The organism is Pseudomonas cistanchae (genome assembly GCF_054483635.1).
The window spans coordinates 113766-171015 of the sequence record NZ_JBTLWN010000002.1; the positions used below are offsets into that span (position 1 = coordinate 113766).

Annotated in this window: 52 protein-coding genes and 1 pseudogene (1 of these 53 running past the window's edge); 20 read left to right on the plus strand and 33 right to left on the minus strand. The window is 60.1% G+C overall.

The features are described from left to right. Nucleotides 1–274: 274 nt before the first annotated feature. Complete coding sequence (locus tag ACX0MV_RS07485; RefSeq protein WP_458981870.1) at nt 275–670, plus strand: DUF4280 domain-containing protein; 396 nt, start codon at nt 275–277, stop codon at nt 668–670. 5 nt (nt 671–675) lie between these two features. Here ACX0MV_RS07485 and ACX0MV_RS07490 read toward each other — a convergent pair whose 3' ends face one another. The 12 genes from ACX0MV_RS07490 to tssB all read right to left on the minus strand — a co-directional run bounded on the left by ACX0MV_RS07490 (nt 676) and on the right by tssB (nt 13524). After that, nucleotides 676–1218 (minus strand): toxin-antitoxin system YwqK family antitoxin, encoded by a 543-nt coding sequence (locus ACX0MV_RS07490; RefSeq protein ID WP_458981871.1) that lies wholly within the window; start codon nt 1216–1218, stop codon nt 676–678. 13 nt (nt 1219–1231) lie between these two features. Next, nucleotides 1232–3238 carry a type VI secretion system tip protein TssI/VgrG gene (tssI, locus tag ACX0MV_RS07495; protein WP_458981872.1) on the minus strand — a complete coding sequence of 669 codons (2007 nt, stop codon included), beginning with the start codon at nt 3236–3238 and terminating at the stop codon, nt 1232–1234. Nucleotides 3239–3298: 60 nt separating this feature from the next. Then, a complete protein-coding gene (locus ACX0MV_RS07500; RefSeq protein WP_458981873.1) occupies nt 3299–3961 on the minus strand; it encodes an endonuclease/exonuclease/phosphatase family protein in 663 nt (220 codons plus the stop codon). An 11-nt stretch (nt 3962–3972) separates the two neighbouring features. Continuing rightward, nucleotides 3973–4479 carry a hypothetical protein gene (locus ACX0MV_RS07505; RefSeq protein ID WP_458981874.1) on the minus strand — a complete coding sequence of 169 codons (507 nt, stop codon included), beginning with the start codon at nt 4477–4479 and terminating at the stop codon, nt 3973–3975. 66 nt (nt 4480–4545) lie between these two features. Beyond that, the gene (locus ACX0MV_RS07510; RefSeq protein WP_458981875.1) at nt 4546–5031 is read right to left on the minus strand and encodes a hypothetical protein; all 486 of its coding nucleotides are present in this window, start codon (nt 5029–5031) and stop codon (nt 4546–4548) included. Nucleotides 5032–5054: 23 nt separating this feature from the next. Further along, nucleotides 5055–7604, minus strand: a complete 2550-nt coding sequence (tssH, locus tag ACX0MV_RS07515; protein ID WP_458981876.1) for a type VI secretion system ATPase TssH — start codon at nt 7602–7604, stop codon at nt 5055–5057. A 2-nt stretch (nt 7605–7606) separates the two neighbouring features. Then, nucleotides 7607–8626, minus strand: a complete 1020-nt coding sequence (gene tssG, locus ACX0MV_RS07520; RefSeq protein WP_458981877.1) for a type VI secretion system baseplate subunit TssG — start codon at nt 8624–8626, stop codon at nt 7607–7609. After that, complete coding sequence (tssF, locus tag ACX0MV_RS07525; protein WP_458981878.1) at nt 8590–10383, minus strand: type VI secretion system baseplate subunit TssF; 1794 nt, start codon at nt 10381–10383, stop codon at nt 8590–8592. The genes tssG and tssF overlap by 37 nt, the downstream gene beginning before the upstream one ends. After that, nucleotides 10367–10810 carry a type VI secretion system baseplate subunit TssE gene (gene tssE, locus ACX0MV_RS07530; protein WP_458981879.1) on the minus strand — a complete coding sequence of 148 codons (444 nt, stop codon included), beginning with the start codon at nt 10808–10810 and terminating at the stop codon, nt 10367–10369. The genes tssF and tssE overlap by 17 nt, the downstream gene beginning before the upstream one ends. Nucleotides 10811–10821: 11 nt before the next feature. Next, on the minus strand, nt 10822–11322 hold the full coding sequence (locus ACX0MV_RS07535) for an Hcp family type VI secretion system effector (RefSeq protein WP_458981880.1): 501 nt from the start codon (nt 11320–11322) through the stop codon (nt 10822–10824). A gap of 76 nt (nt 11323–11398) precedes the next feature. Then, nucleotides 11399–12883 carry a type VI secretion system contractile sheath large subunit gene (gene tssC, locus ACX0MV_RS07540; RefSeq protein WP_458981881.1) on the minus strand — a complete coding sequence of 495 codons (1485 nt, stop codon included), beginning with the start codon at nt 12881–12883 and terminating at the stop codon, nt 11399–11401. Nucleotides 12884–12912: 29 nt separating this feature from the next. Continuing rightward, nucleotides 12913–13524 (minus strand): type VI secretion system contractile sheath small subunit, encoded by a 612-nt coding sequence (tssB, locus tag ACX0MV_RS07545; RefSeq protein ID WP_458981882.1) that lies wholly within the window; start codon nt 13522–13524, stop codon nt 12913–12915. A gap of 195 nt (nt 13525–13719) precedes the next feature. Between tssB and ACX0MV_RS07550 the strand changes: the two genes are divergently transcribed. From ACX0MV_RS07550 to tssA, 5 genes are read left to right on the plus strand one after another with little or no spacing between them, the layout of a single operon-like run. Beyond that, nucleotides 13720–14190, plus strand: coding sequence for a type VI secretion protein (locus tag ACX0MV_RS07550; RefSeq protein WP_458981883.1), 471 nt, complete (start codon nt 13720–13722; stop codon nt 14188–14190). A 26-nt stretch (nt 14191–14216) separates the two neighbouring features. Continuing rightward, entirely contained in the window at nt 14217–15551 is a 1335-nt protein-coding gene (tssK, locus tag ACX0MV_RS07555; protein ID WP_458981884.1) for a type VI secretion system baseplate subunit TssK, read from the plus strand. Nucleotides 15552–15565: 14 nt separating this feature from the next. Then, on the plus strand, nt 15566–16327 hold the full coding sequence (locus ACX0MV_RS07560) for a DotU family type IV/VI secretion system protein (RefSeq protein ID WP_458981885.1): 762 nt from the start codon (nt 15566–15568) through the stop codon (nt 16325–16327). Then, the gene (locus ACX0MV_RS07565) at nt 16324–20145 is read left to right on the plus strand and encodes a type VI secretion system protein (RefSeq protein ID WP_458981886.1); all 3822 of its coding nucleotides are present in this window, start codon (nt 16324–16326) and stop codon (nt 20143–20145) included. The genes ACX0MV_RS07560 and ACX0MV_RS07565 overlap by 4 nt, the downstream gene beginning before the upstream one ends. Beyond that, complete coding sequence (gene tssA / locus ACX0MV_RS07570) at nt 20142–21227, plus strand: type VI secretion system protein TssA (protein WP_458981887.1); 1086 nt, start codon at nt 20142–20144, stop codon at nt 21225–21227. The genes ACX0MV_RS07565 and tssA overlap by 4 nt, the downstream gene beginning before the upstream one ends. A 30-nt stretch (nt 21228–21257) precedes the next feature. On the opposite strand, the gene ACX0MV_RS07575 is transcribed toward tssA, so the two are convergent. From ACX0MV_RS07575 to ACX0MV_RS07585, 3 genes are read right to left on the minus strand one after another with little or no spacing between them, the layout of a single operon-like run. After that, nucleotides 21258–21875, minus strand: coding sequence for a TPM domain-containing protein (locus ACX0MV_RS07575; RefSeq protein WP_458981888.1), 618 nt, complete (start codon nt 21873–21875; stop codon nt 21258–21260). 33 nt (nt 21876–21908) lie between these two features. Continuing rightward, nucleotides 21909–22661 carry a TPM domain-containing protein gene (locus ACX0MV_RS07580; protein ID WP_458981889.1) on the minus strand — a complete coding sequence of 251 codons (753 nt, stop codon included), beginning with the start codon at nt 22659–22661 and terminating at the stop codon, nt 21909–21911. Then, nucleotides 22661–23263, minus strand: a complete 603-nt coding sequence (locus ACX0MV_RS07585; protein WP_458981890.1) for a LemA family protein — start codon at nt 23261–23263, stop codon at nt 22661–22663. The genes ACX0MV_RS07580 and ACX0MV_RS07585 overlap by 1 nt, the downstream gene beginning before the upstream one ends. A gap of 175 nt (nt 23264–23438) precedes the next feature. Between ACX0MV_RS07585 and ACX0MV_RS07590 the strand changes: the two genes are divergently transcribed. Then, nucleotides 23439–23972 carry a hypothetical protein gene (locus ACX0MV_RS07590; protein ID WP_458981891.1) on the plus strand — a complete coding sequence of 178 codons (534 nt, stop codon included), beginning with the start codon at nt 23439–23441 and terminating at the stop codon, nt 23970–23972. A gap of 301 nt (nt 23973–24273) precedes the next feature. Beyond that, nucleotides 24274–25113: a UTP--glucose-1-phosphate uridylyltransferase GalU gene (galU, locus tag ACX0MV_RS07595; RefSeq protein WP_458981892.1), complete on the plus strand. Its 840-nt coding sequence runs from the start codon at nt 24274–24276 to the stop codon at nt 25111–25113. Between the two features lie 42 nt (nt 25114–25155). On the opposite strand, the gene ACX0MV_RS07600 is transcribed toward galU, so the two are convergent. Beyond that, nucleotides 25156–25578 (minus strand): VOC family protein, encoded by a 423-nt coding sequence (locus ACX0MV_RS07600; protein WP_458981893.1) that lies wholly within the window; start codon nt 25576–25578, stop codon nt 25156–25158. A gap of 97 nt (nt 25579–25675) precedes the next feature. Between ACX0MV_RS07600 and gorA the strand changes: the two genes are divergently transcribed. The 3 genes from gorA to ACX0MV_RS07615 are packed head-to-tail and all read left to right on the plus strand — an operon-like array spanning nt 25676 to nt 28042. Beyond that, nucleotides 25676–27034, plus strand: coding sequence for a glutathione-disulfide reductase (gene gorA, locus ACX0MV_RS07605; RefSeq protein ID WP_458981894.1), 1359 nt, complete (start codon nt 25676–25678; stop codon nt 27032–27034). A 7-nt stretch (nt 27035–27041) separates the two neighbouring features. Next, nucleotides 27042–27665 (plus strand): trimeric intracellular cation channel family protein, encoded by a 624-nt coding sequence (locus ACX0MV_RS07610; RefSeq protein WP_458981895.1) that lies wholly within the window; start codon nt 27042–27044, stop codon nt 27663–27665. Then, nucleotides 27665–28042 carry a VOC family protein gene (locus ACX0MV_RS07615; RefSeq protein ID WP_458981896.1) on the plus strand — a complete coding sequence of 126 codons (378 nt, stop codon included), beginning with the start codon at nt 27665–27667 and terminating at the stop codon, nt 28040–28042. The genes ACX0MV_RS07610 and ACX0MV_RS07615 overlap by 1 nt, the downstream gene beginning before the upstream one ends. 10 nt (nt 28043–28052) lie before the next feature. On the opposite strand, the gene ACX0MV_RS07620 is transcribed toward ACX0MV_RS07615, so the two are convergent. The 10 genes from ACX0MV_RS07620 to ACX0MV_RS07665 form a co-directional block, all read right to left on the minus strand. Then, nucleotides 28053–30374 (minus strand): ATP-dependent DNA helicase, encoded by a 2322-nt coding sequence (locus tag ACX0MV_RS07620; RefSeq protein ID WP_458981897.1) that lies wholly within the window; start codon nt 30372–30374, stop codon nt 28053–28055. Next, nucleotides 30371–32029 (minus strand): VRR-NUC domain-containing protein, encoded by a 1659-nt coding sequence (locus tag ACX0MV_RS07625; protein ID WP_458981898.1) that lies wholly within the window; start codon nt 32027–32029, stop codon nt 30371–30373. The genes ACX0MV_RS07620 and ACX0MV_RS07625 overlap by 4 nt, the downstream gene beginning before the upstream one ends. Before the next feature lie 116 nt (nt 32030–32145). Next, nucleotides 32146–32373 (minus strand): DUF3203 family protein, encoded by a 228-nt coding sequence (locus tag ACX0MV_RS07630; RefSeq protein WP_458981899.1) that lies wholly within the window; start codon nt 32371–32373, stop codon nt 32146–32148. Nucleotides 32374–32429: 56 nt separating this feature from the next. Then, on the minus strand, nt 32430–33179 hold the full coding sequence (locus ACX0MV_RS07635) for an alpha/beta hydrolase family protein (protein ID WP_458981900.1): 750 nt from the start codon (nt 33177–33179) through the stop codon (nt 32430–32432). Beyond that, nucleotides 33169–34284, minus strand: a complete 1116-nt coding sequence (locus ACX0MV_RS07640; RefSeq protein WP_458981901.1) for a DUF3182 family protein — start codon at nt 34282–34284, stop codon at nt 33169–33171. The genes ACX0MV_RS07635 and ACX0MV_RS07640 overlap by 11 nt, the downstream gene beginning before the upstream one ends. Before the next feature lie 32 nt (nt 34285–34316). Then, the gene (locus ACX0MV_RS07645; protein WP_458981902.1) at nt 34317–34745 is read right to left on the minus strand and encodes a hypothetical protein; all 429 of its coding nucleotides are present in this window, start codon (nt 34743–34745) and stop codon (nt 34317–34319) included. Nucleotides 34746–34805: 60 nt separating this feature from the next. Then, on the minus strand, nt 34806–35174 hold the full coding sequence (locus tag ACX0MV_RS07650) for a termination factor Rho (RefSeq protein WP_458981903.1): 369 nt from the start codon (nt 35172–35174) through the stop codon (nt 34806–34808). 133 nt (nt 35175–35307) lie between these two features. Further along, a complete protein-coding gene (locus ACX0MV_RS07655) occupies nt 35308–35763 on the minus strand; it encodes a hypothetical protein (RefSeq protein ID WP_458981904.1) in 456 nt (151 codons plus the stop codon). 474 nt (nt 35764–36237) lie between these two features. Continuing rightward, nucleotides 36238–37401 (minus strand): zinc-dependent alcohol dehydrogenase, encoded by a 1164-nt coding sequence (locus ACX0MV_RS07660; RefSeq protein WP_458981905.1) that lies wholly within the window; start codon nt 37399–37401, stop codon nt 36238–36240. A gap of 158 nt (nt 37402–37559) precedes the next feature. Next, nucleotides 37560–37775, minus strand: coding sequence for a hypothetical protein (locus ACX0MV_RS07665; RefSeq protein ID WP_458981906.1), 216 nt, complete (start codon nt 37773–37775; stop codon nt 37560–37562). Nucleotides 37776–37977: 202 nt separating this feature from the next. Between ACX0MV_RS07665 and ACX0MV_RS07670 the strand changes: the two genes are divergently transcribed. From ACX0MV_RS07670 to glgB, 9 genes are all read left to right on the plus strand, one after another. Beyond that, nucleotides 37978–38145, plus strand: coding sequence for a PSPA7_2676 family Cys-rich small protein (locus ACX0MV_RS07670; protein WP_458981907.1), 168 nt, complete (start codon nt 37978–37980; stop codon nt 38143–38145). Beyond that, the gene (locus tag ACX0MV_RS07675; RefSeq protein WP_458981908.1) at nt 38142–38657 is read left to right on the plus strand and encodes an MgtC/SapB family protein; all 516 of its coding nucleotides are present in this window, start codon (nt 38142–38144) and stop codon (nt 38655–38657) included. The genes ACX0MV_RS07670 and ACX0MV_RS07675 overlap by 4 nt, the downstream gene beginning before the upstream one ends. 17 nt (nt 38658–38674) lie before the next feature. Continuing rightward, nucleotides 38675–38917 carry a hypothetical protein gene (locus ACX0MV_RS07680; protein ID WP_458981909.1) on the plus strand — a complete coding sequence of 81 codons (243 nt, stop codon included), beginning with the start codon at nt 38675–38677 and terminating at the stop codon, nt 38915–38917. Between the two features lie 96 nt (nt 38918–39013). Continuing rightward, complete coding sequence (gene ku, locus ACX0MV_RS07685; RefSeq protein WP_458981910.1) at nt 39014–39907, plus strand: non-homologous end joining protein Ku; 894 nt, start codon at nt 39014–39016, stop codon at nt 39905–39907. A gap of 35 nt (nt 39908–39942) precedes the next feature. Then, on the plus strand, nt 39943–42567 hold the full coding sequence (ligD, locus tag ACX0MV_RS07690; protein ID WP_458981911.1) for a DNA ligase D: 2625 nt from the start codon (nt 39943–39945) through the stop codon (nt 42565–42567). 109 nt (nt 42568–42676) lie between these two features. Then, nucleotides 42677–43531: an SDR family oxidoreductase gene (locus tag ACX0MV_RS07695; protein ID WP_458981912.1), complete on the plus strand. Its 855-nt coding sequence runs from the start codon at nt 42677–42679 to the stop codon at nt 43529–43531. A gap of 258 nt (nt 43532–43789) precedes the next feature. Then, nucleotides 43790–45781 carry an alpha-1,4-glucan--maltose-1-phosphate maltosyltransferase gene (locus tag ACX0MV_RS07700; RefSeq protein WP_458982337.1) on the plus strand — a complete coding sequence of 664 codons (1992 nt, stop codon included), beginning with the start codon at nt 43790–43792 and terminating at the stop codon, nt 45779–45781. 12 nt (nt 45782–45793) lie between these two features. Then, on the plus strand, nt 45794–49123 hold the full coding sequence (gene treS / locus ACX0MV_RS07705) for a maltose alpha-D-glucosyltransferase (protein ID WP_458981913.1): 3330 nt from the start codon (nt 45794–45796) through the stop codon (nt 49121–49123). Next, nucleotides 49116–51323 carry a 1,4-alpha-glucan branching protein GlgB gene (gene glgB, locus ACX0MV_RS07710; RefSeq protein WP_458981914.1) on the plus strand — a complete coding sequence of 736 codons (2208 nt, stop codon included), beginning with the start codon at nt 49116–49118 and terminating at the stop codon, nt 51321–51323. Before treS ends, glgB begins: the two co-directional genes overlap by 8 nt. A 6-nt stretch (nt 51324–51329) precedes the next feature. On the opposite strand, the gene ACX0MV_RS07715 is transcribed toward glgB, so the two are convergent. The 7 genes and pseudogenes from ACX0MV_RS07715 to glgX form a co-directional block, all read right to left on the minus strand. Then, nucleotides 51330–52349 (minus strand): lysylphosphatidylglycerol synthase domain-containing protein, encoded by a 1020-nt coding sequence (locus ACX0MV_RS07715; RefSeq protein WP_458981915.1) that lies wholly within the window; start codon nt 52347–52349, stop codon nt 51330–51332. Then, nucleotides 52346–53593 (minus strand): cardiolipin synthase ClsB, encoded by a 1248-nt coding sequence (clsB, locus tag ACX0MV_RS07720; protein ID WP_458981916.1) that lies wholly within the window; start codon nt 53591–53593, stop codon nt 52346–52348. The genes ACX0MV_RS07715 and clsB overlap by 4 nt, the downstream gene beginning before the upstream one ends. Further along, entirely contained in the window at nt 53590–54318 is a 729-nt protein-coding gene (locus ACX0MV_RS07725; RefSeq protein ID WP_458982338.1) for an endonuclease/exonuclease/phosphatase family protein, read from the minus strand. Before ACX0MV_RS07725 ends, clsB begins: the two co-directional genes overlap by 4 nt. 83 nt (nt 54319–54401) lie before the next feature. Further along, nucleotides 54402–55319 (minus strand): DUF72 domain-containing protein, encoded by a 918-nt coding sequence (locus ACX0MV_RS07730; protein WP_458982339.1) that lies wholly within the window; start codon nt 55317–55319, stop codon nt 54402–54404. 192 nt (nt 55320–55511) lie between these two features. Then, entirely contained in the window at nt 55512–55925 is a 414-nt protein-coding gene (locus tag ACX0MV_RS07735) for a CBS domain-containing protein (protein ID WP_458981917.1), read from the minus strand. 192 nt (nt 55926–56117) lie between these two features. Continuing rightward, on the minus strand, nt 56118–56870 hold the full coding sequence (locus ACX0MV_RS07740; RefSeq protein WP_458981918.1) for a PIG-L deacetylase family protein: 753 nt from the start codon (nt 56868–56870) through the stop codon (nt 56118–56120). Nucleotides 56871–56931: 61 nt separating this feature from the next. Continuing rightward, a pseudogene (glgX, locus tag ACX0MV_RS07745) lies at nt 56932–57250 on the minus strand (glycogen debranching protein GlgX); it runs 1839 nt beyond the window's last position.

Consider the following 57250-nt stretch of genomic DNA (forward strand, 5'->3'; position numbering starts at 1 on the left):
TGCACGTCAGTGTCGATCTACCCTAGTTCATCCTGACAGCTAAGACACCTCGACGACTCTGGACGAGTCCTCAAGAGGATGCTTTATTCGAAAGCAACGCTGTCACGTTATACGTAGAGTGCGATCCAGCTTATCTGCCTTTGCTGAATCAACAGCCTTGAAGTCATGAATGGGTTGGAGTTGAGCACAAACAGCCCTCGAGACCAGCCGATCAAGCACAGCTAATGGCCCATCAAGCCGCTATTCGGCTGAGTATTTGCGGAGAAACGCCAACATGGGATGTCCACAAGTCTGTAGCGGCGCGACATTGCAATGCAGCTTCGGAGTGGCGCCTAGCGTACTCAATGTGTTGCCGGTCAATCGCACGTTGACCAGTGGGATGCCAGCGGCGAATCTGATGGATCACATTCCGCTGGTGAACATCCCAACTTTCGGCATGTGTCAGAGTCCGGCTAATCCGATCGTTGCCGCCGCCACGGCAGCAGCTTTAGGCGTGCTCACACCAATGCCGTGCATTCCGGCCACCGCGGCGCCCTGGATTTCCGGCGGGCCACCCACGATGTTGCTAGGCAGCATGCCGTCGCTGGATGCCAACAGCACCTTGATATGCACCTGGGGCGGGGTGATCAAGATCGTCGTCCCGGGCCAAGTGCAGATGTTGATCCCCTGACTTGCTCAGCTTTCCTGCGGATTGTTCCAGCGCTGCCACCACCAGCGCATCCGCGACACCGGTTTGCCCTCGGCATCCAATGGGCGGCCGTCGCTGGTGAACAAGCGCCCGGGCTCCAGCTCGACGCCGCGCATGTACTGAGTACTAATCGCTACCTGGCCGTTTGGATGGAAACGTCGGTAAGGTCCTTCGCGTACGCCCTCACGGTAGTGTTCCAACTCGGCGATACCTCCATCGGCGAAATAGTTACAGGCTTCGCCGTGGAGCAGGCCTTGCTGGTAATTGGCTGTGCGTTGCAGCCAACCTTCAGCCGCATGGAAGGTGGCGACCCCATGAGGTTTACCCTGCGCGTAAAGCATGTGCGCCGCCACTTTGCCGTTGGGATGGTAGAGCGTCACCGGGCCGTGCAGGACACCCTGGCTATAACTCAAGCTGGCTTGTGGGCGGCCAGCATCTTTGATGCGAAGTTCCCCTTGCAGGCGCCCTTCGTCAAGCTGGCCTGAAAGATGACTGTCGCCTCTGTTCAATTCGATATTGCCGGTATGCATTGGAGGGCCGTCCTCAATTCACTTTCACGATGCCGCCCTTAATGGTCAACATACCGCCACCGTCCACCGTCTGTTCGGCAGCAGCTTTGTTAGTCAGGCTGATGCCGGCATCGTTGGTCAAGGTGGTTCCTGCCTTGTTATCCAAGGAAGTGCCCGCTTGATTGGTTAGTGCGGTGCCGGCCTTGTCGGTAAGCGACATGCCGGCTTGGGTGGTGAGGTTCTGGTCGCTCTTGGCCGTGAGGTCGCCGCTGCTTTGCAGGGTGAGGGTGCCGCTGACCTTGATGGTCAGGTTACCGTCTACCGTCAGTTGGTAGTTACCGGTGACGGTTTCGGTGTAATTGCCGCCGGTGCTGTGGGTCTGGTCGCTACCGACTTTCACCGTGCGCGTGTCCTTTACGTCGAGATTGTCGCTGCCGGTCTGGATGCTCACCGTGCGTTTGCCTTTTTCCAGGGTTACGGTCTCATCGCCGTCTTTTACCATGCGGGTACGGGCATTTTGCACGGTGAGGGTTTCGTTATGGCCGACGGTAGCGTTGGTGTCGTTTAGCACGTTGATGTTCCAGTCCTTCTGCGCCTGCAGAAACACTTCCTCGCTGTCCTTTTTGTCCTCGAAACGTAATTCGTTAAATCCGCCGCCACCCTTGGACGAATTGGTCTTGATTCCCGACTGTGTCTGATTGGCTGGCAGCGCATAGGGCAGGGCATTGTCGCCGTTGTACACACAGCCGGTGACTAGCGGGCGATCAGGATCGCCGTCGATAAAGGTGACGATCACCTCCTGGCCGATACGTGGAATGAACTGCATGCCGAAGCCCTTGCCGCTCCAAGGAAGCACCACTCGTACCCAGCAGGAGCTGGTTTCGTCATTGCTACCGGTGCGATCCCAGGGAAACTGAATCTTGATCCGGCCATATTCGTCGGTCCATATTTCCTCGCCAGCCTTGCCCACGACGATGGCCGTTTGCGTATGCATGCGGGGTTTTGCTGTGGTGCGTGGCGGGCGGTAACGGGTGCTTTTCGGGATTGCCTCGAAACGATTGCGGTAGCTGCTGTGGTCCGCCTCGTGGCTAACCTTGGTCAGCACCCATTCGATATTCGCCGTGTCGTCTTCATGGCCGCTGAGGGTGAAGCAATGCCCTGGCACTAGCCAACGACAATCGCTTTCACCGACAAAGCGGCTTTCCTGGCTGCGCAGCGCATCCACCCGCAGTTTGCCGAGCGCATCGCCACGGGCCTTGGCGGTATAGCCGCCGGGATGCTCGTAGATCGACAACGGCCCGGCGACCGCCTCGGCCTGGCCATAGAGCGAGGTGGTCGGGGTGGTAAATTCGTAATCAGTGGCGCGATAGGCCCCGGACACCGCCTGCCGAGAGATGTGTCCGGTACGGATGCCATGCAACTCGCGCTCACCCATTTGCTGCCCGAGGTAAGCGATAGTGGTGGCGTTTGGGCACGGCGGAAAGGCGTCGTTGCTGTCACCCAGTACCAGGGTGTGCACACCCTCGGCATGGGTGAAGAACCAGAAGATGCCTTCCTCTTCTAACAGCCGCGAAACGAAGGCGAAATCCGTCTCGCCATATTGCACGCAATATTCCCGTGGCGTGTAGGTGCCGGTCAGCTGCAACTGGTAATCGCTGAAGCCGTGCTCATCGAAAATGCGGGTGACTATGTCGCTGGTCGCGAGGTTTTGGAATACCCGGTTATTACTCGCCAGGGTCAACCACCACAGCCAGGGCCGCAGCAGCAGGCTGTATCGCTCGACAGTGGCGTCGCTGGGCAACTGGCAGATTTCCGCACAGAGCGCATCTAGCGGGCGCAGCAGGGCGTCGTTGTGCAGGGTGACGGTTACGTGGCTTGTCACCGCATCGGCCATGGCCAGTGCAGTGGCGCTATAGCCGTTGAGGATCAGGGTGCCAAGGCTATTCAGCGACTCCTCGCCGGAGATATTTTGCGGATAGAGATCAGTCACCGCAGTGGCGGTAAGGGATAAGCTGGTGGTGGTGTCAGTAGGGCGAGGCATCAAGGATTCTCACTGGCAACCCGTTCTGCTCAGCTAACTAAGCTATTCATAAAAATGTCGTTAAGCAGAAAACACATCGAAGACAATAGGCCGATGATCGGGCCCACTCATATCAAAGTCATTTTCCAGACTGGTGATGTCAACAGGCGCCACTTTCACATCCACCGAAGCGAGTACCCAGTCCAAAATCCCGCCGCTTTTATGCGTCTGCTTCCCTTTCCAGCAGTCATATGCAATTCCCGCGGTGTCTAGTTCGCCGACCTTGGAGATGTCCAAGTTCAAGTCCCCGGTAGCAACCCAGCGCCCGCCCATTTGCGTGCAGGCATTCAACTGGCTCTTGGTCTGTCCGTTCTGCCCGGACTTAAAATGCGCAAGAAATACATACCCTGAATAGCCATTGACACTTTGTGCTTCTACGGCAATGAGGTCCCGGTTCAGGCCGAATAGATGTCCCTGACTGCTAACATTTATAGAAGAAGATTTTTTGCTCATTAAAATATAACTATTGGAGTGTCCGCCCTTATGGCACTCGACATTATAGCCTTGATAGATATCCCCAAGATTGTTGACATAGTTGCCTTCTTGCCCGGAATGAACTTCACACAGAAAAATTAGGTCGGCATCTATTTGTACGCAGAACGCAACGAAAGAATCTATTTGTGATTTCTTGATCAGTGTTGAGGAGTAACCGCTCTTTTCAATGTTAAAACTCGCAATTCTCATCATCTATCCTATTAGCACGGAATTATCACATTGCCCACGACGGTACTCAGGTTTCTACTGGCTAGTACCTGTTGAGGCGTAATAGCCTTGAAATCCCTATTTGCCGTATAACGCATCAATTGTAGAGTGCCGTTGTCCACATCAAACATGACGTCGACGCCATTGGGGCAGCTATTCGAAAGAAACACTGCGCTATTGACCCATGGGAACCCTAAAAAACCTTGCCATGTTGTTACATCACCGAATACTGCAGCACTTTGTACCGCGGCTCCATTTAGCTGCATGGTCAGATTTTGAAATGCATTTTGATGAGAGACCGCGGAGTAAGCACCTTGGTAATAGCCGTTGATATGACCTGCAAATACTCGATTACCCGGCAGGATACAGACAATGGCAAGGCAGGAGTCGACATGCGGAAAGGCGATGTGATGGCCCAAGCCGGCTCGCACTGTGAAGTTCCAACCGTGGTAGTCATCGTTCACGCGATCATGTGCGGGCTCGACACAGTAAAAAAGCATTCTCAACTCCTTAAGCTTGCGTCTAGGCAGTGGGATAAGAGCGGTGAATTTTAGAATGCAGCCTTTCTATAAATAAGATTCGCCAGCGCTTTCCTCGTCCCATTCCCATTCGAACATTCCTGCGATCGACTCATTCACCTCTTCCTGAGTTGCTCCTGATACTGTGTAGTAGCCGAACTTTCCCGCGTTTTTGAAGTAATCGCTGTGGCAAAATACGCCGATCGGAATTCCAATACCAAACTTTTCGCCGATCAAGCGAGGCACACGATACGCACACCCATTGTCTTTAACGCATGGCAACAACTTACAGTCGGTCACGATGATCGCGTTCTTATTTGGCCTGGCAATGATTTTCCCACTCCAAAAAATCTGGTCTGGATGTTTGAATGGAGACTTTTCCAATCCCGCCCCATTTTGCTCTTTGCCAATTGCCAATGTATGGCAAACATCGCCCACCCACCATAACCAGTGAGCTATATATTTCATTTCTTGGCCGTAGTTGGCGACATTGCCGTAAAGTACCGGCGACATGTAGCGTTCTTTTTCTTCCATAAAATACCCGCTATAGCTACTGACTATTCCAACACCCACTCCGCCAATTTCCCCGTCACCTGAGTCATCAACACATTTTCAATATCCCTTGCCCCAGCCCCACTGCATTTGGCCAACACCGCCTGCACAATCGCTGCTTCAAACTCAAACTGTTTCCCGGTCGCGGCCTTATAGCGCTCGCGCAATTTTTCCAACTTGGCCAATACAATCCCTTCCAGCGTGGCTTCGTCCAGTGGGTGGTAGGGCACCACAGTCATGCGGGCGAGGAAGGCGGGGCGGAAGGCGTGTAGCAATACCTTGTGTAGGCGCTCATTAAAGAGGTCTTTACCCAGCTCGTCTGTGGAGGTGTCGAGTATCAGTTCGGCGCCGACGTTGCTGGTGGCGAGCATCACGGTGTTTTTGAAGTCGACTACTAGGCCGGTGCCATCCTCCATCACGCCTTTGTCGAAAACGTTGTAAAACGCCTCCAACACATCGGGATGGGCTTTTTCGATTTCATCGAGCAGTACCACAGAATAGGGTTTGCGCCGCACGGCTTCGGTGAGCACGCCACCGCTGCCATAACCAACATAGCCGGGTGGGGCCCCTTTGAGTTGGCTGACGGTATGGGCTTCCTGGTATTCCGAGAGGTTGATGCTGATCAGGTTGCGCTCGCCGCCATAAAGCGCATCGGCCAGTGCGTAAGCGGTTTCAGTTTTGCCGACGCCGGTAGGGCCAAGCAGGAGAAAAACACCCACCGGTTTCGCTGGGTCGGTCAGGCCCGCGCGGTAGGCTTGTATCCGTTGCGCAATAGTCGCCAGGGCAACGCTCTGGCCCATTACCCGCTGGCCCATGCGCTGAGCGAGGTTACGCACGGCGTGGGCTTCATCGGCGAGCATCTTGCCCATGGGGATACCGGTCCAACCCGCGATTACTGCCGCCACTGTTTTGGAGTCAACCTGCTCGGGCACCAGCGGTTCGTCTTGGCGAATGGCATCCAGCCCCGCTTCCAGGCGTAACAGTTCTGAGGCGAGATGGTCGAGGCGTCCGTCTACATCATCGTCAGCTTTGTTGGCGTCGGCGGCTTCGCTGAGGTCGAGTAGCGCGCGACGGGTTTCGAGGAGTTCGCGTACGGCCTCGCGCTCTTCGGCCCAGCGCCCCTCCAATGCCTTTATTGCCAGCACATTACTGACGGATTCCTCTTCCAGTACGGTAATCCGCTCACCGTGATCGAGGCCGGTAGTTTGCTCCCGGCGCAGGCGGTCGAGTTCTTCTTTCAATGCTTGCTGGCGGTGGCGCAGACTTTCCAGTGGAGGAGGGACATCGTGCTGGCCAAGGGAGACGCGGGCGCAGGCGGTGTCCAGCACGCTGATGGCTTTGTCTGGCAACTGCCGCCCGGAGATATAACGGTGCGAGAGTTTGACCGCGTCGTGGATGGCGGCGTCCAGCACCTGCACGCCATGATGCTGCTCGAGCTTAGTGGCAACGCCGCGCAGCATTTCCACTGCGGTGGCTTCGTCGGGCTCTTCGATTTGGACCAATTGAAAACGCCGGGCCAGGGCCGGGTCTTTCTCGAAATACTTCTTATATTCCATCCAGGTGGTTGCCGCGATGGTGCGCAACTCGCCACGCGCCAAGGCCGGCTTGAGCAGATTGGCAGCGTCGCTTTGGCCTTCAGCGGCGCCAGCGCCAATCATCGTGTGGGCTTCGTCGATAAACAGAATGATCGGCTTCTCGGCATTGCGAACCGCATCGATCACCCCTTTCAAGCGCTGCTCGAATTCGCCTTTGACCCCGGCGCCGGCCTGCAGCAGGCCGAGGTCAAGCACACGCACGCTGACCTCCTTCAATGGGGGAGGCACATCGCCGGCGGCAATGCGCAAGGCCAGGCCCTCGACCACGGCGGTTTTGCCAACGCCAGGGGCGCCAACCAGGATCGGGTTGTTCTGCCGCCGGCGCAGGAGGATATCGATGGTCTGGCGAATCTCGCCGTCTCGACCAACAATGGGATCAATGCGGCCGTTGCGCGCGTCTTCGGTGAGGTCCTGGGTGTACTGGTTGAGAGCAGGCTCCTCCGTGGAGGTTTCGCGAGATTTGCTGCCTGAAGTTGTAAGAGTCTTGGGCGGGCTTTCCCGCGAAGCCTGGGTCCATTCCAGTAGATTGCCGCGCAATGTTTCGCGGGAAATACGCAGCAGGGATGAAGCGCTGTTCAACAGTAGGGTGCGCCGCTCTTCGCGCTCGAGCAGGGCAAGCAGCAGCAGGCCGGAACGAATACTGCCGGGGCCCAGCACACTGGCCTGCACCATGGCGTCTTCCAGCAGGCCGATGGTGTGAGTGGAGAGTGAAGGAGTGCGGGTGTTTCCCGATTTGAACAGCTCCAGTGCCCGATTGATTTCGGCGCTGACCGCATCACGCTCCAGGCCGAACCGGGGCAGCAGACAGGCCAGATCGCCGCCTTCGATCTCGAGCAGTTCGAGCACGAGGTGTTCGATCTCGACGTAATGATGGCTGCGTTGCATGCAACGTTGGGCTGCCCGTTCCAAGGCGCGGCGGCAATCGCCATTGAGGCGGCCGATCAGGGTGCCAAGTTCCATATTCAGATCACCGTCGGCTGGTGCAGCCGGATGTCAATACGGTTGATGTTGGAGCCTGCCTGACGTTGCAGGCCAGTGTTCCAGCGCAGCCGGGTTTTGCCGTGACGATTCAGGCTCAACGGGGTTGTGCCCCTGACCAGCAAGCTCAGCGAGCAGTCCAGATCAGGACCGAAATAGAAACCGGCCAAGATGGCGAGTTGTGCATGGGCTTCGCCGTCCGGTAAGAAGCCTGCCGCTTGGTTCTGGTCGAGCGGGCCGAGGGTCAAGCGGATGCCTGCATGTTCGTCCCAGACCCGAATACCGGCCACGGCGTTGCGGCCCAGTTTCAGATTGCGCCCGCCGCGTTCCAGCCGGCTGCGGCTGGCCATTGGAATGTTGCGCCATGCGCCTTGATAGGCATCGATGCGAACAGGCTGATCGAAATGCTGCCGGGCAATGGCGGCGAAACCCGCCAGTGAGCGACGGCCACCCATGAACAGAGCGCTACGGGCTAGAATCGCCGAGTCGGGCAGTGCTTGACGCTCCTGTAGTGGTTTGGGCAGCAACCCGGTCAACGCGCGCAGCTGCGCCTGCACGGCACTGGTAGCGGGCAAGCCGAACCCCAGGGCGATACGGTGTTTGCGCAGCACGCGGTATAGCAGGCTGAGCAAGCGGTGTTGGAACAGGTCGAGAAACGCCGCCGGGGCGTGGTCCTTGAGCCGGGCTCGCTGTTGCAGCCACTCTTGGTAGGCATAAGGCAGGGGGCCGTCAGGACCGCCGAGCCCGAACACTGGCGTGGTCAGCACCGGCTGCCCATCGTCCTCTTCAGCCAGACTCTCCACTTGGCTGGCGGCAAATAACGGCGTCAGTGGCCCACGCAGCCGAACGGCCTCTGCATGGGGCGAGGTACCACGTCCGAGGGATGTCGCTTGAGGTTGCTCGCGCTCGAGCAACAACAGCGCCTGCAACAGCTCGAACGCTTGAGGCTCGCGCCGCAAGCGCTCGCTTAGAGCGCGATGGGCATTCCGGCTTGTGGTTGCCACGTTTTAATTTCCTTGTCGGCCTGAACCAGAACGGTGCTAACGAAACGATTGGCGTTGGCGTACAGCGAGAAAAACTGCGCCAGCACACCGGAAAACAGCACGGCGCTGGTGCCGACGAAATGCTGCGAGTCGAGGCGGATGCGCACCTCAAGACCATTGCGCCAGCCACGCCAGGCGTCATCGCCTACTCGAGCGACGACTCGCTTGCAGTCAAGGTCGAACAGCCCCTCGATTTGCCGACGGGCACTGGTTTCGTCGCGCAAGTTGTGAAGGCTGAGCATTTCCTTGAGCGCGATAAGCGCGTTGGGGCCTTCCACCAGAGAAAGGTGATTGAGGGTGAGCTGAGAAATCAGGCGCCAACGCGATTCGCCTGCCAGTTTTGGCAGGCTTTGGGGTGTTGGCGGGTTGCGTAAATAGGCAAAGCCCACTGGCCCTGGGCGTTCGAAGCTCAACCGGGTACCCGCACTCAGTGACTCGGCGAGGTGGCGGTTGGTGCACAGCAGTTCGGCGGTCAAGCTGTATTCGGGCGCATCCTGCAACGGGTCGAAATGGGTATCGACCAAGCTGAGCAGCAAGTCGCTACCCAGGCGGTTGGGAGTCAGGCCAACTATCCGGCGAGCGTGCCAGTAAAGACGGTTGTCGCCCGAGCCGTGCTGGTAACCGTAATAAGCCGGCACCCGTTGTACGCTACTGGGCGCGCTGGCACGTAGCGCACGGATGCTATGAATCTCCACGCTGTTTTCCCGATGGCTGTCGGCCACCAGGCGGTATTCGCTGCGCGTACCGTCTGGACGCAGGGGCTCCGATGTGCGCGGGAACAGATTGATCACCGGCGTACAGCCCAGCGCTATGTCCGTTGCTTGCAGGTGCAGGCGCGTACTGGGCGAACGGTCGAACACGATATACAGATAAAGCGTCTCCCCTTCAGTGGCCGATACGTTTAGCGGCACATCGAAAAACGCGAACTTCTCCGGGAAGGCGAAGTATTCGGCGAGCAGACGCAACCCAGGGTGCAAACCGCTTTCGTCTGGCAAAAGCGTGTGGTCGCTGCCGAAGCCGACGGCTTCAGGGTGTCCGCGCTGGGGCACCGGCTGGCTTCCGGGCGCTCCGCAAAGCACCTGTAAGGCATGGGCGCAGAGCAGATCGTAAAGGTTGGCATTGATCACCGGCGAAGCCGCCAGGTGCAGGCGCAAACTGCTGATCGATAAATCTTGCCACGCCGTACCTTCAATGCAGCGCAGGCTCAGGCGTAGCGCCGATCTCGCCTGCGCAACACCGGTAAGGGCCTGGGCTTCATCGCTATCGAGGAGCACGGCTTCGGTAATTTCCAGCGGCCAGAGAGTGACTTCAGCGGTACTGCGAAAGTGAATGCTGGCACCGCTGGCAGTGGTCACGAACAACGGGGTATCGCGCGGCAGTCGGTAACCTTGTGCAAGGTTGCCTTTGGTAGGGTCCGGCTGAAACTGGGCGATGGCGCACGATGGCAAGGGTCGCAAAGCCAACGGATACAGCTGTTCCAGAAGGGCGTCGCTAAATTCGGCGTAGTCGTCATCCAGACGGCGTTGCAGGCGTGCGGCCAACAGCGAAAACCCTTCCAGTAGCCGCTCTACATGAGGGTCGGGGCATTCACCGGGCGCCAACTCCAGGCGTCGTGCGACCTTGGGGTAACGGGCGGCAAAGCCGGCGCCTGCATGGCGCAACCAAGTCAGCTCGCGCTGATAATAGTCAAGCAACTCCTCGTCAATCGAATCGCTCATGACTTACCTCTAGTGTGTCTGCCACGTCTTCGATAACGAATGCCACCGGCCACTGACGCTTACCGCAGCGTAAAGAGCCCGTCAGGCGAATAAGCAACCGATGCTGGTTGGCATCCGAAAGCACTTCGACATCGGCCAGCAGCAGACGAGGCTCGAAATGCGTAATGGCGTTGCGAACATCCCGCGCGACTTTGCGTCGATCATCCAGGCTATGCCCATACAGAGCCGTCCAATCCGCGATGCCGTAATCGAGAACGGTCAGAGCAGCGCCCGCTGGGCGGACATCTCGCCGGGTGTTGAGTATGCGCATGAGTTCGGCTTGCACCGAGCTGGCGAGGGCGGACTGATCGAGTTCCGCGTCCGCCTCCTTGGTGGACGCCAGCCGTTCGAACAGAGACGGCTGGATGCCTGTACCGACAGCGCGCATGGCGTGGCGGCTTAGGCTTTGATGAGTTTGTTGGCAGCCAGGTCCCAGGTCGAGGCGGCGGTACCTTCCTTGGTGCCATCGTCTTTCTGCGCTGTAAGCTCCCACTTGATCTTGGTGAAGTTCAGCGAAAGGGTTTCGACCGGTTTGCCGCCCGCACCACCGCTGACACTGACGTTGGACAGCACGACATTGGTGAGCGTGTAGACGATAAATGGCAGCAATTTGCCGTCGCCTTCCGCCGCATTACGGCCAATGGTGATCTTCGCCTCCGTTATGGGTTTGCCGGCGCAACAGAATTCGTTTAGCGAAGGAGTGGAGGTGTCGACGAATTTGGTGAGGGTGAATTCGCCGATATGTGGCCTGCCAGAGGTCCGTTCCGAGTTGCTGACGTCGTTGGTGACCTGCATGGCGACGTTATGGCTGTATGACATGACTTCGATCTTGTCGGTATAGCCTTCTAGCAAACTGTCGCCTTTGATATCGTCACCGAGGTCGAGAATGATCGCATCCATCGCTTGAAACTCCTGGAAAATGTGTTCTCGCTATATAAATAGATTGCCCCCGCCGAACGGGTCGGCGGGGTCGGTCTTAGGCCGCGACGGGCGGCGGCAGAGTAGCTACCAGGCGGATCGAGGCGGTCAATTCCTCCAGCTGGAAGTGAGGGCGCAGGAATACCGTGGCGCGATAAGCACCGGGTTTCCCTGCGACTTCGGTGACATCGACCCGAGCTTCACGTAGCGGGTATTGCGCCTTGATCGCTTGCGGTGCGTTGTCGTTGATCAGCACGTAATCGGCGATCCAGTTGTTCAGGTAGGTCTGCACGTTATCGCGAGTCATGAAGCTTCCGACCTTGTCTCGCATGATTACCTTGAGGTAATGGGCGAACCGTGACGCAGCCAGTACGTACGGCAGCATCGCTGAAATGCGCGCATTGGCGTTCGCTTCGTTGGTGTTGTAGAGCTTGGCCTTGTTGGTGGTCTGGCCACCGAAAAATACCGCGACATCGCTGTTCTTCTTGTGACAGAGGGCAATGAAGCCCAAGTCGTTCAGCTCTTTCTCGCGCCGGTCAGTGATCGCCACCTCAGTGGGGCATTTCAGCGACAGGTCGCCTGAGCTGGTATGGAACGTATGCGCGGGCAGGCCTTCGACCGCGCCACCGCCTTCCGCGCCTCGAATCGCGGCGCACCAGCCATACATCGCAAAGGCTGCAGTGATGCGCTGGGTCAATGCCCAGGCCGCATTGCCCCAGAGGTATTTACTGTGGTCCGTGCCGTTCACATCTTCGACGTAGTTCATGCCATCTACTGGCAAGGTGTCCGGTCCGTACGGCAGGCGCAGCAGAAAATGCGGCAGCACCAAGGATACGTAGCGCGAGTCTTCGCTTTCACGGAACGAGCGCCATTTGATCAGCTCCTGGCTCTCAAACACTTTCGCCAGATCACGGGGCACCGCCAGATCGGTAAAGCTGTTCATGTCGAACAACAGCGGGCTTGCCGCTGCAATAAAAGGCGCATGCGCGGCGGCGGCGACGTTCGACAGTTTTTCCAGCAGGGCTACATCCTGAGGGTGACGCCCAAAGGTGTAGTCGCCGACCAGAAGGCTGAAAGGGTGACCGCCAAAGGTGCCGTACTCTTCCTCATAGATTTTCTTGAACAGTGCGCTCTGATCAAACTCGACGGCTTTTTCCAGATCCTTTTGCAGCTCCTTCTGCGTCACGTTGAGCAGGCGCAATTTCAGCCGCGTACCGGTTTCGGAGTTCTGTACCAGCATGTGCAACCCGCGCCATGAGGCTTCGAGCTTTTGCATCTCGGGGTGATGAAGAATCTGGTTGAGCTGGGCGCTGATCAGCTCGTCGATCTGGCTGATGCGATCGTTGATCATCGCCACGGTGTCTTTGTCGATGGCCATCCCTTCGTCCAGAACCTGGGTGGCGAACTCGGCGAGCATGTCGCGGGCGTAATCCTGCTGGCTATCGTCATGGGCCATGCGGCCTTCGGCGATGATGCGGTCGAGTAACGACAGGGTCTGTGTCGTGCTATTGCTTTGGCTCTCGCTGGCGGTTGTCTTGGGCATGACGACGTCCTCCTTGATGAGTGGGCGGATTAGGCTTGAGGTTCTTCTTCTGCCGGCGGCTCGCTGTCGCCCGCAGATTCGGCCTTGGCCGACTTAGCATCCGCAGAAGGTTCGGCTTTCTTGTCACTGGTACTCGACGCTTCGGCCGTATCCGGTCGCGCCGATTGGATTTCCTTCAAGCCCTCGGTGCTCGCGACTACGTCCTGAAGCAGTTTGTCGAGGTCGTCATTGCCATCGAGCTTGGTCAACAGGTCACGCAGGCGCTGGCGTGCTTCGAACAAGCGTCGCAATGGCGTGACCTGGGTGACGATATTGACCGGATCGAAATCGTCGATGTGATTGAAGCGCAGCTCGACATTCAGCTTGCTGTCGTCGCCGCTGATGGTGTTGTCGACTTGAAGGGTGGCACGAGGAGCGATCGACGCGAGTACGCCGTTGAAGTTGTCGCGGTCGATTTCGACAAAGCGCCGTTCACCTAATTTGGGAAGCGGGTTGTCAGGTTTGCCAGAGAGGTCCGCGAGTATGCCGACGACGAGCGGCAGTTCCTTCTTCTCGATGGCGTCACCGATTTCGACGTCGTAGGTGATCTGAACACGGGGAGGGCGAATGCGGTCTAGTTTGTGTTGCGTACTCTCAGCCATGAACTCGACTCCGATGCAGGTTTTCGGGTGCGAATGCATCGGTTTCCCTGCACATTGCACTCCCTTGCAAGAACCATTGCGCAAGCCGGATACAGGCTTAGCATCCAACGATCCCTCTCATTCGTCTCGCTGACGAACTACCCAACACGCTAGAACAGGTCTATAAAAACGCAAACCTAATTTGGGATTGTCGGTATGCGTCATGGACGATTGAGATTCGTCACCTCGGCGGTTTATGCACTTGCCGCTTGTGTGCTGAGCGCATGTTTCACCCATCAACCGCAGGTCGAACTGGACCGGTTGACGCTGGATGTGGCGCCGCTCGCCAATAACGACTTTCCCATTGCCGTCGATTTTGTCGCGGTCGAGGATGCGGAGCTGCTCACGTTGCTTTCCGGTATACCCGCCAAGACCTGGTTTGCCGAGCGCGAGCAATACCAGCGCGATCATCGACGCAAGCTCGCTATCTGGAGTCTTGAGCTGGTGCCGGGCCAGTTCATGGAGTCGGCGGACTTTCCAATGGCAGGCGAGTCCGCGGCTGGACTTTTGGTCTTCGCCAGCTATAACACTCCGGGAGTACATCGGCTGCGCCTGGACGATCAACGACAGGTCTGGCTGAAGTTCGAAAGCAGGGACATGCGCCTGGTGGGTGACGACCAGCGCTGATCACATCGGAAGTCGAGGGGAGTCGTATGAGTTTTCTGCCTGACGCGGTTTGCTGGCACGAAGGTATGCAGTTGTTGCCCCAGCACTTCCAGCTTCAGGGACTCCGCGCCGAAGCATTGTCGACGCTTCTGGCCAATGCCTGTAACCCCTGGTTCTGGGGCGTCACGACGCTCGAGTTGGACCCATCAGCGCTCTGCACGGGCAAGATTCGCATTCTGTCCCTCGAGGCGGTTCTGCCCGATGGCTTGCCTGCCAGCGTAACGCCGGGCACCCATGCTCCCCTCGAGTTGGAGCTTGCCGAGGCTATCGCCGCAACGACCCATTCCCAAGTTACCGTATTCCTCGCGGTCAGCCCACTGTGGCGCGCGGGCCAGTTGGTGCCGTTGAAGGGGCGGTTGCAGTCAGTAGTGGGCGAGGCCATACCTGATCTGGCCAGCGGTGAGTATCCCGAACCGATCGTGGTGTGGCGTCCGAGCCTGAGGTTGACCACCGAGGCATACAAAGCCGATGCCATCTGCATGCCGCTGCTGAAGATTGCCAAGGAGGGTGGTGGCTATGTCCAACTGCCCTATGTCGCGCCTACCCCCCGGATTCTTCCCGAGTCGGTTCTCGGTCAAAAGGTTTCCGCGCTTTGCGCCCGAGCACGCGAAAAATGCCTGTACCTGGCGGGGCGCTTGCGCCATGCGCAACAGGCCGGCAACGACGATGACATCGACGAAATACGCCGACAGCTCGCGGCGCTGTGGTCGCGCCTGCCGGAAGTCGAAGCGCTGTTGAACAGCCGTATTGCCGGCCCCAGTGCGCTTCACGGATTGCTGACCGGCATGGCCGGCGCCTGGAGTGTACTCAATCCATTGGCCGGCATACCGGCATTCGCTGCGCTGGATTTTCAGGAATTGCAGCGCGGCTATGACGAGGTGCTGGGATGGCTGGGCGAAACCCTCGAACTCATTCGCGCCGGTTACCGCAGCATTGCCTTCGAGCAGGAAGGCCTTGGTTTTTCGATCACGCTACCCGATACGCAAAAGCGCAGTCAGCGTTTGGTGGTCGGTTTGCGCATGCCTGCCGGCAGTCACGAGCAAGCTGCCTCGGAGTGGCTGGGGCGGGCGTTTATCGGCTCAGAGCCATATATCGCGACGCTCTCCAGGCAGCGCATGAGTGGCCTGGCCCATCAGCCGATGGGGCGCCAGGAACAGGTTTCGTACAGCGTCGGGGACGATACGAAACTGTTCGTCGTGCAGGCCGCCGGTGAATGGTTCGATCCTGCACAACGGCTTCGCATTGTATCGTCCAGTCATGCGCAGAGCAGTGCTCCCTGGCAATTAGTTTTGTTGATCGCTAACGCGAACGAAGCGGCATAGAAGAAGGACTGCATATGCCTGATGGGAGTTTTGCTCCGCGCCAGCGAGGGCTTCACGAGTCGCCGCTGAGTAGCGCTTTTCGGCACGCTTGGCAGGAGTGGCTAAGTGTCTGGCATGACGTGGAAAAGGACGAAGACAGCGATGCGAAGCTGGTGCCCAGAACGATCGAGTCGGCCAATCAAATTACCCGCCGCCTGTGGCGCAGCGCGTTCGCCAGCGTGGGGGAGTCGTCATCGGAGCAGGTGAAGGCAACTGTGTATGCCTTCGTGGCTTTGCTCGATGAAACCCTGATTTTTACGCCCTGGGCCGGGCAAGGCGCCTGGCAGGAAAAGCCGTTGGAGGCGCGCCTTTACGGCAGCCGCAATGCCGGGGAGCGTGTGCCGGTAGCGATCAAGAAGCTGTTGGATGAGCGCGCACCGGCCAGCCGCGATCTTGCCGATGTCTATCTGCAATGCATGCTGTTGGGCTTTCACGGGCGGCTACGTGGCGGCCGTGGCCAGGCGATCCATGAGAAGTGGCGTCGTGCACTGTTCGCCTTTGTCTGGCAACGGGACCCGTCGTATGCCGATATTGGCGACACCCTCGAGTCGCCCTCTAGCGGGCAACCCAGGCGTTTGCAGGTACGCCGCTCGTTGCCGGATGGGTTCCGCCTAGGGTTGGGCATTGCCTGCATGTTCATGCTGTTGACTGTAATCGGTCATTTTTTCTGGCGTGACATCGTGCAGGAGCTTGAGCCTTCGCTGCACGTGGCTTCGTCGATAGAGCAAGATTCGTGAGCACGCTGAATATCGTCGCCATCGTGGTGGGTTTGCTATTGCTGGTGGTGGCCATCGGCGTACTGATCTGGTGGTTACGGACGCAGTCCGGCTCGGCGGTGCGTAGCTTCTATGCCGCGTACAAACAATTGGAGCAAGACTTCGCGGTCCGCGATCGCTACGAAATGCCGTGGCTGCTGATGCTTGGCAACGAGCAGCAGTGCGCGCAGTTGTGCACCACCTGGAACCTTTCCCCGGTGGGCAAGCCCGCCTGGTTTGGACGTTGGCACGCCGATCCGGACGGTGCTGTTCTGGTCGTGCCGGAAGGTCTGTTTCTCTCTGAGGAGGGAGGCACGGCGCAGCGGGCCGCATGGTGGCGCCTGCTCGGGCTGCTGCTGCGTCTGCGGGCGAGACGGCCACTGGACGGGGTGATATGGAATGTCCCGGCGAGGAGCCTGATCGACGCTGACACTGCGTTGGCCTCGGGGCTCGGTGCGCGGCGCAAGTTCATCGACCTGTTGCAACGGCTGGGGCTGAGTTTGCCTGTGTATGTCGTGATCAGCGGTATGGAGGAATTGCCAGGCTTCCAGGAGTTGATCGCGGCGCTGCCTGAAGAGGCCCGCAGCCGAGCCTTGGGCTGGACATCGCCTCATGCCCCCGATGTGGTCTGGCAATCCGAATGGAGCGAGATTGCACTCACGCAGATCACCCAGGCGCTTTCCCAAGCGGTGCTGGAATTGGGAACGCTGAGGGGAGAGGTGGGCGCCGAGCTGTATTGTTTGCCACAGCGCTTGGCGGCTCTGCACGGCCACGTACAGATGCTGCTCGATCCGGTTTTCCAGGGTAACGCACTCGGGGAAGCGCCACGTTTTCGCGGGCTTTATTTCACCGCGACACAAACGTCCGGGCACGCCGATGATGAATGGGCAATCGCGGGGCCAATAAGCGTCGCGCAACGCTGCATGTTTGCCGATCAGCTCTGGAGCCGGCGCATCATCGCCGAGCAAGGTTTGGCGCAGGCGGTGCCCAGGATTCTAAGGCTGCGCCAGCGTTGGCAGCAGTTGGTCGGTGGTTGTGCGGTATTTTTTGGGCTGTGCTGGATGGCCGCGATGATTTGGGTCTGGCACGGCGCAGTGGAGGACGCCAATCGCCTTTCGCGCATACTTCAGGACGCTCAAAGCCGCTACGCGGCAGTGAGCAACGAGGCCCGGCGCAAGGACGTTACACGGCAGAACGTGCAAGCGTTTTGGCATGTGCTCGAGCAGGCGCCACGGTGGCAATTCGTCTCGCTGGCTTATCCGACGTCCTGGTTTTCGGCTACCGATAGGCACCTGGAAGCTGTATTGCGTGGCACGGCCCTCACGCACTTTTTCCAGCCCTTGCGCGATCTTTTGCAGGCTGACCTCGCCACCTTACAAACCATCAGGCCGAGCCGTAAAGGCGCCACCCGTGAGCATGATTACCCCGAGCGCTGGCCGAATTATGTCCAAGCTAACAGCCTTGCCAGCGGCCTGCTGAATATTGAATCGAAGAATCGCTGGTTCGAAAACGCATTGGATAACCCGAAAGGGCCGTTGGACGATTTGGTCCTGCTGAGCAACAACGCGCTGGATCTCAACCTGAATGCCAGCACCCTGCGCCGCGAAGCGTTTTACAACCGGGTATTGGCCGAGCGGATCCCACTACAGGCACTTGATCTCGAGGAAAACCACGAGCAGTTCGCCGACCAGTTCAAGCGGCTGATGCAGCTGTGGCTCGATCAGTATTTTCTTGGCGAAAACTTCGTGAGCCCAGCCGGATCGCTAAAGCGCTACACGGACAAACTGCAACTGGGTTACGGCAATTCGCTGACAGAACTCGAAGAGGTGGATCAGCTGATCGACAACCTGCAGGCGATGATCGCACTGACCAATACTGCCTGGAGTCGCGGTAGTGGCCAGGATTTGGTCCCGGGTTACAGAAACCTGCTGGAAAGCGCCGGCAAGAGCGCGCTGTTAGGGCCGTCCGTAAAAACTGCAGTGGATGAAACCGAAGCCAGCCTCCAGCGGAATTTCCGCGATCGCTGGATTTCCCACGAGGGTTCTCGCAGCAATCTTCTGGTGATGCAAGGCAGCAATGTCCTGGCGCTTCAAGAACATGTGATCGGTTTGGACAATGCCATCGAGAGCCTGCTGCAGAAGGATTTCACAGTCAGCGCACTGGCCAATCAGGGAAGCCTGAGCAGCGATCTGTTATCGCGGGCGCTTGATGGAAAAAGCCTGGATGCATCGCTCAATTACTTGCGCAGCTACGAGCGCTACCTTGCCGATGAGTCGCCACAAATACCTCAGCAATACCGCCCGACCTTGATTGCCAGCGCCAAGGATGCGGCCACGACAGCCATGTGGTACGGCGTGCTAAAAAGCGCCAGCATTGCGCAACCCACGGCTGGTTTGTCTTTTGACGTACCCGCGGACAAGGCCTTGGTCCTGCAAAAGGCGTTTACCGAATTGAACCGCCCGGACCTCGCCGCGGCTCTGCAGAACGCGCTGAACCAGCGTGCCCTGGCGGACATTGACCGGGCGCTGGGCAATGTCGACGCGCTGCCGTTGTTTCGCACCCGCTTCGATATTGCTCGCTGGGACGGTTCCAAGGGCATGGGACTGGCCCTGTTTCGCTCGCTGGACAGTCAGGACCTCAAGCAAAGCCTGGCTCAACAGTTCGCAACGATGTTGAGCATTACCCAGGCCTATCGCCCTGCTGTGGAGTGGCTGAAATCACAGCAGCACAACGTGCCGCTGGCCGACTACGACAAGGTCAGGCGACTCGATGCGTTGTATGAGGAAATGAACAAGTACCAGGCGCAAAATCCGGTGAGTTCGCCCGCGTTGTTCGAACAACTGGTCAGCCGCGACCTGAACGAAATGGATGCCGGCTCATGCGCTGAGATCTTGAAGTCGGCCAGTCTTGCGCAAAGCCTCGATGATGTATCCCGCCAGAGTCGCTCGATCTGGGAAAGCGCGCGGGCTCGCTGTGGCGTTCTCCAGCAGCAACTGGCCGCTGTCGCCTGGGACAAGCTAGCCAACTATTTCAATCAATACCTGGCCGGGCGCTTCCCTTTTTCTTACAGCGTTCAGGACGCCGATGCCGACCCTGCAAGGGTTGCGTACATGGTGCAGTTGATCGATGCGCACCTTGAACAGGCGGAAAAAGGCCTTGCGCTCAGTCAATCGGCAGATGTCCTCGCCGCGCAGGATTTTCTCGATCGCTTGAAACGCTCGCGCACCTGGTTGGCGCCTTTGTTCGTGCGTGACAAGGAGGGCATACTCGGCCTCGACCTCGAGGTACGCTGGCGCACTGATCGCGAGGACGAGCGAGGCGCCGACCAGGTCATCGCCTGGGGGCTGCATTCCGGCCAACAAGCGATCCTGTACCCCCAGGGTGAGCAACAGCGAATTCACTGGCTGATTGGCGAACCGATGAAATTGATGCTGCGCTGGGCCAAAAATGGCTCTCAAAGCCCCGCTAACGATCCGTTGCAGCCGAGCTTGGCGGTTACCGATTTGGAAGCCGGCTGGCAATACACCGGGCCCTGGGCCTTGTTGCGGCTGATTCGTTCGCACGTGACGGTTGCCCGGCAGCCGAACGCGGATTACACGGAGTTCCCGCTGACGCTGCAATTGCCAGTTTATGCGCCCTATAGCCCCGATACCCAGGCACAGATGTTTATGCGCTTGTCGCTGATGACCCAGGGCAGCAAGTTGCCGCTGTCGATTCAGCCACTCCCGGTTCGCGCCCCACATTCGCCCTTCGGCCATATCAACTCGACCGCATTGCTGAGTTCTCAGGAGCAACCGTGAGCACGCCCATACCCTCCGACTCGGCATCGATTGCTGATCTGCTGGAGCCCATTTCGGCCGCGTCGCCCTGCGGTGGCAGCCTGCGCTACGAGAACGACTACGGGCTATTGCGCGAGTTGCGCCGCGAGGATGACACCAGCCTGCCCACAGGGGTTTGGCAGTCGGAAATCAAGCGGGGTGACTGGGCAGCGCTGGAAAAACTCGCCCGCGACATTCTGGCCAACCGTAGCAAGGATCTGATGGTCGCCGCCTGGCTGGGCGAAGCCTGGCTGCACCGCGATGGTCTAGGAGGGTTGTGCCGAGCGCTGGAACTGCTGGTGGGGTTGTGTGAGACCTACCCGAACGATGTCCATCCATTAGCCGAAGATGGGGATCAGGCCTGGCGAGCGGCGCCCTTCGACTGGCTGGTGCGGCGTTATGCGGAAATCCTGCACACCCGGAGTGGATTATTCGAAGCAAGCAGCGAATTCAATGCGTTTACCCTGAGCGACTGGCAGCTACTGCAGCAGCGCCAGGTACTTCGTGGTGACAACAAGGAAGCCAAGCTCCAAGCCGAGACGGCGAAGTTAACCCAGCAGAAACTAAATGAGCTTATCCGTGCCACACCTTTCAGCCATTGGTTGAACTGCCTCGAGCGTCTGTTATCCAGTCAAACCAGCCTTGATCACCTTGAACGTTGGAGCGACGCGACGTTAGGTGAGGTTGCGCCCAGCTACAGCCCGCTGCGCTCGGTGATTGCGGCGTTGACGACACTCATGCAGGAGTACATTGCCATGCATCCACAACGACCTGCGCCAGTAGAAGTGGCAAGCGACCCTCAGCCTCTAGGCGAAACTGCCGACCCCTCGAGCGCACACACGCAGATCAACGGGGCCGGCCCCTCCAGTCGGGAAGATGCCTACCGGCAGCTGGTATTGATCGCCGAGTTTCTGGCGCGAACCGAACCCCACAGCCCGGTGCCCTACTTAATTCATCGCGCCGTGGAGTGGGGCAGCAAGCCGCTTGGGGAGTTGCTGCCGGAGTTACTCTCAACGGACCCCGAAGTGCGCCGTGTGTGGACCATGCTCGGGGTGCTCAAGTAGCATGGTTATGGGCGGCGAGGTTTTTAAGAGTTACGGCAACAAGACCAGCCGGTTCGGTAGCTCATTGCGCTCGTGGGTTGCCGGGATGTGCTGCTTGAGCACTTCACCACAGCCGCGGATACACCCAAGAAAGCCTTCCAGCGTGCGGCCTTGTCTGACATGGGTCGTGAAGGCCTGTACCAAGGTCTGCCAATGTTGGTCGTCTATGCGGCTGGCGATGCCTTGATCGACAATGATTTCCACATAGCGCTCAGCCTCGGACACGAAGATCAGGATGCCGGTACCCGCTTCGGTGTGGTGCAGGTTGTTTTCCAGAAATTGCCGGCGAGCCAGATTGGACGCCCGCCAGTTGCGTACCGAGCGCGGAATCAGGCGGGTGGTAATGGTCGGCAAACGACCCACCAGCGCCAAGCCGATGAAACTCAGCCATTGCACCAGCAGCAGCTGCGGCGCATTCAACCAGCCGCCGAAAAAATTCACTGCCCCAGGTAGTACCAGGGCGAACAGGCTGGCCCACAGCAAAGGGATATAGGTGTAATCGTCGGCGCGTGCTGCCAGCACCGTCACCAGTTCCGCATCGGTGTGCTGCTCGACTTCCGCGATTGCAGCTGCGACCTGTTGCTGTTCAGCTACGTTCAGTAGGGTCATGCGAGTTGCCTCCAATTGATTCTGCGTCGGGTATTACCAGCCACCGGAAGCACCCCCACCACCGAAGCCACCGCCGCCACCACCAAAACCCCCACCACCAAAGCCACCGCCACCCATGCCAGAGCCGCGGCCCATACCGCCAATCAAGGCACCGAGCAACAGCGCGCGGCCTGAACCACCGCGCCCGCCGCCACTCAGCAATACAATCATCACGATCAGGAAAAAGCCGAACAGCCCCATCAGCGCTGCAGGCGGCTTTTCTCCAGCGGCAGCCATGGCCGTAGAAGAGGGCGCCAGGGGATTGCCGCCCAGCACCTGGATGATTGCTGCAGTACCTTCAACTATTCCGCCAGTGAAGTCGCCACGTTGAAAAGCCGGGGTGATGATGGAATTGATGATCAGCGCGGATTGCGCATCGGTAAGCCGACCTTCGAGGCCGTAGCCAACCTCGATGCGAATACGCCGCTCGTCGCGGGCGACGATCAGCAACGCGCCATTGTCTTCGCCTTGCTGACCGATGCCCCAATGCCGACCCAGGGCGACGCCGTACTCCTCGATGCTACGGTTCTGCAGATTGCTCAATGTGGCGACGACCACCTGCTCACTGCTGGCCTGTTCGTGAGCTGCGAGCATCTGGGTCAGGCGCTGCTCGGCGGCCGCATCGAGCATTTCGGCCTGATCGACCACCCGCCCGGTGAGCGGCGGCAGCTCCAGTTCGGCGGCAGTTGCCACGCCCATGCAGCACGTGAGCAACAGGGTGGAGAAACTGCGGAAAAGGCGGTTCATCAGAAGTTCACTTCGGGCGCCTGGTCCGCATCCGTCGCGGTGGCCTCGAAGTTCTCTCGAATCGGCATATCGCTGTACATCACCATGTGCCACAGGCGACCCGGGAACGTGCGAATTTCCGTGTTGTAACGCTCGACGGCGGTGATGAAGTCGCGTCGCGCTACGGCGATGCGGTTCTCAGTGCCTTCCAGTTGAGACTGCAAAGCCAGGAAGTTCTGGTTCGACTTGAGGTCGGGATAGCGTTCGGAGACCGCCATCAGCCGGCTCAGGGCGCTGGTCAGCTGGCCTTGCGCTTGCTGAAACTGCTGCAGGCGCTGGGGATCATCCAGCATGCTGGCATCCACTTGAATGGAGGTGGCCTTGGCCCGGGCCTCGATAACCGCGGTCAGGGTTTCCTGCTCCTGGCGTGCATAGCCCTTCACCGTTTCCACGAGGTTGGGAATCAGGTCGGCGCGGCGCTGATACTGGTTTTCCACCTGCGCCCAGGCAGATTTCACCTGTTCGTCATATTGCGGAATGTTGTTAACTCCGCAGCCGGCGGTAAGGCTTGCCAGGCACAGCAGGCCTGCCAGTCGCCAGTCCATCATTCGCTTGATCCACATGTTCGTTCAGCCTCCACAGTCGATTCATACCCACTGGTAGGCCACCCGATCACGCAAAGAGTTCAGTTGCAGTGCCTGCGCATCTGCACGACGCATATGAGGCCGCAAGCGAAACGGCGGAACTGACCCGCCATCGGTACTTCTAAAGCGGGTCAGTGACGATTGGTAAAGCCCTGTGTCCAGAATCATCAAGCCCGACGACCCTTATGCTCCTGCGCCATCGGATGCGCTGCTGTTCGGCACGCCCAAGGACCGGCTCGACTTCTACCGCCGGGAGATCCAGTACGAAACGACGCTGCTGTCGAACAGGACCAATGCCTACCTGTCGGCCCAGTCATTCCTGGTGATCGCCTACGCCTCCTGCATGGCCAATCTGAATCCTTCCTGGGGCGAAGTGTTTCGACTGGTGGTACCGCCATTGCTTGCGCTGCTGGGGGTAGTCAGCTCGCTGCATGCCTGGCCAGGAATCAAGGCATCGTTCGATATCGTTGGCCACTGGCACTTCAAACAGACCCAGCTGCTGCGTAGCGAGCCGAAAGTCGGCCTGGCCTATGACGACTCGCCGTTGTTCAGCGAAAAAGAGTCGCAGGGCGACAGTCATCGCAAGTCGCTGCTGTTTTCCCTGCGCACGCCCTGGTTATTTGTAGTGTTCTGGAGCGGTTTGGGCTTGTTCTCCCTGTGGCTGCAGTTGTCTACAAGCGATATCTGAAACCAATGCTTACTGGTGAGACGGCTCCAAAAACAGGTTGAACCGGCGAAAGCGGGGCGTAGTCGAAGCGGTACCCAATCGCAGAAACCTGCTTCTTGTGCGTCAACGCCTCCATTAAAGGGGCGCCGTCTGGGTGATTGTGCGCGCAGCGACCGCTGCGCTTGTACAGATGCTCAGGCCGCAACCACAGGAGCGCAGACTTCCCGGTTTTACTGGCGTTGCGCCAGCGCCGGGGCATTGTATAGAGAGTGCAGCCTGATAGACTGCGCGAGCCATTTCGTCTCACTTTTTAAGGCGTCCCATGATTAAGAAATGCTTGTTCCCAGCAGCCGGTTACGGCACACGCTTTTTGCCCGCAACCAAGGCCATGCCCAAGGAAATGCTGCCTATCGTGAACAAGCCGCTGATCCAGTACGGCGTCGAGGAAGCACTGGAAGCCGGCTTGACCCAGATTTCCATCGTCACCGGCCGCGGCAAGCGGGCACTGGAAGACCACTTCGACATCAGCTACGAGCTTGAGCACCAGATTCGCGATACCGACAAGGAAAAGTACCTGGTTGGCATCCGTCGCCTGATCGATGAGTGCAGCTTCTCCTATACCCGCCAGGTGGAAATGAAAGGGTTGGGTCACGCGATTCTCAGCGGTCGGCCGTTGATTGGCGACGAACCCTTCGCCGTGGTCCTGGCTGACGACCTGTGCCTGAACCTGGGCGGCGACAGCGTATTGACCCAGATGGTCAAGCTGTACAACCAGTTCCGCTGCTCGATCGTGGCGATCCAGGAAGTGCCGCCGGAGGAAACCCACAAGTACGGGGTGATTTCTGGCGAGATGATCCGCGATGACATCTACCGGGTTAACAGCATGGTCGAGAAGCCAAAGCCGGAAGATGCGCCTTCGAACCTGGCCATTATCGGTCGCTACATCCTGACCCCGGATATTTTCCAGCTGATCGAGCAGACCGAGCCCGGCAAAGGTGGCGAAATTCAGATCACCGATGCGCTGATGAAGCAGGCGCAAAACGGCTGCGTGCTGGCTTACAAGTTCAAGGGCCAGCGCTTCGATTGCGGCGGCGCGGAAGGCTACATCGACGCCACCAACTTCTGTTTCGAAAATCTCTACAAAACCGGAAAAGCGTTCTAACCGCGCGCTGCGAGCCAAAAAGCCACCTCCGGGTGGCTTTTTTTATGGAATGGGCATCGCCTCCGCGCCAGGGCCAAGCGGTTGTCCGTAGCTGAATTCGAGGTAATTGCCTGCGGGGTCGCGCACGCCGCAGTAGTAGCCGACTGGGTAGGGCTCATCGCGGGGCGGCCACACCAGGCAACCTGCTTCTCTGGCCTTGTCGGCGATGGCATCGACGCGCTCGCGACTGTCCACGGCAAAGCCGAAATGGCTGTAGTCGTCGCTGGCAAGGTTGCGCTGTTGTCCGCCGGGCATGATCACGAAAATGAACGCGTGCTCCTTGCCCGGTTCCGCCATCCAGACGATCCGCGAGCCCTTGCCTTCGCGTTGATGAATAACCCGCATCCCACAGAACTCGCCATAAAAGGCGATGCAGGCATCCAGGTCGGGTACGTGAAGCGCCAGGTGAGTGAGGGTAGGGCGCATGCCGGTTCTCCCAGGTAAATGGTCTTGTTAGCTTAGGCTTGTGGGCAGGCAATGGGTTCTATTGGGTTATGCTTGCCGCCTGTTCTGGAGGCCTGAAATGACGTATGACTTCGACCTGTTTGTGATTGGCGCCGGCTCGGGTGGCGTGCGCGCCGCGCGCTTTGCCGCCGGTTATGGCGCCCGTGTGGCGGTGGCTGAAAGCCGCTACCTGGGAGGTACCTGCGTTAACGTCGGCTGTGTGCCGAAGAAGTTGCTGGTGTATGGCGCGCATTTCGCCGAAGACTTCGAGCAGGCGCAGGGTTTTGGTTGGTCACTGGGCGAGGCCAGGTTCGACTGGGCGACGCTGATCGCCAATAAAAACCGCGAGATCGAACGCCTCAACGGCATCTACCGCAATTTGCTGGTGAACAGCGGCGTGACCTTGCTTGAGGGCCACGCGCGTATCGTCGATGCGCACAGTGTCGAGCTCGGCGGCAAGCGTTACAGCGCCGAACATATTCTGATAGCCACCGGCGGCTGGCCGCATATCCCCGACATACCAGGGCGCGAGCACGCGATTGGCTCGAATGAGGCGTTCTTTCTAAAACAGCTGCCCAAGCGCGTACTGGTGGTCGGCGGCGGCTACATCGCGGTGGAGTTCGCCTCGATTTTCCACGGCCTAGGTGCGCAGACCTCGTTGTTGTATCGCGGCGAGATGTTCCTGCGCGGTTTCGATGGCGCGGTCCGCACCCATCTGCGCGAAGAATTGACCAAGCGCGGCCTGGACCTGCAGTTCAACAGCGACATCACCCGTATCGACAAGCAGGCCGATGGCAGCCTGCAGGCAACGCTTGAAGACGGGCGGACGCTGCAGGCGGATTGCATCTTCTACGCCACCGGCCGCAAACCGATGCTGGATAACCTTGGGCTGGAAAACACCCAGGTGCAGTTGGATAAGAGCGGCTTTATCAAGGTTGACGAGCAATACCAGACCGCGGTGCCGTCGATTCTGGCGATTGGCGACGTGATCGGCCGTGTCCAGCTCACGCCGGTCGCCTTGGCCGAAGGCATGGCCGTCGCACGGCGGCTGTTCAAGCCCGAGCACTATCGCAAGGTCGATTACCAGCTGATTCCCACCGCCGTGTTCAGCTTGCCGAACATCGCCACGGTTGGTCTGACTGAAGAACAGGCGAAGGAGGCCGGGCACAACGTCGCTGTTTACGAGAGCCGATTCCGCCCGATGAAATTGACGCTGACCGAATGCCAGGAGCGCTCGCTGATGAAGCTGGTGGTGGATGCCGACACCGACAGGGTGCTGGGTTGCCATATGGTCGGCCCGGAGGCGGGCGAAATCATTCAGGGCCTTGCCGTCGCGCTCAAGGCGGGGGCGACCAAGCAGGTTTTCGATGACACCATCGGCATTCATCCGACGGCCGCGGAAGAGTTCGTCACCATGCGCACACCTGTTCAGTACTGAGGAGTTTATGGCCCAGTTGTTCTACCTGGCCGACCTGTTCGGCGTAGCGGTTTTCGCGATCACCGGCGCCTTGATGGCCGGGCGCAAGTCGATGGACCTGTTCGGCGTTCTGGTGATTGCGGTGATTACCGCGCTGGGTGGCGGCACCTTGCGCGACGTGATTCTGGACAACCACCCGGTCAGCTGGATTCGCAATGACCTCTACATCGTCGTCGCGTCGGTGGCAGCCGTCGGCACCGTGATCTGGGTTCGCCTGACCCAGCCGATTCATGAGAAGGGCCTGCTGCTGGCGGATGCTTTCGGCCTGGCGGTATTTACCGTGATCGGTACCGAGGTTGCGCTGCAGCACGACGTGCCCGCCAGCACGGCGGTGATCATGGGTGTGATGACAGGCGTGGCCGGCGGGGTGATGCGCGATGTCATCTGCAATGAAATCCCGCTGATCTTCCAGAAGGAAATCTACGCAACCGCCTGTATTGCCGGCGCGCTGACCTTTATCGGCCTGCGTCAGCTTGGCACTCCGCACTGGCTGGATACTGGTGTGGCGATGCTGACGGTGCTGCTGATTCGCCTGGCTGCGATCCGCTGGCACGTTTCGTTGCCGCGTTTTCACCTGCTGGATCGCGACTGATGATCGAACGCATGGACCACCTGGTGCTCACCGTGGCAAGCATCGAACGCACTCTGGATTTCTATCAGCGCGTGCTTGGTATGCGCCGGCAGACCTTCGGCGAGGGCCGCAGTGCGTTGCTGTTCGGTGTGCAGAAATTCAACCTGCATCAGCATGGCGCCGAGTTCGAGCCCAAGGCCATGCGTCCCACGCCTGGCGCCATCGACCTGTGCCTGATCACCGAATGGCCGACCGCGAAAACCCTCGCCCATCTGGCCGAACAGGGCGTCACGGTCGAAGAGGGGCCGGTGGTACGCACCGGCGCGACCGGGCCGATCGAGTCGCTGTATTTCCGCGACCCGGACGGCAATCTGGTGGAAGTCAGCCGCTACCTGTAGCGCGATGCCTTCAAGGCAGCTCTGGCGCGCCTTCAACTGGCGACGGTCGCACGGCCAGCGGCAGCCTGCAGCGCTGCACGTTCCACCAGGTCGGCAACAGCCGGCGGATCGCGGCCTGGTTGAAGCGATCATCAATCAGGTAAACGCAGCCCTGGTCCTGCTGGGTGCGAATCACCCGGCCGGCCGCCTGCACGACTTTCTGCAAACCCGGGAACAGGTAGGTGTAGTCGTACCCCAGGTGATTGCCGAACATGCTCTGCATGCGCTGCTTGATTTCCTCGTTGACCGGGTTGATCTGCGGCAGGCCCAGGGTGGCGATAAATGCGCCGATCAACCGATCGCCCGGCAAGTCGATGCCTTCGCCAAACGCGCCGCCGAGTACGGCAAAACCGATGCCCTGGGTCTGGCTGTCGAAGCGTTCGAGAAAAGCCTGACGCTGCTCTTCGTCCATCTGTTTGGACTGCTGCCAGACCGGAATCTGCGGGTGGGCCTCGACGAACTCGTCCAGCACCAGGCTCAGGTAGGCGTAGCTGCTGAAGAACGCCAGGTAGTTGCCCGGCTTCTCGGCGAACTGGCGGGCCATCAGGGCAGCGATGGGCGCCAGCGAATACTCGCGATGGGCGAAGCGAGTCGATAGATTGCTGACCGCCTGGACTTGCAGCTGCTCGGCGCTGAAGGGCGACTCGACATCGATCCAAGGTGTTGCTGCGGGCAGGCCGAGCAGGTCCGCATAGTAGTGCGCGGGGCTCAGGGTGGCGGAAAACAGCGTGCTGCTGTGCGCGGCCTCGAAGCGTGGGGCGAGAAACGGCGCCGGCACGATATTGCGGATGCACAGAGTCGACCGGCCTGGCCCGGACGGGCTTTCAGTACGGCTGATATCGAACAGCGAGTGGCTGTCGCACGCTTCGGCCAGGCGGCAGAACAGCATGGCATTGAGGTAGAAGTGCAACAGCTCGGCATGGTTGCCGGTGGGCTGGTCGGTCAGGTGGTCGGTCAGCGCGCTGACGGCCTTTTGCAGCGCCATGATGAACAGGTCCGGCGCGGCCGGGTACACCTGATAGGTCAATGTCTGGTCGCGGTGCAACTGCTGCCAATGCCGGCTGACTCGCTCCAGCGGCGCCTTCAGCGCGGCCGGTGCTACGGCTCTGAGGGCATCGAAGCGCTGCTGGTCGAGCTCGGCGGTGTACATCCCGCGAGCCCGTTCGATCAGGTTATGCGCCTCGTCGACCAGCAGCGTTATCCGCCATTCGTTGAGCAGGGTCAGGCCATACAGCAGGCCGCCCATGTCGAAGTAGTAGTTGTAGTCGCATACCACCACATCGGCCCAGCGGCAGAGTTCCTGGCTTAGGTAGTACGGGCATACGCGATGGGCCAGCGCCGCTTCGCGCACGCTGTCCTGGTTCAGCCATTGACGCGCGAGGGCAGCTTCGCGGGCAGCGGGCAGGCGGTCGTAAAAGCCTTTGGCCAGCGGGCAGGAGTCGCCGTGACAGGCTTTATTCGGGTGCTCGCAGGCCTTGTCGCGGGCCACATGCTCAAGCACCCGCAGCGGCATGGCCGGCTCCTGACTGCGCAAGGTGGCCAGGGCATCGAGCGCCAACTGCCGTCCAGGGGTCTTAGCAGTGAGAAAGAACAGCCGATCCAGCTGCTGTTCGGGAAACGCCTTGAGTTGGGGAAACAGCGTGCCAAGGGTTTTGCCGATGCCGGTGGTCGCCTGGGCCATCAGACTCTGGCCGTCGCGGGCTGCCCGGTAGACCGACTCCGCCAGTTGCCGCTGGCCGCTGCGAAATTGTGCATGGGGAAAGCGCAGCCGTGCCAAGGCCTGGTTGCGCAGGCGGCGGTGGTCACGCTCATGTTCCGCCCAATTGATGAACAGGCTGCACTGCAGCTCGAAGAATTCGCGCAAGGAATCTGCGGCAAAGCATTCATGGAACGCCGTTTCGTGCTGGGTCAGCACGTTGTAATACACCACCGCCAGGTTGATCTGTGCCAGCTCGCGCTGCTGGCACAGCAGCCAGCCGTACACCTTGACCTGGGCCCAATGCAGCAGCCGGTGGTTTTCAGGAATGCGCGAGATGTCACCGCGGTGGGTCTTGATCTCTTCCAGGCGGTTGTAGTCAGGGTCATAACCATCGGCGCGGCCGCGCACCTGCAAGCCCTGGAACTGGCCATCGAGCGCCACCTCGGCAAGGTAGCCGGGGCCGCGTCGGCCAACGACGATGGCGTGGCCGGCCATGCCTTCCTGCGCCGTTGGCGAGGGTGTGAAGCGCAGGTCGAGATCGCCGACCTTGGCAGTGAATTCGCACAGCGCACGTACGGCGACCCTGTAGTTCACGCGTCGGCCCATTGCACATAGCAGACGTCCATCGGCATGCCGTGCTCGGCGCAGAACGCCAGCCAGCGCCGCTGGTTGTCCTGCAAGCGGTCGCCTGGGCCTTTGACCTCGATCATTCGGTAGCGCTTTTGCGCCGGCCAGAACTGGATCAGGTCTGGCATGCCCGCGCGGTTGGCCTTGATGTCGCCCAGCAGGCGCTCGAACCAGGCGCGCAGATGGGCCGCAGGCAGGCAGTCAAGGGCCTGCTCAAGCAGGGTTTCATCCAGCGCGCCCCAAAAGACGAAAGGCGACTGGGTGCCGTATTTGTCCGCGTAGGTACGGCGAATCACCTGGCGGTACGAGCCATCGTCGAGCGCGGCAAAGCAGGCAGCGAACAGTGCCGCGCGACGTTGCCGGAATTCGCCGTCGAGCAGGTCCATCGGCCCGCTGTGAAATGGATGAAAGAACGCCCCCGGTATGGGCGCGAACACCGCCTCCCAGCACAGCAGGCCGAACAGGCTGCAGATCAGGCTGTTCTCGACATAGTGCACCGGCGCTTCGGGGTCGTATAAATAATCCCTGACTGAATATTCGACCCGGTCCGCTTGCCTGTTCAGGCACAGGTCGATCCGAGCCGGGGCAGGCGCCCGTGGTTTTGCCGGTGCAGGCAACCCCAGCTGTCGGTGCAGCCGGGCCAGCATGCGCGGCAAGGCCTGGGCTTCGGCATCATTTTCCGGAGCCAGGGCCGCGGCGCTGGCAAGTTCCAGCGCGGTCTGCAGGTGCCCGAGTCGTTCGAGCATGCGCAAGTGGCGCAACCGGGCGCCACTGAACGCGCTGCCGGCATAGAACGCCTGGGCCTCCTGCAGCTTCGCCTGGCGCTCCAGCAACTGGCCCATGCGATACAGCAGCTTGTCACGCCGGGCACGCAGAAAGGCGCTGTCGCAAGGCACGGCGTTGATCTGTGGCAACAGGTCCTCGATCAGCTCGCCAGATTCGGCGCGCTCCCAGCAGCGCTGCAGCGCCAAGTAGCTGTCGACCTGGGACCGCTGCACGAACGCCCGGGAATCGTCGCTCAAGGCCACGGGCTCGTAGCGCATGACGCCGAGGTCGGCGAGGACGAACTCGGACCAATCCTGACGCAGGTTGCCAAAAAACATCAGGCGCAGACGTTCGCAGAATTCACTGATGGTCAGACTCAGTACGGTTTCATCCATCGCCGGACACCAGGCTGCAAATGCCTGAGGTTGGCCATCGTGCGCGGCCAGTTGCTGCAGCAGATCAATCTTTTTCAGGTGCTTGTGATCATGGGCCGCGAAACACTCGAGCAATTCGACCTTGCGCAACAGGCCAAACAACTCTGCCAGCGACAGCGCAGCGTCATGCCGGACCCAGCCGGCTTCGAGCAGGGCGCCGCTTGCCTGGAGCGGGCAACCGATTTCCGCATAGCTCAGCTTGCTGGCCCGAAAGTGCGGGCCCTTGCGCATGATCATGCGCACCAACAACGCCTGTGCGGCTGAAGGCACCTGGCAGAACTGCTCGATAAAGGCCTGCTCCTCGGCGCACAGAACGTCGGCATAGCGTTGCCGCAGCCAGGCAAGGGCCTTGTGAAAGTTAGCGAGGTAGTAGAGCGAGGGGTCGAACTGCTGTTCCATGATGCGGTCGGATACTGTTTGCATATACAGATATCAGCGCAGCCGCGGGCTGGCAATCAAAAAAGGATAGGCGGGCGCGCACGTTCAGCGTGCGGCACAACTCGATATGCGTTTCATAGCTGTCAGTCAGCCGTAGCGGTTCAGCCGCCGTCGTACACCAGATTCTGCCGATCATCCTTGGCACCTGCGGCGAGCAGGATATCGATCTCGTCTTCGGTGACGATGGTATGGCTACGCTCGGTACGGATAACCGAGGCCCGCAGGTTCTTGTCGGTGCTGATCACCACGTCGCGGATCAGCATCTGCTGCTGCCCCTCGGCGCAATCGATGACGCAGGTGCCGGCGTCCGGATCAATGGAAATAGTCATGGCGAGCGACTCCTCAAGCTGATGCCGCATGGAAAAAAACATCCGCCCCAGTACATTCAATGGGGGTAGTTACCAACCCGTGCGCCGATCACCATTTCACTGATCCACGCCGTAAGTATCGAGGTATAGGCCTGCTGGCAGGGCTCGCTGGACAGACCGTGATCGGCGCCATCGAGAATCCGGTGGGTCAGCGAATGGGCTTTTTCGAAGGCCGAGCGGTAGCTCATGATAGTGGTGTGGGGTACGAAGTCGTCATGTTCCGACTCGACGATCAGCACATCGCCGGTGAATTCGGCGCAGGCCGCCAGCGCACGATTGTCGGCAGGCGCCAATCGGCTGCGTCGATACAGCGCCAGTCGTTCACGGTCCAGCTGCTGCTTGGGCAGCGACCATTCTTCGTCCCAGTACAGCGCCGGCACTCGCAACGCCAGCCATTTAACCGGCCTCAGGGTGGTTAGCACGGTCGACAGGTAGCCGCCGTAGCTGCTGCCGATCACCGCAATCGAGTCGGTATCGATGCTTGGATGGCTGACCAGCCTGTCATAGGCGGCGACGATATCGGCAAGGCTGTGTTCGCGGGTGACGCTGAGCTTCTGCACCAGGGTGCGTTCGTGCCCGCGCAAGTCGAAGGTCAGGCATACGCAACCGAGCCCGGCGATGCCCTTGGCCCGCGCCAGGTCGCGCTGCTGGCTACCGCCCCAACCGTGCACGAAGAGAATGCCTGGCACCTTGTTGCTCGGGGTCAGAAAGGTGCCGGCGATCTGTTCGTCGTCGACCTGAATCTCTACGCTTTCACTACGCGACATAGGGCTCCACCAGGGCAAATTTGGTGATAGGGCCTACATCCGGGTCATTACCCTGATACAGCATGATCGCGTGCAACGGTGGTTTGGCATCGGCGCCGTAGAGTTCGTGGGTCGATGCCCGAATGCAGTTCAATGAGGGATCTTCAGCCATGGCTTCCAGGGCGAGGATTTCCGCGCCGCTGGCGCCCCCGATACGCCAGGATTGTTCGAGCACGCCAGAGCGCTGTTGTCCTTGCGCGTCGACCCCCTGGGCGATGTCGTAGTTGCGCCGGGACGCGACGAAACCTGGGAAGGCTGCCACGGCGGCGCGCTCGTAGGTTTGCGCCTGGGCGACTGCGAGCTTGATCGGGTCGGGTAACTCAAGTGCCAGCAGCGCGTCATAGTCACCCCGTACCACCACCAGTTCCGAGCCGCCATAAACCGAGTCGCCGGTATTATCCTCGGTCAGGCACTGAGTGCCGTAATAGCTGATCGTAATGCCCGCCACTGTGACCTGGCCGACGCTGTAGGTGCTGACCTCGTGCAGGTTCTCCTCCAGCACCAGGCCCCAGGTTGCCACTTCCTCGGCATCCATCTGCGCGATCACATTTTTCAGCTGCTCGATGCAGGCAATGACCTCCTGGCCGCGTCCGGCCGTGGCGCGCACCGGTTTCACCCGCAACGGCCCCCGCTGCAGAAGTGCCTCGGCGGCGTCTACCGCGTCATTCAGATCGAACACCGTATAGCCCGCCAGAATTGCATCGCCCGCCTGCTCGGCAAAGGTCGTCGACCAGCCCGGCGGCGCATGTTGCACAGCGCCGAACAGTGGGTGGGTGATTGCCTTGGTAGCCATGAAGGGCTGGCTGACCCAGCCACCGAAGAAATCCTCCGCAGCTTGGATGCCAAGCTCGCGGTAGTTGGCCTCGCCAATCAGCGTATCGGTCGGGATGTAATAGAGGTTTTCCTGTCGCGCTGATTCCTCGCGAACACCGGAAAATGGGCAACCCAGCAACTTGGCGAGTTTGATGCCAAGGGTGTGTTGCACATGGTCTTCGTGCTCGGTCATGTGCTCGCGCACGGGCAACAACACGACTGCGCTTTTGCCAGACTGCGCAGACGAACTCATAAAACTTTCATCGCGGTCGACATCGAGAACGCTCAATTTACCTGCCAAGTGCCACCACCATTTTCGCAATCGGTTTTCGTCTGTTCTTTGTTGGCGGACTTGTAGAAGTAGGTCACGATCTTCGCATCGGTAGGAATGTTTACCGACTTGTTGTCTTCCGGGTCACTGATGGAATTGTGATTAGCCAGGGTTTCCTGAGTCAGCGCCGCGGTACAGGTGCCGAAGGAGCCGCCAGGGCAGCTTTTAAGCTGCTTTTTCTGGTGGTCCATCATGCCTTCGCTTTCATTGCTGCATGACCAGGCCACCGAGGCTTCTTCTACGCCGCGGTATTCATAACAACTTTCGCCTTCGATTGCGGGAATCTTGGTACTTAGCGAACGGGTCGAGATATAACAGGCATCAGCGAATGCAGTGGTCGAGAGCAAGCAGATTAATAGTGCTGAGGAAACTTTAGCGATCATTGCTGTTTCTCCTATCAACGAAGAGCGCATGAATCCATGTGAATTCATTGCGCCTTGAACTTATGAAGCCTTCTTCAAAGCCTCGATAAGTGCATGCTTATCCATGGTCGAGCGGCCAGGGATCTGTTTGGTACGAGCCATTTCCATCAGACGCTGTTTGGTCTGAGACGCTAACGCCGCGGGATCCCTCGCCATGCGGGTAACAGCAGCCCGTTGCGCGGAGTCTTCGCGGGCTTCGGCCTTTTTCGCGGCGGGCTTGTGCTTGCCCGAGCCTGAGCGTTCACCGCCACCGGAATGCTTGTTGACGGTTGCCCAGGCGCGCGCCGCTGCTGCGTCCTTGGGCACACCTTTTTCGACATAGCTGGCTTCGATCTCAGCGGCTTGAGCTTTCTGTTTTTCGGTGTATTTGGCTTTACTTCCGCGGGGCATGAGACGGCTCCTGTGGCACACACGATCAGGTCGCTGTTACCTGTTCTGAATGTGCACCGCAGCAGGAGTTCCGCTTTTTTAACGCAGCGGTCTCGGCTGCGTTGAAGCTGACAAGGCCTGGCTCGCCGGGCAGTTACCAGAAGCCGGCGGGATGGCGATCAAGAATATGTGGCAGCGACAATGAAAACGCCTTGTTGAAGAAGGTCGCCAGGCGGGTGTCGATCACCTTTTCGTTGATCGAGGGGAGCAGGGCGTTCTGCCGATTGGTGGCGGGCGGTTCGGCATACACTTCTTCATGGACGATCGAGCGATTTTCCAGGTCGCCGATGATGCTGTAACTGCTAGCCAGCCCGTCGTCCGGATGTTGCGCAGTCAGCACCAGGCGCGGCCGGCTTTCGCTGGCATCGGTGAGGAGTTCAACCGTGACGCTCAAGCCGTTTTCAACGGCATGCCGCGCCGTTTCCTGGAAAAGCGGCAGGGCGCGAGTTGTCAGAGCGCTGACCAGACGCTGTCGAAAGTCGGCGTCGTCAATCACGACCGAACTATCAGGGCTAGTGAATTCAGCTGTTTGTTCGTGCTCGCTGGCCATGATCAAAGTTCCTGTTCAGTTAATGAAAAGGCGGAATTATCAGGTACTGTCGCAATAACGCAGTTAAGTAGATGCATATGCCGCGAATGCGTTCACACCGGCTTATTGCGCCTACGGTAATTCATCAGAAAGGAGCGCTCGGGAAGTGTCAATCAAGGTGAGGTTTCATGATGTGTAATACGCGGTAGCTAATATCAAAGTGCAACTTTGCTGATTAGAGGAACTGTATGTTTGATATACACGCGTATTCAGGCAGTGCAGAAACGCAACGCCTGATCATTGCTGATCAGGCGCTTCGGCTGATACCAGGGAATTCGCTTAAGGCTGAAGTTCCGCCTAGCCGGTTTCGCTCTTGTGATGCGGTGGCCGGCTGACGCGCAGGATGCCTCGCACCATCATGGCCGTCAGCAGCAGCCAGGCCGAGCCTACGAGTAACAAAAAGCTTTCAGGGCTCATGTAAACCTCCTTATTCGCTCAGGGCCGCAGGATCACTTTGCGACACGCCTGTTCTTGCTTGTTGAAGATCCGGTAACCCTCAGCCGCATCGCCCAGCGCCATGCGGTGGCTAATGATCACTTCGGGATGCAGGTCGCCATTGTTGATGTGCTCAAGCAGACGCGGCAGCAACGGCTGAACGTGGGTCTGGCCCATCTTGAAGGTCAGGCCCTTGTCGAATGCATCGCCAAACAGGAAACCATGGATGAACCCGGCGTATACCCCTGGCACGCTCACTGTGCCGCCACGCCGTACCGCAGCCATGCACTGGCGCAGAGCATAGCCACTGCTGGTTTCTATTTTCAGTGCGGTAAGTACCGTTTCGGTGGTGCTGCCCTTGGCTTCGAAGCCCACTGCATCGATGACCGCATCGACGCCGCGAGAGCCGGCGGTCTGCTCGATGATCGCGCTCGCCGGATCGACTTCGTCGAAGTTGACCGGAATCACGCCATAGGTTTCGCGAGCGAACTCAAGGCGGTAGGCGTGATGATCGACCATGAATATCTTCTCGGCGCCCAGCAGTTTCGAACAGGCCGCGGCCATCAGGCCCACCGGGCCTGCACCGAAGATGGCGACGCTGCTGCCTGGCTTGACCCCGGCATTCAGCGCGGCCTGGTAGCCGGTGGGCAGGATGTCGCTGAGAAACAGCACGCGCTCGTCATCCAACCCCTCGGGGATCTTGATCGGGCCGGTGTTGGCCTTGGGTACGCGCACGTACTCCGCCTGGCCTCCAGGTATGCCGCCGTACAGGTGGCTGAAACCGAACAGCGCCGCACCCGATGGAATCTGCTTCTTATTGAGGATCGCGCCACGCCCGGGGTTGGTCGTTTCGCAGGCGGCGTGCAGCTCCAGATTGCAGAAGAAGCAGCTGCCGCAGGCGATCACGAACGGCACCACCACGCGGTCACCCTTGCTCACCGCAGTGACTGCGCTGCCGGCCTCCACCACCTCGCCCATGAACTCGTGACCGAAGATATCGCCATGCTCCGTCTGGGGAATCTTGCCGCGATACAGATGCAGGTCGGACCCGCAGATCGCGGTCGCCGTCACCTTGAGAATAATGTCGTCAGGCTGCTGGATAACGGGATCAGGTACGGTATCGACGCGGACATCGAGGCTGCCGTGATAGGTGAGGGCGCGCATAAGCGTTTCTCCGGTATTTGTTTCGGGCTCGAATCGGCGCCCGTGGTGTTCGGAGAAATGATCCAGAGCAAGAGTTCACGGCAAACGATGGACGGCGCCTTCGGGTCGCAACGCGGACTCGGTTGCGAAAGAGGGCGAAACGCCAAGCCAATGAGTTATCAGGGCTGCTGGTAATGACCGGGGGTGGTGTCCGACTTATGGGGATGAACGATGCGCGTGACCTGGATATCGGTAAGCTCACCGGCGCCGTGCAGCGGCTGAATGTGGCCGCGAGCCTGCTCCGGCGTCAGGCTTTCCGCATCTACGGTCACTTCCTCGCTATGGGGCTGATTGTCGAAGATGTAACTGACCAGAAAGCAGTTTGATTTGGACATGGATCCTCTCCCGTACAGCGATAGTGCAGCAGATAGTGAGCTCAGACGATGCGCCGTTTTGCCTGTGGCTCATGGTTAAGGTCGATGCGCGGCGTGAATAGTTCCGCGCTTGTTCAAGGACTTCGCGGCAACGAAAAATATTAAAACCTCCGCAGCGGGTCGCAGTCGTAACCGGTACGACATGTGCCTGTGGAGATAAAAAATGACCATTGTCTGTTTGCTTGGCGGATGCAGCTGGGAGCGAGGTTCCCACGCCCACTTCAGCGATGACGACGTGCTCTATCAGAGCTGCAGCCGGTGCGGCGCCCATCGGTATTTCTTCGGTGTTCCTGCAGCGGCGGCAACCCGTGGGCTGGACGCGCGAGCATGAGTGCGTGGGAACGCATCACGGCTACGATCATCAACGAATTTTCTGATCTGACCGAGCTGGAGCAGGCGACGCGGGTGACCATTCGCCTGTTCCTGGCGGCCATTCTTGGCGGCCTGCTCGGCTTTGAACGGGAAAAGAATGGTCAGGCGGCCGGTCTGCGTACCCACATGCTGGTGGCCATCGGTTCGGCGCTGTTTGTCATGGTGCCCGAGCAGGATGGTGCCGAGCATGACGCCATGAGCCGGGTGATCCAGGGCATCGTTGCCGGTGTTGGATTTCTCTGCGCCGGTACCATCCTCAAAGGCGATTCCTTCGCCGAAGTCAGAGGGCTTACCACGGCCGCCGGTATCTGGCTGACGGCGGCCATTGGCATCACCGTGGGCCTTGGTCGGGAAGCCACCGCGGTGCTGGGCACTTTGCTGGCTTTATTCGTTCTCAATGCTGTACCTCATGTAATCAACGCGACCAGCAGCCGCAAAAACATTCCACCGGATGACACGGCAGCGCAGTGACTTGGTAGGAGCTCATCATGTTCAAAGATTTCAAGCACTACACGGCCTGGACCGATGCGATGGAAAACGATCAGGGCTATGTCGGTTTGATCGAGTACCAGCCCAAGTGTCCGGGCGCCAGCGTGCATGTGTTGTGGGTCATCGCGCCAGGCTGCGTGTGTGCCAACGACGCGGAAACCGCCGCTGATCAGATGCTTAGGGAAATCCGTGATATCACTGCCATGGGCCGGGTCATCTACAGCGATGGGGTCATGCTCTGAGGGCGCATTGCCGGGCTTGCGCCGCTGTCGATTGCTGAAACTATTCGTTCGCGCCGCGGGTCATCCAGAAGACAACTGGCATGAAGGTGAGCGGCAATGGCACGAGCAATCTGGAAGGGCGCCATCAGTTTTGGCCTGGTGCATATTCCTGTCGCGCTGGTCTCGGCGACTTCGACCCAGGGCGTCGATTTTGACTGGCTGGATGAGCGCAGCATGGACCCGGTCGGCTACAAGCGAGTCAACAAAGTCAGCGGCAAGGAGGTTAGCAAGGAGCACATCGTCAAAGGTGTTCAATTCGAGAAAGGCCGCTACGTGATCATCAGCGAAGAGGAAATTCGCGCCGCCCACCCGAAGTCCACCCAGACCATCGACATCTTCGCCTTTGTCGAAAGCCAGCAGATCCCCCTCGCCAATATCGAAAAACCCTATTACCTGGCCCCGGACAAACGCGGCGAGAAGGTTTATGCATTGCTGCGCGAAACCCTGACTCGGACCAAGAAGGTCGCACTGGCCAACGTGGTGCTGCATTCGCGTCAGCACCTGGCCGCGGTGATGCCGTTGGAAGGGGCGATGGTGCTGGTGATGCTGCGCTGGCCAGCTGAAGTGCGCGGTCTGGACACCCTTGAGCTGGGCGAAAACGTCACTGACGCGACCCTGGCCAAAGGCGAACTGGACATGGCCAAACGGCTGGTCGAAGACATGACCGCCGACTGGCAGCCCGAGAATTACCGCGACACCTTTGAAGAAAAGATCATGCAGCTGGTCGAGGAAAAAGCCAGCAAGGGCAAGATCGAGGAAGTCGAGGCCGAGCCCGGCACCGAAGAGCGCAAAAGCGCAGACGTCTACGACCTTACCGAGTTGCTCAAACGCAGCCTGGGCGGAGGCGGCGCAGGCAAACCTGCGGGCAAGAAGGCGCCGGCCAAACCCGACAAGCCAAAGACGCCAAGCAAGACCCCACGTAAGAAACCGGCGAAAACCGCAAGCAGGTAAGCGCATCGCGCAGCGTCATTGCAAGGACCCTGACCATGGCCAAGGCAATCAGCGAGTACAATCGCAAACGCAATTTCGACATCACCTCCGAACCCGCCGAACCGACCAAGCGCAGCCGAAATAAGCGCAGTACGGACTCGCTGCGTTTTGTCGTGCAGAAGCACGACGCGACCCGTCTGCATTACGATTTTCGCCTCGAGCTGGATGGCACTCTGAAAAGCTGGGCGGTGCCGAAAGGGCCAAGCCTCGACCCCAAGGACAAGCGACTGGCCGTGCATGTCGAGGATCATCCGCTGGGGTATGCCAGTTTCGAGGGCAGCATTCCCAAGGGGCAGTACGGCGCCGGTGACGTGATCGTCTGGGACCATGGCGTCTGGCAACCCCACGGCGACCCGCTCGCCGGGTATGAAGCGGGTCGGCTCAAGTTCACCCTGATCGGTGAAAAGCTTGCCGGCGACTGGAACCTGGTCCGCACGCGATTGCGTGGTAGCGGTGACAAGGAGCAGTGGCTGCTGATCAAGGAACGCGACGAAGTGGCTCAGGCTGCGGACCAGTACGACATTGTCGAGGCCAAGCCGGAAAGCGTTCTGAGTGGCAAGCTGGTCGGCATAAAACCGGCCAAAACCAGTCCGGGGAAAGCCAGCGCTAAAGCGGCCAAGCCACGTGCGCGCAGCGCTGCAAAGTCAGCGGCGCAGGTGGCGATTCCCGAATCGCTATCGCCCGAACTGGCCACCTTGGTCAGCGCACCACCAAGCGGCGATTGGCGCTACGAGATCAAGTTCGACGGCTACCGCATGCTTGCGCGGGTGCGTGACGGCGAGGTGCGGCTGATCACCCGCAACGGCAACGACTGGACTGAGCGCTTGCCGATTCAAGCCAAAGCGATTGCCGACCTCGACCTGCAGGACAGCTGGCTGGATGGCGAAGTGGTGGTGCTCAATGATCATGGCTTACCCGATTTCCAGGCGTTGCAAAGTGCCTTCGAGATCGGCCGCAGCCACAGTATCGTCTATTACCTGTTCGACGCCCCTTACCTGCAGGGCCGGGATATGCGCGAGCGCCCGCTGGAAGAGCGCCGCGCCGCGTTGGAAAGGGTGCTCAAGGGCAGCAAGCCGCGTGGGGTGCTGCGCTTTTCCGAGGCGTTCAGCAGCCACCACCGCGACATCGTCGAAAGCGCCTGTGCGTTGTCGCTTGAGGGGGTAATCGGCAAGCGGGTGGGTAGCCCCTACGTGTGCCGGCGCAGTGGCGACTGGATCAAGCTCAAGTGTCGCCTTCGCCAGGAATTCGTCATCGTGGGCTACACCCGCCCCCAGGGCAACCGCAGCGGCTTCGGCGCCTTGCTGCTGGCGGTCAACGATGAAGCCGGCACGCCCAGCCTGCGCTACGCCGGGCGGGTCGGCACCGGTTTCAGCGATGCCTCGCTGAAGCATTTGCACGGCCAGCTCACCGCATTGCAGCGTAAGACCTCGCCGCTTACCGATCCGTTGCGCGGCGCCCAGGGGCGTGGCGTGCATTGGGTCGAGCCGCAGTTGGTCGGCGAGGTCGAGTTCGCCGAGTGGACCAAGGAGGGCATCGTCCGCCAGGCCGCATTCGTCGCGCTGCGCACCGACAAACCGGTCGAGGAAATCATCCGCGAACGCCCGCGCCCGCCCGGCACCTTGAGCACCAATGAGTCTGGCGGCAAAACAGGCAAAGGCAAATCCTCGTCAGCCGGTGCCGCTAAGTCTGGGCGCGCTTCAGCCAACAAGGGCAGCGGCAAGGGGCGAGAGACCATCGCCGGCGTTGGCGTTAGCAGCCCGGATCGGGTCATCGATGCCGAGAGCGGTGCGCAGAAGATCGAGCTTGCGCAGTTCTACGCCGATATCGCGCCCTGGCTACTGCCCCATCTGAACGACCGGCCGGTGTCCCTGCTGCGGGCGCCGGAAGGGGTCGGCGGCGAGCAGTTCTTCCAGAAGCATGCCGAACACCTGGCGATTCCCAACATCAAGCACCTCGATCCCAAGCTCGATCCGGGGCATGCGCGGCTGATGGAAATAGACACGCCTTCGGCCCTGGTCGGCGCCGTGCAGATGGGCACCATCGAGCTGCACACCTGGGGCGCCAACAGCAGCCGCATCGAAACTCCGGACCGCCTGGTGCTGGACCTCGATCCGGACCCGGCGCTGCCGTGGCGCAGCATGATCGAGGCGACGCAGCTGTGCCTGACCGTGCTCGACGAGTTGGGCCTGGACGCTTACCTGAAAACCAGCGGCGGCAAGGGCTTGCACATCATCGTGCCCTTAGCGCGACACACCGACTGGGACAATGTCAAAGAGTTCGCCAAGGCCATTTCTCAGTTCATGACCCGGCTGATGCCCGACCGTTTCACCGCGACCATGGGACCGAAGAACCGGGTCGGCAAGATATTCATTGACTACCTGCGCAACTCACGTGGCGCCAGTACCGTGTCCGCCTACTCGGTGCGTGCCCGGCCCAACCTGCCGGTTTCGGTGCCGATCAGCCGCGATGAACTGGCTGGCCTGACCAGCGCTTCCCAGTGGCATATCGGCAATCTGCTAAGCCGATTGAATGATCTGCAAGACGACCCCTGGGCCGGCTACAGCAACCGGCAGCGGATCACCCAGGCGATGTGGAAGCAACTGGGCAGCCGCGACCGTTAGCCCGTGCCAGCGCCTGGCGGACATTCGTCAGGCGCGCGGCAATCAACCTGAACCTCCTCCCGAAACCGCCAGTCCTGACTCTATCAGGCCACCAACGGGAGATATCACCATGGCAGAGCAAACCCTACCTGCGCAGCACCAAGACCATCAGCCGGGCTCGGAAACCGAAATGCACCCCAAGCCGGTGTACATCAGTAACGACTACAAAGCCGCGGGCAAACTCAAGGGCAAGGTCGCGATCATCACCGGCGCCGACAGCGGCATCGGCCGGGCGGTGGCGGTGCACTACGCGAAGGAGGGCGCCAATATCGTGCTGCTGTACCTCAACGAGCATGACGACGCCGAGCTGACCCGTCAGGAGATCGAACGCTGCGGCGTCGAGGTACTGATGTATGCCGGCGATGCGGCCGGCGCCGAGTTTTGCAGCAAGGTGGTGACGGAAACCCTGGCGAAATGGGGCAGGGTGGATGTGCTGGTCAACAATGCTGCCGAACAGCATCCTCAGGAGCGACTCGAAGACATCAGCGAAGCGCAGTGGGAGAAAACCTTCCGCACCAACATCTTCGCCATGTTCCAGCTGACAAAGGCCGTGCTGCCGCATTTACAGTCGGGCGCCGCGATCATCAACACCACCTCAATCACTGCCTACAAGGGCAACCCGACGCTGATCGATTACTCCTCGACCAAGGGCGCGATTACCGCATTCACCCGCTCGCTGGCGGTCAATCTGGCGCCGCGTAGCATTCGCGTGAATGGCGTTGCGCCGGGGCCGATCTGGACACCGTTGATTCCCTCCACATTCTCTGCAGAGAAGGTCGCCGAGTTCGGCGCCGAAACACCGTTCGGCCGTCCCGGACAGCCTTCGGAGGTCGCGCCGGCCTACGTCTATCTGGCGTGCAGCGACTCGTCCTATGTCAGTGGCCAGATCATCCACATCAACGGCGGCAGCGTCGTCAATGGCTGATTGCAGAGCCGCGCGACCCTGATCGATGGCCAATAAAGGCTGAACTTTTGCGCCGCGGCCGGGCTCGGTATTCCTAGAGTCCCGGCCAACGGGCACTGATCACACTTCCCGCGAGTTTTGCTACGTCCTGGGCGGCTCGGCTGGCTGGGAAGGGATTCGTATTGCGCTGAGGAGCCCGCACCAATGTCTATGCACAATCAGTCAAAGCAAAAACGCTCTACCCAAGATCAGTCATCGCCAACACGCCCACCGCAGGAAATTCATTCAACCGATCCCGCCGCTACTCGGCCTGATCTGACGCGAGCCACGGCATTGCCACGGCTGGCCATTGAAGCCATCGAACCGGTTGTGGAACATGGCCGTTTTGCCGCCAAGGCCACCGCCGGCTGCGCGGTGGATGTCAGTGCGGTGATCTTCGCCGACGGCCACGACAAACTGGCCGGCGAGGTGCTCTGGCGCGAAGTCGATGCGCCGGACTGGCAACGGGTGCCGCTGGAATTCGTCGGCAATGACCTGTGGCGGGCGAGTTTCATCCCTCAACAGCAGGGCACCGTGCAGTTCGCCATCGAAGCCTGGTGGGACGTATACGCCAGCTACTGCTACGAGCTGACGAAGAAATACGCCGCCGCGGTCCCCATCGGCCTGGAACTGCAGGAAGGCGAACAGCTGATTCGCGAAGCCGTGGTGCACGCTTCGCCACAGTTTGCCCAACCGATGCGCGAGTTGCTGGAGCAACTGCTGGATACCCAGTCGATCGACGAGCGCGTGGCGCTGTTGCTCGCACCGGAAACCGCGGAGCTGATGGCAAAAACTGCAGAGCATCCGCACCGGCTGCGCAGCGAGATATACCCCATTGATGTGGAGCGTCCGCTGGCGCAGTTCGCCAGCTGGTATGAGCTGTTCCCCCGGTCGGTAACTGACGATCCGCGTCGTCATGGCACCTTCAAGGACGTGATCGGCCGTCTGCCCGACATCCAGGCAATGGGCTTCGACGTGTTGTATTTCCCGCCGATCCACCCGATTGGCCGCGCGCACCGCAAGGGGCCGAACAATACCCTGATCGCCCATGAAGGAGACCCTGGCAGCCCCTATGCGATCGGCAGCCCCGATGGCGGCCATGAAGCGATTCACCCTGAGCTTGGCAGCCTTGATGACTTCCGCGAACTGGTCAGCGCCGCCCGCCAGCATGACCTGGAAATCGCTTTGGATTTCGCCATCCAGTGCTCGCCGGATCACCCCTGGTTGCAGCAGCACCCCGGCTGGTTCAGCTGGCGCCCGGACGGCAGCATCCGTCATGCGGAAAACCCGCCGAAGAAGTACGAGGACATCGTCAACGTCGACTTCTATGCCGCGGACGCCATACCCGGCCTGTGGCAGGCGCTGCGCGATGTGGTGCGCGGCTGGGTCGACCTGGGCGTCACCCTGTTTCGTGTCGACAACCCGCACACCAAGCCGTTGCCGTTCTGGGAATGGCTGATCGCCGATATCCGTCGCGACAACCCCGAGGTGATATTCCTCGCTGAAGCCTTTACTCGGCCGGCGATGATGGCGCGCCTGGGCAAGGTCGGCTTCAGCCAGAGCTACACCTATTTCACCTGGCGCAACACCAAGCAGGAGCTGGAAACCTACTTCGGTGAACTCAACCAACCGCCTTGGCGCGATTGCTACCGGCCGAATTTCTTCGTCAATACGCCGGATATCAACCCGCGTTTCCTGCACAACTCCGGGCGCGCCGGTTTTCTGATTCGCGCCGCGCTGGCGACCATGGGTTCCGGCCTGTGGGGCATGTATTCGGGCTTTGAGATCTGCGAGTCGGCACCGGTGCCAGGCAAGGAGGAATACCTCGACTCCGAGAAGTACGAGATCCGCCCGCGCGACTACCGCGCCCCCGGCAACATCGTCGCCGAAATCGCTCAGCTCAACCGCATTCGCCGGCTCAACCCGGCGCTGCAGACCCACCTCGGGTTCAAGGCGTACACGGCCTGGAACGACAACATCTTCTTTTTCGGTAAACGCACCGCCGATCAGAGCAACTTCATTCTGATCGCCATCAGCCTCGATCCGCACAACGCCCAGGAAGCCAGCTTCGAACTCCCGCTCTGGGAGATGGGCCTGGCGGACGACGCCGCTACCCATGGCGAAGACCTGATGAACGGCCATACCTGGACCTGGCATGGCAAAACCCAATGGATGCGCATCGAGCCATGGCATCAGCCATTTGGCATCTGGCGCATTTCACCAGCCTCCTAAGGGGACCTTCCGATGGCGAAGAAAAACAGACCCGCGGCGTTCCTCAACGACCCGTACTGGTACAAGGACGCAGTGATCTACCAGGTCCATGTGAAGTCCTACTTCGATTCGAACAACGATGGAATCGGCGACTTCGCCGGCCTGATCGACAAGCTCGACTACATCGCCGACCTGGGCGTGAACACCATCTGGCTGTTGCCGTTCTATCCCTCTCCACGGCGCGACGATGGCTACGACATTGCCGAATACCGCGACGTGCACAGCGACTACGGCGGCATGGCCGATGCCAAGCGTTTCATCAGCGAGGCGCACCGCCGCGGCCTGCGGGTGATCACCGAGCTGGTCATCAACCACACCTCGGACCAGCACCCCTGGTTCCAGCGTGCGCGGGAGGCCAAGAAAGGCTCGAAGGCGCGGGATTTCTACGTCTGGTCGGACACCGATCAGAAGTACCAGGACACCCGGATCATCTTTCTCGACACCGAGAAATCCAACTGGACCTGGGACCCGGTTGCCGGGCAGTACTTCTGGCACCGCTTCTATTCCCACCAGCCGGACCTGAATTTCGACAACCCGCAGGTGCTCAAGGAAGTGCTCAGCGTGATGCGTTTCTGGCTCGACCTGGGCGTCGATGGCCTGCGCCTGGACGCCATTCCGTACCTCATTGAGCGCGATGGCACCAATAACGAGAACCTGCCGGAAACCCACACGGTCCTGAAAAAGATCCGTGCGGAACTCGATGCCAAATACCCGGACCGCATGCTGCTGGCGGAAGCCAATCAGTGGCCGGAAGACACCCAGATGTACTTCGGTGGCACCGAAGGCGGCGAGGGCGACGAATGCCACATGGCCTTTCACTTCCCGCTGATGCCGCGGATGTACATGGCCATCGCCCAAGAAGATCGCTTTCCGATCACCGACATCCTGCGCCAGACCCCGGCGATTCCTGACAACTGCCAGTGGGCGATCTTCCTGCGCAACCATGATGAGCTGACCCTGGAAATGGTCACGGATCAGGAGCGCGACTACCTGTGGAATTACTACGCGTCTGACCGCCGCGCGCGGATAAATCTGGGCATCCGCCGGCGCCTGGCGCCGCTGGTCGAACGCGACCGTCGGCGCATCGAGCTGCTCAATAGCCTGCTGTTGTCCATGCCGGGTACGCCGACCCTGTATTACGGCGACGAAATCGGCATGGGCGACAACATCTTCCTCGGCGACCGCGACGGCGTGCGCACGCCGATGCAGTGGTCGATCGACCGCAACGGCGGCTTCTCCCGCGCCGACCCAGCCAGCCTGGTGCTGCCGCCGATCATGGATCCGCTCTATGGCTTCCAGACCATCAACGTCGAGTCTCAGGCCCGTGATCCGCACTCGCTGCTGAACTGGACGCGGCGCATGCTTTCCATCCGCAAGCAGCAGAAAGCGTTCGGCCGCGGCACGTTGAAGATGCTGTCACCGGCCAACCGGCGCATCCTGGCGTACCTGCGTGAATACCACGACGGCGATCGTCACGAGGTGATCCTCTGCGTCGTCAACCTGTCCCGAGCGGCCCAGGCGGCCGAGCTGGACCTGTCCAGCTACCAGGGCCAGGTGCCGGTGGAGATGGTCGGCGGCAGCTCGTTTCCGCCCATCGGCGAGTTGACCTACCTGCTGACGCTGCCGCCTTACGGCTTCTACTGGTTCGTGCTGGCCGATGAGAAGCAGATGCCGCATTGGCATGTGCAGACCGCCGTGCCGATGCCGGAAATGCCGACGTTGGTGATCAAGCGCGATCTGCAGGAAGTGCTGCAAGGGCGTGCCCGGCAGACCCTTGAGCACGAATCGCTGCCGGCCTATCTGCCCAAGCGGCGCTGGTTCTCCAGCCAGGAAAAACCGGTTAGCGACCTGCGTCTGCTGTACGCCATTCCGTTCGGCGAGCCGAGCGACCTGTGTGTGCTCAGCGAAGTGCAGGTAACATGTGACGAAGGCGTGGATAACTTCCAGTTACCGCTGGCGTACGTCTCGGCAGATGCCCATGGCGGGAGCCCGTTGCCGCAGCAACTGGCACTGGCTCGCCTGCGCCGCGGGCGCCAGGTCGGCCTGGTGACCGATGCAATCGTGTTACCTGAGTTCAGCCGCCAGGTGCTACGTAACTTGCGCCAGCAGACCGTACTGGAATGGGAAGGCAACGAAATCCAGTTCATCGCCACCTCGCGACTTGCCACCCTGGAGGAGCTGGACGAGGAAATCGTGCCGATGTCGGCCGAGCAGTCCAACAGCTCAGTGCTGATCGGCGACCGCATGGTGCTCAAACTGTTGCGTCGGGTCATGCCTGGCGTGCATCCGGAGACCGAAATCGGCGGTTATCTGACCGAGAAAGGCTTCGCCAATATTGCGCCGCTGCTGGGCGAAGTACGCCGTGTCGACCCGCAGGGTCAGCCTCACACCCTGATGATTCTGCAGGGCTTCCTGGATAACCAGGGCGACGCCTGGCAGTGGACCCAGGACACCCTGGAACGGGCGATTCGCGACGAACTGGTCGGCGGTCTGTCCAATGCGGAAAACCAGTACCAGGCACTGGCCGAACTGCAAAGTTTCGCCAGCATTCTCGGCCGTCGGGTGGCGGAAATGCATGTGACCCTGGCGCAACCTTCGGACAATCCGGACTTCGGCGCCGTACCCAGCGACGAGGGCGACGGCAAGGAATGGCAGGGCGACATCATTGGGCAGGTTGACGAGATGCTCGATGCATTGGAGGCCGCACGCGGCCATATGTCGGCGAAACAGGGTGAGCCTGCCGAGTGGCTAATCGAGCACGGCGACAAGCTGCGCAAGCTGGTGAAAAAGCTGGCCAAGCGTGCCGGCGGTGGCTTGCGCATCCGGGTGCACGGCGACTTGCACCTCGGCCAGGTGCTGGTCTCCCAGGGCGATGCTTACCTGATCGATTTTGAGGGCGAACCCACCCGCAGCCTGGACGACCGGCGCAAGCGCCACAGTCCGTTCAAGGACGTGGCCGGCATGCTGCGCTCGTTCGACTACGCGGCCGCCATGGCGATGCGCAACGCGCAAAGCACCGACGTATCCAGCGAGGCGGAGCAGGCGCGGCAGACTATTGCCACCAGCTACCTTGAGCAATCGCGCGCGGCGTTCCTCGAGGCCTATCGCCTAGCTGCCGCACAGTTGCCGCATGCCTGGCATGAGCGCGACGGTGAACAGGCCGCGTTGGCGCTGTTCACCATCGAGAAAACTGCCTACGAAATTCTTTATGAAACCCGCTATCGCCCGGAATGGCTGGATGTACCAGTGCAGGGAATGGTGGCGTTGATCAACCAGTTAACAGGGGATTCCAACCATGACTAAGGATGCAATCGACCGCTTGCCGGTCGAAACCAGCCGAGCCGATATCGAGGCACTGGTGCGCGCAACGCATGCAGATCCCTTTGCCATTCTGGGGCCGCACAAAACCGAAGATGGGGTGAACATCAGGGCGTACCTGCCCAATGCCCTGACCGTCGAATTGCTCGACGCCAGCACCGGCGAATCGCTCGGCATGCTCGACCAGAGCGCGGCGCCAGGGCTGTTCAGCATCCGCCTGAGCGAGCCGCGCAGCTACCGCTACCGCATCAACTGGGGCAACAGCACCCAGGAAACCGAGGACCCGTACGCGTTCGGCCAGTTGCTCGGCGAAATGGATCTGTACCTGTTTGCCGAAGGCAATCACCGCGACCTCGGCAATCGCTTTGGCGCGCAACTGGCGACCCACGAAGGCGTGGAGGGCGTGCGCTTCGCGGTATGGGCGCCGAATGCGCGGCGGGTGTCGGTGGTGGGCAATTTCAATAACTGGGATGGCCGCCGGCACATGATGCGTCAGCGCCACCCGAGCGGTGTGTGGGAATTGTTCGTGCCGCGGCTGCAAGCCGGCGAAGTCTACAAATACGAGATTCTCGGCCACAGCGGCGTGTTGCCGCTGAAAGCTGACCCGATTGCGCTGGCCACCGAACTGCCTCCGGCAACCGGCTCGGTGGTGTCGCGGCCGCTCGATTTCGAATGGCATGACGATGCCTGGATGAGCCAGCGCGCCGCGCGTCAGGCCCATTCGCAACCCTTGTCGATCTACGAGCTGCACCCCGGTTCGTGGCGCCGTGAAGGCGGGCCGGAAGGGCGGGTGCTGAGCTGGCAGGAATTGACCGAGCAGCTGATCCCCTACGTGCTGGAAATGGGCTTCAGCCACATTGAGCTGATGCCGATCATGGAGCATCCGTTTGGCGGCTCGTGGGGCTATCAGCCGTTGTCACAGTTCGCGCCGACCTCGCGTTACGGTAGCCCCCATGACTTCGCCAAGTTCGTCGATGCCTGCCACTGTGCTGGTGTGGGCGTGATTCTCGACTGGGTGCCCGCGCATTTCCCGACAGACAGCCATGGCCTCGGCCGCTTCGACGGCACGGCCCTGTACGAGTACGAACATCCGTTCGAAGGCTTCCACCAGGATTGGGAAACTTACATTTACAACCTCGGCCGTACCGAGGTGCACGGTTTCATGCTGGCGTCGGCGCTGCATTGGCTGAAAACCTATCACATCGACGGCCTGCGGGTGGATGCGGTGGCCTCGATGCTCTACCGAGACTATTCACGCAAGCATGGCGAGTGGATTCCCAACCGCCACGGCGGTCGTGAGAACCTGGAAACCATCGACTTCCTTCGTCACCTCAACGATGTGGTGATCAGCGACGCGCCTGGCGCGCTGGTCATCGCCGAAGAGTCCACCGACTGGCCGGGGGTCAGCCGCTCCACCAACGAAGGCGGCCTGGGGTTTGCCTACAAGTGGAACATGGGCTGGATGCACGACACCCTCAAGTACGTCAGCGAGGACCCGATCAACCGCGGCCATCACCATCACCAGATGACGTTCGGCTTGATCTACGCGTTCTCCGAGAACTTCATCCTGCCGATCTCCCACGACGAAGTGGTGCACGGCAAACGCTCGCTGCTCGACAAGATGCCGGGCGACCGCTGGCAGAAGTTCGCCAACCTGCGACTGTATCTGAGCTTCATGTGGAGCCATCCAGGCAAGAAGCTGCTGTTCATGGGTTGCGAGTTTGGGCAGTGGCGCGAGTGGAACCATGACACCGAATTGGACTGGTACCTGCTGCGTTATGGCGAGCACCAGGGACTGCAGAACCTGCTCAAGGACTTGAACTACCTGTACCGCAACGAGCCGGCGCTGCACCAGTTGGACAACAAGGAAGGTGGCTTCGAATGGCTGATCGGTGATGACAAAGCCAACAGCGTGTATGCCTGGCTACGCAGCGGTGAGGACGGCCAGCCGTTGCTGGTCGTGCATAATTTCACCCCTGTGCCTCGCGAGGGTTATCGCATCGGCGTACCCTTGCAAGGCAACTGGTCAGTCGCTCTGAACAGCGATTCGGAGCACTACGCCGGCAGCAACTATGGCAGTTGCAGCGACCTGGTGGCTGGCGAGGAAGTCAGCCATGGCCAGCCTTATTCGCTGGCCCTGAATCTGCCGCCGCTGGGTACCTTGATTCTGCGGCCGGATCGTTGAGTTAAATCACGCAACACTGGTTGATTGTTCGGGGCCTTGATTGGCCCCGCTTTCATTGCGCAGCTTTTTCGCGCGCTTCTCCAATACCAGGTACACCACGCAGGCAATCGCCAGCGGCAGCAGAAAATAGATTGCCCGGTAGCCGATCAGCGCGGCCAGCAAATCGCTTTTCGACATCTGGTGCTGCAGCAGGGCGATAAACACCGCTTCCAGGACGCCCAGCCCAGCCGGGATATGGGTAACCACGCCAGCGATGCTGCTGATCAGCAATACACCCAGCACTGCCGGATAGAAGGCTTCATCCGGCAGCAGGGTGTGGATCAGCAATGCCATCAGCGACCAGTTCAGCGCGCCCAATCCCGCCTGGATCAGCGCCAGACGCACGGACGGCAGCGTCAACGTCTGATTACGGATGTGCCAGATACGCCGCTTGGAAAAGGCGCAGGCCAGCAGGTAACCGCCTGCTACCAGCAGCAGGACGAAGCCGATTATCTGCAGACTGGTGGCACCGATCGACCAGCTTTCCGGCAGATCAAGCAGGCGTGAGGAAAACACCACACCGGCCAGCAACATATAGCCCAGCCAGTTGGTGATCATGCTGAAGGTAAACACTTTGGTGATGGTCGGCACATCCAGCCCGAGGCGCGAGTACAGGCGATAGCGCAAGGCGATGCCACCGACCCAGGCGCTTAGATTCAGGTTGAAGGCATAACAGACAAACACTACCGGCACTATCTGCGTGGCAGGGAGTTTGTGCTTGGTGTAATAACGGCCCAGAACATCGAAACAGGAATAGGCCGCATAACTGGCGGCACAGATCCCTACCGCCAGTAACAGAGTGCTGGCCTCATAGGATTGCAGTGCTTTCTTCACATCCTGCCAGTCGAGGTTTTTTACCAGCATGAACAGCAACGCCGGCACCATGATGAAAAAGAACAGGGTGAGGATGCGCTTGGCCCACTTCCATTTCGGATTGACCGGTTTCTTATCGCCCGGTTGTGCGTGTTGCGCGGTCGATTCATTCACAGCGACTTCTCCTGTTCGAAGTGCACGTCTTGCTCGTCTTGCACGGGCGATACGTCGGTCACCGGCAGCAAAGGCTTGAGCTTTGGCGAATGCGCGGGGAACCAACCGGCAATCGCAGGGAAATGCCGAAGGAAATGGAAACTGACGAAGATCAGCGGCATCCGCCACCAGTAGCCACGCTTGGCGCGTTGCAGGGAAATCTGTTTGCAGGTGCGCTGTGCCAGCGATTGCAAATGCTCATACAGCTGATGATTGAACGTCGCATCGCGGATGATCAGGTTGGCTTCGAGGTTGAGCGACAGGCTCAGCGGATCGAGGTTGCTCGAGCCTACGGTCGCCCACTCGTGATCGACCAGCGCGACCTTGCCGTGCAAGGGTCGCTCGCAGTACTCATGAATCTGCACGCCATCGCGAATCAGGTAGCTGTAGAGCAGCCGCGAGCACATGCGTACCAGCGGCATATCGGGTTGCCCCTGCAGGATCAGGGTGACATGCACACCCCGCCGCGCTGCGTTGCGTAGCTCGCGCAGCAGGCGGTAGCCGGGGAAGAAGTAGGCGTTGGCCAGCAACAGGCGGAAGCTCGCCGAACGCACCGCGCGCAGGTAATGCTCTTCGATGTCGTTGGGGTGGTCTTCGTTGTCGCGAATCGCCAGCAGCATGCGCGCCTTGCCGGCAAAGCGATTGACGGCGGCATTGAACGCGTGGGGTTCGGCTGTCGAATGGGTGGCGTTACGGTTGTAGGCCAGCAGGCGCAGGCTGGCCTGGTGAATATCGGTTACCACCGGACCGCGCACCTTGACCGCGTAATCCTGCTTGGCCATCGGGCCGAAGTCGGCGAGGTGATCGGCGCAGAAGTTGATGCCGCCGATAAAGGCTTCCTCGCCATCCACTACCACGATCTTGCGGTGCAGGCGGCGGAACAGATTGGTGCGCATGCCCATCAGCTTCGGCCGCGGATCGAACGCATGGATGTTGACGCCGGCGTTGGTCAGCTCGGCAATAAAGGTCGAGGTCAGATCAGCGGTACCGTAGCCGTCGACCATCACCTCGACCTTGACGCCGCGGCTAGCAACTTCGACCAGTACCTCTTTCAGCTCCTTGCCGACCTTGTCTTCGTAGATGATGAAAGTTTCCAGCAGCACTTCATGCTTGGCCGCGCGCATGCTGGCAAACACGCTGGGAAAGAATTCCTCGCCGTTGATCAGCAGTTCGACGTCGTTGCCGTCTTTCCAGTTGTAACTCATATACGTACCTCAACCGCGAGCGGAGCATGATCGGATAAGTGGGACCACGGCCGGCGATTGAGCACCTGGGGGCCATGGGTAGTGGCGTTGCGCACGTAGATGCGATCCAGCGGCAGCAGGGGCCAGCGCGCCGGAAAGCTTTTCGCGGGCGCGCCGAAGGCATCGATAAAAGCCTCGTGCATGCCGAACTCGGCGAGCAGGCCATGGGCGCGTTGACGCCAGTCGTTGAAATCCCCTGCGATGATCACCGGGGCGTCGGCGGGCAAGCTGTCGAGTAGATCGCCAAGCAGTTTCAGCTGCTCCTGACGATGGTTTTCGCGCAGGCCCAGGTGCACGCAGATGGCATGCACTTCGCGATGGCCACTGACATTCAGCACTGAATGCAGCAGGCCGCGTTCCTCGTGGTCGCCCACCGAAATATCCAGGTTCTGGTGGCTACGAATCGGGAATTTGGAAAGCAGGGCGTTGCCATGGTCGCCATCCGGGTACACCGCATTGCGCCCGTAGGAGAATTCCGGCCATATGCTGTCAGCCAAAAACTCGTACTGGGGGATGCTCGGCCAATCGCTGTAGCGCTTGGCGTGGCGATCATGGGTGCCGTGCACTTCCTGGAGAAAGACGATGTCCGCGGCCGAGGCACGCACCGCTTCGCGCAACTCCGGCAGGATGAAACGCCGGTTGAAGAAGGTGAAGCCCTTGTGGGTGTTGAGCGTGAGCACGCGCAGCGAATGGACGGTCGGCGCGTTCTCGACACGGGGCTTGCCGGCTGTTTCGTTGCCAGCAATCTCACCATTTGAAACAAGGTGGCTCACAACACTGCTCCTTGCAGAATTCCAGGGGTGGCTTCCAGCGCATCGGCCAGGTCGAACTTCTCCAGCAGCGAGCGTGCGTCGAAGGGTGCACGCACTTTGGTGTCGTTATCGAAATAGCAGTAGACGTCGCGCTGCTGGTGGCGGTAATCGCGGGCGGGATCAATCAGCTTGGCATCCTCGGGTTGTCTGCCGTCGCGCCAGGCGTCGATACGCGCGTGCCAGTAGTTGATCGCCCGCGTCGAGTAACCGCTTTCGTAAAGCACCTCGTCGCCGTGCAGGCGGATGTAGACGAAATCGGCGGTGAGGTCTTCCTGCTGCGGCCACTTACCGGCGGTGTCCGCCACCACCAGGGCGACCTGGTGTTTATCGAGCAGCGCAACGAACGCAGGGTCGATGAAGCTTTCGTTGCGAATCTCCACCGCGTGGCGCAGTGGACGGTTGGCTGAGCGCGGCAACGCATCGGCCTGTTGCATCTGCTCGTCGGCAGCCTTGGCACATGCCTTGGCCTGTTTCGTGTCTTTCGGCAGCAGCGCAAGAAATTCACCGAACAACGCCTCGTCGAACTTAAAGCTGGGCGGAAACTGCCAAAGGATCGGGCCGAGTTTTTCCTTCAGTTGCAGCACCCCGGAGGCGAAGAAATTGCCGATCGGCTTTTTCACGTCGCGCAACCGACGGATGTGGGTGATGTAGCGGGGCGCCTTCACCGAGAAGATGAAGTCGTCGGGCGTATCGGCATACCAGTCGGCATAGCGCTGCGGCGTCTGCAGGGCATAGAACGAGCCGTTTATTTCGATGCTGTTGACCGCACGCGAGGCGAAATGCAGCTCTTTGCGCTGTACCAGCCCCTCGGGGTAGAAATCCCCGCGCCAGGGTGCGTAACGCCAGCCGGAAATACCGATGCGGATATCGCTCATGGTCGGCTTGACCTGATTGAGCACGACCAAGCCACTGCCCGCGAATGCGCCACCAACAGCGCCGAGACGGCGTGCCGAGGCAGCGTTTGGTGTGGACGGCTAGGCGAGTGCTGAAAGTGCAGGGCTGGCATGGGGCGGTACCTCGTCCAGTGAGTGACGCGGCGACAGGGCAGCCCGTCGCCGGTCGATCCGTCAGTGCGCCTTGGCGACGCCGTGCAGCAGCGTGGCGCTGGCCTGGGTCTGGTTGCAGCCGGCGATATTGCCCAGGGACACGATGCCGACCAGGCGCTTTTCGCGGTCGAGAACCGGCATGCGGCGCAGTTGATTGCTGGCCATGTTGCTGGCGACCGCTTCGATGTCATCGTCCTCGAAGCAGTAGCGCACGCCACTGCTCATGACCTCGGCGACCCGGGTATCGCCGCCAAGCCCGACGGCGACCGCGCGGGTGGTGATGTCGCGGTCGGTGATCATGCCGACCAGGCGATCCTGATCGTTTACCAGCAGGGCGCCACTGTCGATGCGCACCATCAGTGCGGCGGCTTCATGAATGCTCTGCTCCGGCGTCACGGTCTGTACGCCTCGGGTCATGACTTCGCTGATTTTCATGATGTCCTCCTCGGTCGATTGCAATAAATGCTTCATGGCAATGAGGTTTTCGACTAGAGGGGGCGAGGGCGGTTCAGATTTTTTAGGCTATGTGCCTCATAGGGTGCGCCGAGCGCACCAGCGGCTGAGGCCCTTGTGCGCATGGCGCACCCTACCGATTAGGCCTTGGCCAGATCGGCGCGCTGAGGCGTTTTATAGAAAGACGATCTCGAAAGGCTGTTGCAGGCGCTCCAGAATCGGCGGAGTCAGATTGGCCTGGCCAGAGGCTTCGTCGGGGTACAGCTGGCTGGCGAATGCCTGGATGGCGTGGCGCTTGCGGGCTTGCACCCGGGGGGCCAGGTGTACCTTGCGGGCACGGTGCCAAGGAATGCGCGAGTCTTCCGGGTCTGCCCAGTGCCAGGCACAGATCGGTACCTCATGAAACAGCGCGCCGATTTCCCTGCAGGCCTGCAACGTGGCGCGACCCACGGCCTCATGGTCGCTATGACCATCTTCACGCCAGGAGCTGAACACGACATCCGACGGCAACAGGTAGTTGAGCAGAAAGCGCTTGAGTTCATCCTCGTAGTCGGCGAGGGCGCTGTCCGGAAAACCGCCATGAATCCATTTCATCGCGGTTTGCGGCAAGCCCAGACGGTTCAGGGCATCGGCACTTTCCTGCGGGCGCACGATTCCCAGGCGCTGCGCCGTCCAGCGCGATGAGCCCTGATGGCTGTTGCTGCCATTGGTGACCGAGATGAGCAACAGTGGCCGGCGATCCTCGCAGAGCAGTTGCAGCAGCCCGCCGCAACCGAGCACTTCATCATCCGGATGAGGAGCGACGATCACCGCGCGGCGCGGGTAAGGCACCAGGATATCGCTGCTGATCGACGGCACCTGGGCAAGCCGCCATGAACCTTTCCAGGCACGTAGCGGAGTGCCGCTGCCCTTGAGTTCCACCTGCATGCAACTCGCTCCTTTGTGGTTGCTCCATCACGCCGCGCGCCGGCCTGCCAGCGCGTGGGCGCTACTCCTGAGACTCGCGCTGCAACTCAAGCAACAGCAACGAACGGCCAGTGACGGCGAACTCGCTGTCGAACGGAAAGAATTCCGACTCATGCTGATCCGGCTGGTTGGTGTCGAGCAGGCACCTCCAGCCCTTACCCTGGGCAACTTCCGGCAGGCGAAAATTGACCATGTCGTGGTGCGAGTTGACGATCATCAACAGGGTCGCATCGGCGCCACTGCGGCGAATACCGGTCGGCTGCGCGCGACCGTCCAGCAACATGCCGAGGCAACGGGCACTGGGGTCATGCCACTGCTCTTCACTCATCTCCGCGCCGCAC

What these genes read in the sequence shown, in the direction of transcription:
- ACX0MV_RS07665 (WP_458981906.1), bottom strand. Translation starts at nt 37,775, where the DNA reads ATGTCCAAATCAAACTGCTTTCTGGTCAGTTACATCTTCGACAATCAG.
- treS (WP_458981913.1), top strand. Translation starts at nt 45,794, where the DNA reads ATGGCGAAGAAAAACAGACCCGCGGCGTTCCTCAACGACCCGTACTGG.
- tssC (WP_458981881.1), bottom strand. Translation starts at nt 12,883, where the DNA reads ATGCCCAAGACAACCGCCAGCGAGAGCCAAAGCAATAGCACGACACAG.
- ACX0MV_RS07635 (WP_458981900.1), bottom strand. Translation starts at nt 33,179, where the DNA reads ATGTCGCGTAGTGAAAGCGTAGAGATTCAGGTCGACGACGAACAGATC.
- ACX0MV_RS07505 (WP_458981874.1), bottom strand. Translation starts at nt 4,479, where the DNA reads ATGCTTTTTTACTGTGTCGAGCCCGCACATGATCGCGTGAACGATGAC.
- ACX0MV_RS07640 (WP_458981901.1), bottom strand. Translation starts at nt 34,284, where the DNA reads ATGAGTTCGTCTGCGCAGTCTGGCAAAAGCGCAGTCGTGTTGTTGCCC.
- ACX0MV_RS07560 (WP_458981885.1), top strand. Translation starts at nt 15,566, where the DNA reads ATGCCTGATGGGAGTTTTGCTCCGCGCCAGCGAGGGCTTCACGAGTCG.
- tssF (WP_458981878.1), bottom strand. Translation starts at nt 10,383, where the DNA reads ATGAGCGATTCGATTGACGAGGAGTTGCTTGACTATTATCAGCGCGAG.
- tssB (WP_458981882.1), bottom strand. Translation starts at nt 13,524, where the DNA reads ATGGCTGAGAGTACGCAACACAAACTAGACCGCATTCGCCCTCCCCGT.
- clsB (WP_458981916.1), bottom strand. Translation starts at nt 53,593, where the DNA reads ATGAGTTACAACTGGAAAGACGGCAACGACGTCGAACTGCTGATCAAC.
- tssH (WP_458981876.1), bottom strand. Translation starts at nt 7,604, where the DNA reads ATGGAACTTGGCACCCTGATCGGCCGCCTCAATGGCGATTGCCGCCGC.
- ACX0MV_RS07610 (WP_458981895.1), top strand. Translation starts at nt 27,042, where the DNA reads ATGGCCCAGTTGTTCTACCTGGCCGACCTGTTCGGCGTAGCGGTTTTC.
- ACX0MV_RS07615 (WP_458981896.1), top strand. Translation starts at nt 27,665, where the DNA reads ATGATCGAACGCATGGACCACCTGGTGCTCACCGTGGCAAGCATCGAA.
- tssI (WP_458981872.1), bottom strand. Translation starts at nt 3,238, where the DNA reads ATGCCTCGCCCTACTGACACCACCACCAGCTTATCCCTTACCGCCACT.
- ACX0MV_RS07680 (WP_458981909.1), top strand. Translation starts at nt 38,675, where the DNA reads ATGTTCAAAGATTTCAAGCACTACACGGCCTGGACCGATGCGATGGAA.
- tssE (WP_458981879.1), bottom strand. Translation starts at nt 10,810, where the DNA reads ATGCGCGCTGTCGGTACAGGCATCCAGCCGTCTCTGTTCGAACGGCTG.
- ACX0MV_RS07600 (WP_458981893.1), bottom strand. Translation starts at nt 25,578, where the DNA reads ATGCGCCCTACCCTCACTCACCTGGCGCTTCACGTACCCGACCTGGAT.
- gorA (WP_458981894.1), top strand. Translation starts at nt 25,676, where the DNA reads ATGACGTATGACTTCGACCTGTTTGTGATTGGCGCCGGCTCGGGTGGC.
- ACX0MV_RS07630 (WP_458981899.1), bottom strand. Translation starts at nt 32,373, where the DNA reads ATGACTATTTCCATTGATCCGGACGCCGGCACCTGCGTCATCGATTGC.
- ACX0MV_RS07645 (WP_458981902.1), bottom strand. Translation starts at nt 34,745, where the DNA reads ATGATCGCTAAAGTTTCCTCAGCACTATTAATCTGCTTGCTCTCGACC.
- ACX0MV_RS07675 (WP_458981908.1), top strand. Translation starts at nt 38,142, where the DNA reads ATGAGTGCGTGGGAACGCATCACGGCTACGATCATCAACGAATTTTCT.
- ACX0MV_RS07625 (WP_458981898.1), bottom strand. Translation starts at nt 32,029, where the DNA reads ATGCAAACAGTATCCGACCGCATCATGGAACAGCAGTTCGACCCCTCG.
- galU (WP_458981892.1), top strand. Translation starts at nt 24,274, where the DNA reads ATGATTAAGAAATGCTTGTTCCCAGCAGCCGGTTACGGCACACGCTTT.
- ACX0MV_RS07535 (WP_458981880.1), bottom strand. Translation starts at nt 11,322, where the DNA reads ATGGATGCGATCATTCTCGACCTCGGTGACGATATCAAAGGCGACAGT.
- ACX0MV_RS07650 (WP_458981903.1), bottom strand. Translation starts at nt 35,174, where the DNA reads ATGCCCCGCGGAAGTAAAGCCAAATACACCGAAAAACAGAAAGCTCAA.
- ACX0MV_RS07585 (WP_458981890.1), bottom strand. Translation starts at nt 23,263, where the DNA reads ATGTGGATCAAGCGAATGATGGACTGGCGACTGGCAGGCCTGCTGTGC.
- ACX0MV_RS07510 (WP_458981875.1), bottom strand. Translation starts at nt 5,031, where the DNA reads ATGGAAGAAAAAGAACGCTACATGTCGCCGGTACTTTACGGCAATGTC.
- ACX0MV_RS07575 (WP_458981888.1), bottom strand. Translation starts at nt 21,875, where the DNA reads ATGACCCTACTGAACGTAGCTGAACAGCAACAGGTCGCAGCTGCAATC.
- ACX0MV_RS07660 (WP_458981905.1), bottom strand. Translation starts at nt 37,401, where the DNA reads ATGCGCGCCCTCACCTATCACGGCAGCCTCGATGTCCGCGTCGATACC.
- tssK (WP_458981884.1), top strand. Translation starts at nt 14,217, where the DNA reads ATGAGTTTTCTGCCTGACGCGGTTTGCTGGCACGAAGGTATGCAGTTG.
- ACX0MV_RS07695 (WP_458981912.1), top strand. Translation starts at nt 42,677, where the DNA reads ATGGCAGAGCAAACCCTACCTGCGCAGCACCAAGACCATCAGCCGGGC.
- ACX0MV_RS07550 (WP_458981883.1), top strand. Translation starts at nt 13,720, where the DNA reads ATGCGTCATGGACGATTGAGATTCGTCACCTCGGCGGTTTATGCACTT.
- ku (WP_458981910.1), top strand. Translation starts at nt 39,014, where the DNA reads ATGGCACGAGCAATCTGGAAGGGCGCCATCAGTTTTGGCCTGGTGCAT.
- ACX0MV_RS07500 (WP_458981873.1), bottom strand. Translation starts at nt 3,961, where the DNA reads ATGAGAATTGCGAGTTTTAACATTGAAAAGAGCGGTTACTCCTCAACA.
- ACX0MV_RS07735 (WP_458981917.1), bottom strand. Translation starts at nt 55,925, where the DNA reads ATGAAAATCAGCGAAGTCATGACCCGAGGCGTACAGACCGTGACGCCG.
- ACX0MV_RS07485 (WP_458981870.1), top strand. Translation starts at nt 275, where the DNA reads ATGGGATGTCCACAAGTCTGTAGCGGCGCGACATTGCAATGCAGCTTC.
- ACX0MV_RS07670 (WP_458981907.1), top strand. Translation starts at nt 37,978, where the DNA reads ATGACCATTGTCTGTTTGCTTGGCGGATGCAGCTGGGAGCGAGGTTCC.
- ACX0MV_RS07740 (WP_458981918.1), bottom strand. Translation starts at nt 56,870, where the DNA reads ATGCAGGTGGAACTCAAGGGCAGCGGCACTCCGCTACGTGCCTGGAAA.
- ACX0MV_RS07730 (WP_458982339.1), bottom strand. Translation starts at nt 55,319, where the DNA reads ATGAGCGATATCCGCATCGGTATTTCCGGCTGGCGTTACGCACCCTGG.
- ACX0MV_RS07655 (WP_458981904.1), bottom strand. Translation starts at nt 35,763, where the DNA reads ATGGCCAGCGAGCACGAACAAACAGCTGAATTCACTAGCCCTGATAGT.
- ACX0MV_RS07580 (WP_458981889.1), bottom strand. Translation starts at nt 22,661, where the DNA reads ATGAACCGCCTTTTCCGCAGTTTCTCCACCCTGTTGCTCACGTGCTGC.
- ACX0MV_RS07490 (WP_458981871.1), bottom strand. Translation starts at nt 1,218, where the DNA reads ATGCATACCGGCAATATCGAATTGAACAGAGGCGACAGTCATCTTTCA.
- ligD (WP_458981911.1), top strand. Translation starts at nt 39,943, where the DNA reads ATGGCCAAGGCAATCAGCGAGTACAATCGCAAACGCAATTTCGACATC.
- glgB (WP_458981914.1), top strand. Translation starts at nt 49,116, where the DNA reads ATGACTAAGGATGCAATCGACCGCTTGCCGGTCGAAACCAGCCGAGCC.